37 protein-coding genes and 1 tRNA gene are annotated in these 42,021 nt (G+C 46.3%); 14 read left to right on the forward strand and 24 right to left on the reverse strand.

The window, feature by feature from the left end:
• Positions 1 to 345: 345 nt before the first annotated feature.
• Together H8K32_RS18655 and H8K32_RS18660 are read right to left on the reverse strand one after the other, a co-directional pair.
• Positions 346 to 1,605 (reverse strand): phage integrase central domain-containing protein, encoded by a 1,260-nt coding sequence (locus tag H8K32_RS18655; protein ID WP_186914072.1) that lies wholly within the window; start codon positions 1,603 to 1,605, stop codon positions 346 to 348.
• A gap of 166 nt (positions 1,606 to 1,771) precedes the next feature.
• A tRNA-Ser gene (locus H8K32_RS18660) sits at positions 1,772 to 1,861 on the reverse strand.
• Between the two features lie 352 nt (positions 1,862 to 2,213).
• On the opposite strand from H8K32_RS18660, the gene H8K32_RS18665 reads away from it, so the two are divergent.
• Entirely contained in the window at positions 2,214 to 4,040 is a 1,827-nt protein-coding gene (locus tag H8K32_RS18665; protein ID WP_186914105.1) for a GGDEF domain-containing protein, read from the forward strand.
• A 172-nt stretch (positions 4,041 to 4,212) separates the two neighbouring features.
• On the opposite strand, the gene serS is transcribed toward H8K32_RS18665, so the two are convergent.
• The 4 genes from serS to H8K32_RS18685 all read right to left on the reverse strand — a co-directional run bounded on the left by serS (position 4,213) and on the right by H8K32_RS18685 (position 10,040).
• Positions 4,213 to 5,508 carry a serine--tRNA ligase gene (gene serS / locus H8K32_RS18670; RefSeq protein WP_186914073.1) on the reverse strand — a complete coding sequence of 432 codons (1,296 nt, stop codon included), beginning with the start codon at positions 5,506 to 5,508 and terminating at the stop codon, positions 4,213 to 4,215.
• A 129-nt stretch (positions 5,509 to 5,637) separates the two neighbouring features.
• Entirely contained in the window at positions 5,638 to 6,897 is a 1,260-nt protein-coding gene (locus H8K32_RS18675; RefSeq protein WP_390311800.1) for a replication-associated recombination protein A, read from the reverse strand.
• 42 nt (positions 6,898 to 6,939) lie between these two features.
• Positions 6,940 to 7,638, reverse strand: a complete 699-nt coding sequence (gene lolA, locus H8K32_RS18680) for an outer membrane lipoprotein chaperone LolA (protein ID WP_390311798.1) — start codon at positions 7,636 to 7,638, stop codon at positions 6,940 to 6,942.
• A gap of 65 nt (positions 7,639 to 7,703) precedes the next feature.
• Complete coding sequence (locus H8K32_RS18685) at positions 7,704 to 10,040, reverse strand: DNA translocase FtsK (RefSeq protein ID WP_186914076.1); 2,337 nt, start codon at positions 10,038 to 10,040, stop codon at positions 7,704 to 7,706.
• 384 nt (positions 10,041 to 10,424) lie between these two features.
• Between H8K32_RS18685 and trxB the strand changes: the two genes are divergently transcribed.
• Together trxB and H8K32_RS18695 are read left to right on the forward strand one after the other, a co-directional pair.
• On the forward strand, positions 10,425 to 11,369 hold the full coding sequence (trxB, locus tag H8K32_RS18690; protein ID WP_186914077.1) for a thioredoxin-disulfide reductase: 945 nt from the start codon (positions 10,425 to 10,427) through the stop codon (positions 11,367 to 11,369).
• Positions 11,370 to 11,383: 14 nt separating this feature from the next.
• Entirely contained in the window at positions 11,384 to 12,019 is a 636-nt protein-coding gene (locus H8K32_RS18695) for a Smr/MutS family protein (protein WP_186914078.1), read from the forward strand.
• A 74-nt stretch (positions 12,020 to 12,093) separates the two neighbouring features.
• Here the strand turns inward: H8K32_RS18695 and H8K32_RS18700 are convergent, their stop codons facing one another.
• From H8K32_RS18700 to H8K32_RS18710, 3 genes are read right to left on the reverse strand one after another with little or no spacing between them, the layout of a single operon-like run.
• Positions 12,094 to 13,233 (reverse strand): ABC transporter substrate-binding protein, encoded by a 1,140-nt coding sequence (locus H8K32_RS18700; RefSeq protein ID WP_186914079.1) that lies wholly within the window; start codon positions 13,231 to 13,233, stop codon positions 12,094 to 12,096.
• Between the two features lie 33 nt (positions 13,234 to 13,266).
• Positions 13,267 to 13,605 carry a P-II family nitrogen regulator gene (locus H8K32_RS18705; RefSeq protein ID WP_186914080.1) on the reverse strand — a complete coding sequence of 113 codons (339 nt, stop codon included), beginning with the start codon at positions 13,603 to 13,605 and terminating at the stop codon, positions 13,267 to 13,269.
• A 31-nt stretch (positions 13,606 to 13,636) separates the two neighbouring features.
• Entirely contained in the window at positions 13,637 to 15,250 is a 1,614-nt protein-coding gene (locus H8K32_RS18710; RefSeq protein ID WP_186914081.1) for an NAD+ synthase, read from the reverse strand.
• A gap of 27 nt (positions 15,251 to 15,277) precedes the next feature.
• Between H8K32_RS18710 and H8K32_RS18715 the strand changes: the two genes are divergently transcribed.
• Both H8K32_RS18715 and H8K32_RS18720 read left to right on the forward strand, forming a co-directional pair.
• On the forward strand, positions 15,278 to 16,453 hold the full coding sequence (locus H8K32_RS18715; RefSeq protein ID WP_186914082.1) for a GNAT family N-acetyltransferase: 1,176 nt from the start codon (positions 15,278 to 15,280) through the stop codon (positions 16,451 to 16,453).
• Between the two features lie 37 nt (positions 16,454 to 16,490).
• Positions 16,491 to 17,531, forward strand: a complete 1,041-nt coding sequence (locus tag H8K32_RS18720; protein WP_222613195.1) for a serine/threonine protein kinase — start codon at positions 16,491 to 16,493, stop codon at positions 17,529 to 17,531.
• Positions 17,532 to 17,639: 108 nt separating this feature from the next.
• Here the strand turns inward: H8K32_RS18720 and ppa are convergent, their stop codons facing one another.
• The 5 genes from ppa to hemC all read right to left on the reverse strand — a co-directional run bounded on the left by ppa (position 17,640) and on the right by hemC (position 22,505).
• Positions 17,640 to 18,176 (reverse strand): inorganic diphosphatase, encoded by a 537-nt coding sequence (gene ppa / locus H8K32_RS18725; RefSeq protein ID WP_186914083.1) that lies wholly within the window; start codon positions 18,174 to 18,176, stop codon positions 17,640 to 17,642.
• Between the two features lie 202 nt (positions 18,177 to 18,378).
• Complete coding sequence (locus H8K32_RS18730; protein WP_186914084.1) at positions 18,379 to 19,575, reverse strand: heme biosynthesis protein HemY; 1,197 nt, start codon at positions 19,573 to 19,575, stop codon at positions 18,379 to 18,381.
• A gap of 4 nt (positions 19,576 to 19,579) precedes the next feature.
• On the reverse strand, positions 19,580 to 20,776 hold the full coding sequence (locus tag H8K32_RS18735) for a uroporphyrinogen-III C-methyltransferase (protein WP_186914085.1): 1,197 nt from the start codon (positions 20,774 to 20,776) through the stop codon (positions 19,580 to 19,582).
• Positions 20,773 to 21,546 carry a uroporphyrinogen-III synthase gene (locus H8K32_RS18740; protein WP_186914086.1) on the reverse strand — a complete coding sequence of 258 codons (774 nt, stop codon included), beginning with the start codon at positions 21,544 to 21,546 and terminating at the stop codon, positions 20,773 to 20,775. The genes H8K32_RS18735 and H8K32_RS18740 overlap by 4 nt, the downstream gene beginning before the upstream one ends.
• A gap of 11 nt (positions 21,547 to 21,557) precedes the next feature.
• Positions 21,558 to 22,505, reverse strand: coding sequence for a hydroxymethylbilane synthase (gene hemC / locus H8K32_RS18745; protein ID WP_281388617.1), 948 nt, complete (start codon positions 22,503 to 22,505; stop codon positions 21,558 to 21,560).
• Between the two features lie 251 nt (positions 22,506 to 22,756).
• On the opposite strand from hemC, the gene trpS reads away from it, so the two are divergent.
• The 9 genes from trpS (at position 22,757) to H8K32_RS18790 (ending at position 31,774) form a co-directional block, all read left to right on the forward strand.
• On the forward strand, positions 22,757 to 23,779 hold the full coding sequence (gene trpS / locus H8K32_RS18750; RefSeq protein WP_186914087.1) for a tryptophan--tRNA ligase: 1,023 nt from the start codon (positions 22,757 to 22,759) through the stop codon (positions 23,777 to 23,779).
• A gap of 117 nt (positions 23,780 to 23,896) precedes the next feature.
• Positions 23,897 to 25,135 carry a winged helix-turn-helix domain-containing protein gene (locus H8K32_RS18755; protein WP_186914088.1) on the forward strand — a complete coding sequence of 413 codons (1,239 nt, stop codon included), beginning with the start codon at positions 23,897 to 23,899 and terminating at the stop codon, positions 25,133 to 25,135.
• A 180-nt stretch (positions 25,136 to 25,315) separates the two neighbouring features.
• On the forward strand, positions 25,316 to 25,771 hold the full coding sequence (locus H8K32_RS18760) for a universal stress protein (protein ID WP_186914089.1): 456 nt from the start codon (positions 25,316 to 25,318) through the stop codon (positions 25,769 to 25,771).
• A gap of 214 nt (positions 25,772 to 25,985) precedes the next feature.
• Positions 25,986 to 26,627 carry a response regulator gene (locus tag H8K32_RS18765; RefSeq protein WP_186914090.1) on the forward strand — a complete coding sequence of 214 codons (642 nt, stop codon included), beginning with the start codon at positions 25,986 to 25,988 and terminating at the stop codon, positions 26,625 to 26,627.
• Between the two features lie 221 nt (positions 26,628 to 26,848).
• A complete protein-coding gene (locus H8K32_RS18770) occupies positions 26,849 to 27,232 on the forward strand; it encodes a response regulator (RefSeq protein WP_186914091.1) in 384 nt (127 codons plus the stop codon).
• Positions 27,233 to 27,262: 30 nt separating this feature from the next.
• Positions 27,263 to 28,147, forward strand: a complete 885-nt coding sequence (locus tag H8K32_RS18775) for a helix-turn-helix domain-containing protein (protein WP_186914092.1) — start codon at positions 27,263 to 27,265, stop codon at positions 28,145 to 28,147.
• 121 nt (positions 28,148 to 28,268) lie between these two features.
• A complete protein-coding gene (locus tag H8K32_RS18780) occupies positions 28,269 to 29,108 on the forward strand; it encodes a universal stress protein (RefSeq protein ID WP_186914093.1) in 840 nt (279 codons plus the stop codon).
• A 179-nt stretch (positions 29,109 to 29,287) separates the two neighbouring features.
• Positions 29,288 to 31,234, forward strand: a complete 1,947-nt coding sequence (locus tag H8K32_RS18785; RefSeq protein WP_186914094.1) for an MASE3 domain-containing protein — start codon at positions 29,288 to 29,290, stop codon at positions 31,232 to 31,234.
• 198 nt (positions 31,235 to 31,432) lie between these two features.
• Entirely contained in the window at positions 31,433 to 31,774 is a 342-nt protein-coding gene (locus H8K32_RS18790; RefSeq protein ID WP_186914095.1) for a flagellar basal body rod C-terminal domain-containing protein, read from the forward strand.
• 42 nt (positions 31,775 to 31,816) lie between these two features.
• Here the strand turns inward: H8K32_RS18790 and H8K32_RS18795 are convergent, their stop codons facing one another.
• The 10 genes from H8K32_RS18795 to H8K32_RS18840 all read right to left on the reverse strand — a co-directional run bounded on the left by H8K32_RS18795 (position 31,817) and on the right by H8K32_RS18840 (position 41,808).
• Entirely contained in the window at positions 31,817 to 32,581 is a 765-nt protein-coding gene (locus H8K32_RS18795) for a sulfite exporter TauE/SafE family protein (RefSeq protein WP_186914096.1), read from the reverse strand.
• Between the two features lie 2 nt (positions 32,582 to 32,583).
• On the reverse strand, positions 32,584 to 33,987 hold the full coding sequence (hemN, locus tag H8K32_RS18800) for an oxygen-independent coproporphyrinogen III oxidase (protein WP_186914097.1): 1,404 nt from the start codon (positions 33,985 to 33,987) through the stop codon (positions 32,584 to 32,586).
• A gap of 16 nt (positions 33,988 to 34,003) precedes the next feature.
• Positions 34,004 to 34,261 (reverse strand): hypothetical protein, encoded by a 258-nt coding sequence (locus H8K32_RS18805; protein WP_246447492.1) that lies wholly within the window; start codon positions 34,259 to 34,261, stop codon positions 34,004 to 34,006.
• Positions 34,262 to 34,381: 120 nt separating this feature from the next.
• Positions 34,382 to 34,918, reverse strand: a complete 537-nt coding sequence (locus tag H8K32_RS18810; protein WP_186914098.1) for a FixH family protein — start codon at positions 34,916 to 34,918, stop codon at positions 34,382 to 34,384.
• 8 nt (positions 34,919 to 34,926) lie between these two features.
• A complete protein-coding gene (gene ccoG, locus H8K32_RS18815) occupies positions 34,927 to 36,339 on the reverse strand; it encodes a cytochrome c oxidase accessory protein CcoG (RefSeq protein WP_186914099.1) in 1,413 nt (470 codons plus the stop codon).
• 25 nt (positions 36,340 to 36,364) lie between these two features.
• Positions 36,365 to 37,375, reverse strand: a complete 1,011-nt coding sequence (gene ccoP / locus H8K32_RS18820) for a cytochrome-c oxidase, cbb3-type subunit III (RefSeq protein ID WP_186914100.1) — start codon at positions 37,373 to 37,375, stop codon at positions 36,365 to 36,367.
• 2 nt (positions 37,376 to 37,377) lie between these two features.
• A complete protein-coding gene (locus H8K32_RS18825) occupies positions 37,378 to 37,524 on the reverse strand; it encodes a cbb3-type cytochrome oxidase subunit 3 (RefSeq protein ID WP_186914101.1) in 147 nt (48 codons plus the stop codon).
• A 45-nt stretch (positions 37,525 to 37,569) separates the two neighbouring features.
• The gene (gene ccoO, locus H8K32_RS18830) at positions 37,570 to 38,187 is read right to left on the reverse strand and encodes a cytochrome-c oxidase, cbb3-type subunit II (protein WP_186914102.1); all 618 of its coding nucleotides are present in this window, start codon (positions 38,185 to 38,187) and stop codon (positions 37,570 to 37,572) included.
• Between the two features lie 40 nt (positions 38,188 to 38,227).
• A complete protein-coding gene (gene ccoN / locus H8K32_RS18835; protein WP_186914103.1) occupies positions 38,228 to 39,667 on the reverse strand; it encodes a cytochrome-c oxidase, cbb3-type subunit I in 1,440 nt (479 codons plus the stop codon).
• A gap of 218 nt (positions 39,668 to 39,885) precedes the next feature.
• Positions 39,886 to 41,808 (reverse strand): SurA N-terminal domain-containing protein, encoded by a 1,923-nt coding sequence (locus H8K32_RS18840; protein ID WP_186914104.1) that lies wholly within the window; start codon positions 41,806 to 41,808, stop codon positions 39,886 to 39,888.
• Positions 41,809 to 42,021: the final 213 nt, after the last annotated feature.

Genomic DNA, 42,021 nt, shown 5'->3' on the forward strand with positions numbered 1-42,021 from the left:
GATATTACGTCAAGCAAACACAGTTAGTCGCGCCGCCGGTTGGGGTGTACGCCAGAAAACCGCCTTGCGCTGAGTTTTTAGACGTGCCAACGAGTACAAAACCTAGAGCCGGTGCAGCTTGCAGCCGTTTTTGCCTTGCAACCCCTCATGAAACGGAGGCCGATTTTTAGCTGGTACACATTTGGTACACCTTTGGTACACCTATTTATATATATTGTGTCCCATGAAAAGCTAATACTGGTGCGGGTTTCCGATGTTTGGTACACCGGTACACATGTTTTAGCTTATATAAGAGGGTCTTTTTTATTATTTGCATGAAGTGCGATTTTGTAACTCAGTACAGACTTAAGCCTGTTTGAATTTTGCGTGGAGTACATTGCTGGAATTTTTTATACCGTCTAGGTAGTCCGCCCAATGCTGCATCATCTTTTTACGTTCCTCTAAGAATTGCGCTCGATCATAGGCGCTCGCTATCTTGTCTTTCTGGGCATGGGCAAGCTGCCTATCTACGGTCTCATGGCGGTATCCTAGCTTCTCCTTTAGTGTGGTCATAGCTAAGGCGCGGAAGCCGTGAGTAGTCATCTTACCTTCATAGCCCATGCGGTTTAAGGCCATGCGTATAGCATCGCCCGACATGGGTTTGCCGTGGTCGCGTTGATTCGGGAATAGGTAAGTGCTGCCACCGGTATAGTGGTGTAGCTCTCGCAGTAACTCAAGCCCTTGGCGTGACAGACAAACGTGATGATCTGTCTGGTCTGGGTTAATTGTCAGCTTGCCTCGTTTCATGCGCTGCCACGGTATTACCCATTCACCGGTCTCTAAGTTAATTTCGCTCCATGGTGTAGTGCGTAGCTCACTGCTGCGAACAAAGATCAACAGCATCAAACGCAATGCTATGCGGGTAGGGGCATACAGTCTGGTATCGTTTTTATTGATTGATTCCAGAAAGGCTGGCAATTCATCTGCGGAAATAGCTGCAAAGTGGCTGGCCTTCACTGGTTTAAGCACGTCCTTAAGATCGGCGGCGGGGTTTCTATTCTCGATACCGTGTTGGTTGGCGTAGCTGAATACCCGCGCACAGGTGGACTTTAACCGGTGCGCAACTTCACCAGCGCCTCGATCTTCAACCTTACGCAAGGCCGCAATCATTTGCATGTGGGTTATATCAGCTATCGGCATCTTGCCAATTTCGGGAAAGATGTCCTTTTCGAGCCTGCTGATTGTGTCTTTGGCTGTGGCCGTGCTCCATGCACTTAGGCGGTTTGCGTGCCATTCACGGGCGATTTTTTCAAAAGTATTAGCGGCCACATCGTTGGCTAGTTGTTTCTTTTGGTCGCGTGTAGCGGCTGGATTAGTGCCTGATGCCAGAAGCTCACGGGCTGCTTTGCGCTGGTCTCGTGCTTGCGTGAGAGAGACTTCTGGGTATTTGCCAAAGGCTAACGTATTGCGCTTGTCATTGAGCCGGTAATCAAAGCGCCAGTACTTAGTAGCATCAGGATTAACAAGTAAATACATACCTGCGCCATCAGCTAGCTTGTAAGCCTTGTCTTTGGGTTTGGCGTTTCTGACCTGAATGTCAGTGAGTGGTGTAACGAGTTTAGGCATTTTGACGGTATACGTTTTAACGGTATCTAGGTATACCGTCAAAAATACCGCCAAAAACTTGGGCTGTCAATGAATGTTCTGGCACGTCCTGAAACGAAAAACCCGCATACTCACTAGGAGACATGCGGGTTTTTGGTGTTTCTTGGTACTGCTTGAAACTTAATTCTGGCGGAGAGGGGGGGATTCGAACCCCCGATACCTGTTACAGTACGCCTGATTTCGAGTCAGGTACATTCAACCACTCTGCCACCTCTCCGGCTTTGGTTGTTCGTTAAAAACGAAGCCTTCGATTATAGCAAAGAAACTTTGGGTTTCCTAGCTTCGTTAGCAATCGAATTGCGCAATGGCTAACAAATGACCAATCAGATCAGGCTGCATTTAAAAAACTGCCCGTCTACACAGATTCCAGCAGGATCAATTTGCACGTTCCGCAATTGCCGCACACCAACATTGACATCAAGTTGTAACATATTTTACCTATAGTCACAATTTATCAGTTAACACCGCCCTTTATCACGAGTGAAGGGCGGCTCTTTGTATTTTAGGAAGTAGTTTCAATGGATAGTGTATTGGCAGAAGATTACATGGCAGATCTTTCTCAGCACAACATGGCCACCGCGTGCGAAGCATACTCTGCAGCCGCCAATACGGAAGACAATAGCTTATCGGCACAGCTTCAACGCATCATCGAGCAGCGCTCGCTGACTGCACGCTTTCAGCCGATTATCGAAATGCACAATGGTGACATTTTGGGTTATGAAGGTTTGATACGCGGCCCTTCTGACAGCCCCCTGCACTCGCCACTGAACTTATTTAAAACCGCATCAGAAAACAATCTGACGGTCACGTTAGAGCATCTTTGCCGGCACGTGATTCTGGAACAATTTGCCGCGCAAAAGTTGCCTGGTAAGCTTTTTCTGAATGTCAGCCCTGAATGTTTGCTGCAACGCGATACCAGAAATGGCGAGACGCTGGACTATATTCGTGATCTGGGCATCAATCCTGAACGTGTGATCATCGAACTGACTGAATATCAACCAACCCACGATTATGGGCTTTTGTGCGAAGCGGTTTTTCATTATCGTGAGATGGGGTTTGAGATTGCCATTGACGATTTGGGTGAAGGTTTTTCCAGTCTGCGTTTGTGGTCTGAATTAAAACCTGATTACGTCAAGATTGATATGCACTTTATTCAGGGTATCGATCATGATCCTGTCAAAGCGCAATTTGTGCGCTCGATTCAGTCGATTGCAGAAAAATCTGGTACTCGCGTGATTGCCGAGGGCATAGAAACGCAATCTGAGCTATTGACCATACGTGAAATGGGTGTTGCTTGTGGACAGGGTTATCACATTGCACGCCCTCACCCAACGCCAACCCGTGCGATTTCAGCTGAAGTTGCGAAGGTTTTGACAGCGAATAGCCCACCGAGCCCGCGCAGGAATTCGGCTGCATTTGAGCAAACGATTGCGATAGAGAAGATACTGAAAACCTCGCCGACGATTCCATCTAAGATGTCGAATAATCAGGTGGATGAGATTTTTTTGCAGAATCCTAAACTACAATTTATCCCCGTCGTTGATCAGGGCATCCCTATCGGCATCATTAATCGATATCACATGATTGAGCGCTTTGCACGGCCTTATCAACGTGAACTGTATGGCAAAAAATCTTGCAAAGAATTTATAGATGCCAATGCGGTAGTGGTCGATAAAAATACTAGTATGCAAGACGTCAGCCACATCATCGTCGAGACCAATCCCGATCATCTGATTAACGGGATTATCATTACCGATCAAGGACAGTACGTGGGTATTTGCACCGGCCCCGATTTGATGCGCGAAATTACACAGATGCAAATCACGGCGGCGCGTTATGCCAATCCACTGACGCAGTTGCCAGGCAATGTTCCCATCAATGAGCACATCGATAAGCTGCTGGAAAAGAAGCAGGCCTTTACAGCATGCTACTGTGACCTCGATCATTTCAAACCATTTAATGATGTGTATGGTTACCGTCGCGGTGACGATATTATTCAACTGACCAGTGAAATTTTAAAATCACACTGCGATCCGCAAACGGACTTTATCGGGCACATAGGTGGCGATGATTTTATTATTTTGTTCCGCAGTGAAGACTGGGAAAACCGTTGCAAAGCGATTTTGCAAAGTTTTTCTGAAGAGATTCAACACTTTTACAGCAACGAAGATCGCGAACGCGGTGGCTATTTGAGTGAAGATCGTCAAGGTCAAAAAGTATTTTATCCTTTGGTCTGTTTGTCTTTGGGGGTGGTGAAATCGAGTTTAAATAAGTTTTATTCGCACCATCAGATTTCGATAGCTGCATCGGATGCAAAGAAACAAGCAAAAAAAATCCCTGGCAATAGTTTATTTATCGATCGCCGTTCGGAGAGCGATTCATCCAAGATCAAATAAAGAATCTCTAATAATATTCACCGATAAAATTCACCGATAAAATTCACCGATAAAATTCAAAAATAAAAATCCCGCATCAAATGAATGATGCGGGATTTTTTTACATAAATTGCTTACTGAGATTTGATAGGACTTCTACAAAGCCCTATCACGTATTGCCGACATATCCGAATTAAGCAGCTGGCTGCAATTTCTCAATGCCACCCATATATGGGCGCAGCGCTTCTGGAATGATCACAGAACCATCAGCTTGCTGGTAGTTTTCTAATACAGCAACCAGTGTGCGACCAACAGCCAGGCCAGAACCGTTCAAGGTGTGGACCATTTCTGGTTTGCCTTGGGCGTTACGGAAACGCGCTTGCATGCGGCGTGCCTGGAAGGCTTCCATGTTCGAGACGGATGAAATTTCGCGATAGGTATTTTGCGCTGGCAGCCAGACTTCCAGATCGAAGGTTTTTGCTGCGCCAAAGCCCATGTCACCGGTACACAAGCTAACGACACGGTATGGTAGTTCGAGTTTTTTCAACACGGATTCGGCGTGGCCGACCATTTCATCCAAAGCTGCCATGGAATGATCTGGGTGCACGATCTGTACCATTTCTACTTTATCGAATTGGTGTTGGCGGATCATGCCGCGCGTATCACGGCCATAGCTACCTGCTTCAGAACGGAAGCATGGTGTATGCGCTGTCATTTTGATTGGTAACGCATCGGCGGCGACGATTTCGTCACGCACGGTATTGGTCAAGGTCACTTCGGAAGTGGGGATCAGGTACAGAGTCTCTCCGTCGCCTTCCTGTCCGCCTTTTTTGACCGCAAATAAGTCTTCTTCAAACTTTGGCAATTGGCCTGTACCACGCATAGAGTCAGCATTGACCATGTACGGTGTATAGACTTCGGTGTAGCCGTTTTCTAAAGTCTGGGTATCGAGCATGAATTGCGCTAAGGCGCGATGCAGACGTGCCATGCCGCCTTTCATGACAGAAAAACGCGAGCCAGTCAGCTTCACCGCAGTATCAAAATCCAGACCCAATGCAGAACCGATATCCACGTGATCTTTAACTTCAAAATCAAAAGTGCGTGGTGTGCCAACTTTGCGCACTTCTACGTTGCCTGACTCATCGTTACCAACGACCACGGATTCATGCGGTAAGTTAGGGATCGCTTGCAAGAACGCGGTCATATTGTGCTGTACTTCTGCCAAACGTACTTCGGAAGCTTTTAGTTCATCACCAATGCCGCCCACTTCAGCCATGACTGCTGACGCATCTTCACCTTTGCCTTTGAGCATACCGATTTGCTTGGACAAGGTATTACGCTTGCCTTGCAATTCTTCAGTGCGTGACTGTATTTGCTTGCGCTCACCTTCAAGCGTGTTAAAGGTTGCCACATCCAATTGAAATTTGCGTGTCGCCAGACGGGCGGCAACGCTATCAATGTCTTTGCGTAGGAGTTGAATGTCTATCATAGTAATTTAATGCCAAGTTTTTGAAATGGAGCGAATCGCCTATTAACCGTCTATTGTAGCAAGCCCGACGGATTTCCCCTAAATTTATAGACGAATTTTATTGTTGAGTATTTTGTTTTTTACAAGCCTTCAGGATTTTGATGCATCTTCATCCAAACGGCGCAGGTAGGCGAGTTTTTCACCAATTTTGATTTCCATTCCTCGCGGTGCCGGCTTATACCAGGATCGCCCCTCCAAGCCTTCTGGCAAATAGGTTTCACCTGCGGCATAGGCATCTGGTTCATCATGGGCGTAACGGTATAGCTTGCCGTAACCCAATTCTTTCATCAATTTGGTTGGTGCATTGCGCAAATGCTCAGGGACAACACGGGACTTGTCTTTGGCAATCAATGCCTTCACTTCGTTATAGGCTTTATAAACCGCGTTCGACTTGGCGGCACAAGCCAGATACACCACGGCCTCAGCCAGCGCCAGTTCTCCTTCGGGAGAACCTAAACGCTCATAAGTTTCTGCCGCATCCAGCGTAATGCGCAGTGCGCGTGGGTCAGCCAGGCCGATATCTTCAGCAGCCATACGAATGATGCGGCGTGCCAGATAACGTGGATCAGCACCACCATCAAGCATTCTGACCAACCAGTACAAAGCACCATCAGGGCTGGAACCGCGTACCGATTTATGCAAAGCTGAAATCTGATCGTAAAACGCGTCACCACCTTTATCAAAGCGGCGCAAGGCATCGCCCAGGCATTCACTCAGCAATACCGCGTCAATTAAGCCAACTTGTTTGGCGTTTGCAGCGTGCGCCACGATATCAAGATTATTGAGCAGTTTGCGACCATCTCCATCGGCACTCGATACAAGACTAGCTTTAGCGTCGGGGGTTATTTGCAAACCACCTAATTCTCGCTCGCAAGCCCTGTCAACCATCGCCGCCAGATCGTCATCGGTCAGCGATTTCAACACATACACGGCAGCACGTGACAACAAAGCGCTATTGACTTCAAACGATGGATTTTCTGTAGTCGCGCCGATAAACGTGAACAAGCCGCTTTCTACATGCGGTAAAAATGCATCTTGCTGACTTTTATTAAAACGATGCACTTCATCGACAAACAGGATTGTGCGGCGACGCGAATTGGCTTGGACAATCTGTGCGCGCTCTACTGCTTCGCGGATATCTTTGATGCCAGACAGCACCGCAGATAACGCTATAAATTCGCAATGAAAAGCATCTGCCATCAAGCGTGCCAGCGTCGTTTTGCCAACGCCTGGTGGTCCCCACAAAATCATGGAGTGCGGCTCACCCGAAGCAAAGGCCAGCCGCAAAGGCTTGCCTTCACTCAGCAAATGTTGTTGGCCTATGACTTCTTGTAAGCTTGCAGGGCGCATGCGCTCTGCAAGAGGTGTAAGTGAACGACTTGTGGTATTCATTTATTGACGGAACACGTCAGCCCCGGCAGGGACGACGAATTTAAACTGATCAGCTTTCAAGGCTGGATTTTTTTCTAGATTTTTGAGGGTAATCAAGGACGCCTGACCAAAGCTGTCACGCAATTCCAGCGCATAGGGAACACCGTCTTTCATACCTATACCAATATGCTCAAACTGGCTATCTTTTGTCTTTGGTGTGGCTTCCAACCATTCAAGACCTTGCTTGTCAGCGACATCTTTAAGGATGAAGTTCTTTTCAAGATCGGCAGTACCCGCACCGGCAAACAAGATCGCGGCCGGGCTAGAACCCAGCGCATTACCCAACTCTTTGACTGTGACTTGATTTAAGTCTTTGTCGTAGATGAAAAGCTTGTCACCATCAGCTTGCAGCACCTGTTCATAAGGTTTTTGGTAAGTCCAGATGAATTTACCAGGACGGGCAAATACGAATGTGCCGTTCGAGGTTTTGATTACCTTAGGCTTGCCATCCACTACCTTGACTTGCTGTTGAATAAAATCGCCTTTGGCACTCTTTGAGTTACTGACGAAAGACTTAAATTGCTCTACCGCTGAGGCATAAGCACTACCTGAGCCGATGATTAAACTACTTGCGACCACGACACTCGTTACTAAACGATGCCATGTTTTATTTTGCTGGCTTTGTTGATTTTGCTGATTTTGATGAATTTGCTTATTCACTGTATTTCCTATCATTCAGACGCTTTGTCTGAGGATTTGTGTAGATTTTCGTTGGATTTTGCGGCTTATTCCGCATTACCAACTGGCACCAGAATTTCACGGTTACCATTCGACTGCATGGTAGATACGACCCCGCTTTGCTCCATTTGTTCCAACAAACGTGCAGCGCGGTTGTATCCGATGCGTAAATGACGCTGCACCAAAGAAATCGAGGCACGACGATTTTTTAATACAATCGCTACCGCCTGATCGTACAAGGCATCAGCCTCGCCACCACCGGCGCCCTCAGTCGCGGCACCCGCTTCACCACCCTCTTCCAGCGTACCGCCTTCGAGTATGCCTTCGATATAATTTGGCTCCCCCTGCGCTTTCAGGTACTCAACAACCCTATGCACTTCATCATCTGAAACAAACGCGCCATGCACACGAATCGGCAAGCCTGTACCTGGTGGCATGTAAAGCATGTCCCCCATACCTAGCAAGGCTTCGGCACCCATTTGATCGAGAATCGTACGCGAATCGATTTTACTGCTGACCTGAAACGCAATACGGGTTGGAATATTGGCTTTAATCAAACCAGTAATTACGTCAACCGACGGGCGTTGCGTAGCCAAAATCAAGTGAATACCCGCAGCACGGGCTTTTTGCGCGATACGGGCAATCAATTCTTCGACTTTTTTACCAACGACCATCATCAGATCAGCCAATTCATCGATGATGATCACAATAGTCGGCAACTTATCCAGAGGTTCAGGTGCATCCGGAGTCAAGCTAAATGGATTGGGGATCAATTGTTCTTTTTTGACTGCTTCAGCAATTTTGACGTTGTAGCCTGCCAGATTACGCACGCCAAGTTTGGACATCAATTTATAACGACGTTCCATCTCAGACACCGCCCAATTCAGGGCATGGCCAGCCTGACGCATATCGGTGACGACCGGCGCCAACAAATGAGGAATGCCTTCATAGACTGACATCTCCAACATTTTAGGATCGATCAGGATCATCCGTACGTCATTCGGATCGGACTTGTACAACAGCGACAAAATCGTTGCATTAATACCCACCGACTTACCAGAACCCGTCGTACCCGCCACTAACAAATGCGGCATTTTGGCAAGATCAGCAGTGACAGGATTACCTGCAATGTCTTTACCCAAAGCGATGGTCAGGCTGGAAATGCCGTCGTTATATAGTTTGGAGCCAAGAATTTCAGTCAGACGGACGATTTGTCGCTTAGGATTCGGTAATTCCAGACCCATGTAATTTTTACCGGGTATGGTTTCAACTACACGAATGGAGGTGAGTGACAAAGAACGCGCCAGATCTCTCGCCAAATTGACGATCTGACTGCCTTTGACGCCTGTGGCGGGTTCAATCTCATAACGGGTAACGACCGGGCCCGGATAAGCTGCCACAACTTTGGCATCAACACCAAAGTCCGAGAGTTTTTTCTCGATCAGACGGCTGGTAAATTCCAGCGTCTGGACGCTGACGGTTTCTTGCACTGGCGGCGCGTCATCGAGCAGATTTAATGGCGGCAAATTGGTGTCAGGCAACTCATTAAACAAAGAAACTTGCTTCTCTTTTTCAACCCGCTCAGAACGCTGAACAGCGACCACCTGAGGCTCGATGCGGATAGGTGGCGCTTCAACGATTTTGGCACGCTCCTGCACCACAACTTCTTCGCGCTTAACAGCAGCGGTTTGGCCTAAGCGACGATCTTCCGCGGCAGCATACTTATTATTGATAAAGACAAACACACCCTCAATGGCTGCGCCAATTTTTTCAGCAATAGTGAGCCACGACATTTGAAAATACAGGCTGACGCCCAACGCCATCAGCAATAATAACGCGAGTGTAGCACCAGTAAATCCCAAAGCATTAAAAGCGGCACGCCCAATCAGATCGCCTAACACACCGCCCGGTGCCAAAGGCAAAGGGACACGCATGGAATACATACGCAGATATTCAATGCCCATACTACCGGTCAGCAGCATCGCAAAACCCAGTTTTTGTATCAAAATTTCAGGCTGGGAAATATCTGGCTCAGGTTCTGGCGTTACCCTGAAACGGTTCGCCAACTTGCGATACGCTTTCCAGACCTGTCGCAGCCCAGCAACGCACCACCACCAGGTTGACAAGCCAAACACATAAAGTAAGACGTCAGCCAGCCAGGCACCAAATTTGCCGCCAACATTATGAATTTTGGGCACTACGCTGGATTGCGACCAACCCGGATCCGCTTTTGAATAGGTCACGAGGATCAAAATCAGACAAATACTTAAGGCAGCGAATAATATCCAGCGCGCCTCCATGAGCAACACGACCATTTTGTTGGGCAATGGCGGTGGCGGTGGCGCTTTATTCGTACGTGTATAGGCTTCGTTACTTGTAGTCATAAATCAGGAAAATAGGTACCCAGACAACCAAAGTCTGACAAGATAGCATGTTAGGCCACAGTAACCAAACTTCAGCCAAACTTCAGCGGTATTTCAGCAATTATTCAGCAATAATTCAGCAAGACTTCGACCAAACGCCACCCGGCCAGCCAAGCTTTTGGGGATAGACTATAATTTATGCTTATGTTCGACATTCGGAACAAATTACGTACAAAATACGTAAAAAGATGGTCAAAAAGTATAAAATAACATGCATTTTAGCTAATTTATTTGTTGATGCTTGTTTTTCGATACTGCGACTCCATCTGCAACTCATTCCTCAGCGCACATTGATATTTTTTATGTCGGTATGCGTATCGTTCAACTTTTTAAGCAGGTCAACCTATGTCTACATCCAAACATGCTCGCGTACTCATTCTTGGTTCTGGCCCCGCAGGCTATTCAGCCGCGATCTATGCTGCCCGCGCCAATCTTAATCCTGTGCTGATTACCGGCGTTGAGCAAGGTGGTCAATTGATGACCACAACTGATGTAGAAAACTGGCCAGCTGACCCACTGGGTGTTCAGGGTCCAGAATTGATGCAGCGCTTCCTGCAACATGCAGAACGCTTTAACACTGAAATTATTTTCGATTATATCCACACCACAAAGTTGACTGAAAAACCAATCCGCCTGATTGGTGATCAGGGCGAATACACTTGCGACTCGTTGATTATTGCAACGGGCGCTTCCGCGCAATACCTCGGCCTGCCTTCCGAACAGGCGTTTATGGGCAAAGGCGTTTCCGCTTGCGCAACCTGCGACGGTTTTTTCTATCGCGGCAAAGAAGTCGCCGTTGTTGGTGGTGGCAATACTGCTGTTGAAGAAGCTTTGTACTTATCGAATATCGCTAGCAAAGTGACTGTGATCCATCGCCGCGACAAATTCCGCGCTGAAGCGATTTTGATTGATCGCTTAATGGCAAAAGTTGCTGAAGGTAAAATCGAAGTCAAATGGAACCATACGCTCGATGAAGTGACTGGTGATGACTCTGGCGTGACCGGTATCAATGTCAAATCGGCGGACGGTGTTGTGACTGCGATTCCTTTGCATGGCGTGTTTATCGCCATCGGCCATAAGCCAAACACCAGCATATTTGAAGGTCAACTGACCATGCAAAACGGCTACATCAAAACACGCACCGGTACAGAAGGCATGTCCACAGCGACCAATATCCCTGGCGTGTTCGCTGCTGGCGACGTGCAAGATCACGTCTATCGCCAAGCCATCACCAGCGCAGGTACAGGCTGCATGGCAGCATTGGATGCGCAGCGCTTCCTTGAAGAGTAATTCAGGCTCAGGCAATGTCTTCCTTGAAAAATTTTGCTGACCTGAAATCTTTGGGTCAGCAATTAAAGCAGCAACAAGAAACCCAGCAGAAGGCTGAAGCGGAACGCTTGGAGCGCGAGAAAAAAGCGGCAGCAGAAGCCAATATTTTCCGCTCCAGCATCGGTACAGTTGCGCCCATCAAAACTGCCAGCAAGCACCTTACCCCTCCGGCGCGTCCAGAACCGATTCCATTTCAACATCTCGCCGATGAAAAATCAGCGCTACAAGAATCGCTATCAGATGAATTTGATGCTGATTCTTTGCTAGAAACTGACGGTGATCTGAGTTACACGCGTGCCGGTGTAGGTGCCGATGTAGTACGCAAGCTCAGAAAAGGGCATTGGGTGATTCAGGCGCAACTTGACTTGCACGGAATGCGTCGCGATCAGGCGCGGGACAGTCTAGGTGAGTTTTTGAGAAGGTGTGATCGCAATGGCTTACGTTGCGTACGAATTATTCATGGCAAAGGCTTAGGTTCGATCAATAAAGAACCCGTCTTAAAGCACAAAGTCAGAAACTGGCTGATACAGAAAGATGAAGTGTTGGCGTTTAGTCAGGCGACGGCGGCTGACGGCGGCTCGGGCGCTTTAATCGTGCTGCTCAAATCGTAAAGGCTGGGCAAAATGACTTACTTCGTCATTTTGCCCTTCTTTTGTATTTTGGCGTCACACTGACATCGACGACGTCAGTCTTTGAATTTACCGTCTTTCGTGATGACGGTCATATCGACAAACTTCGAGCCGTTATGATTGGATGATGAGAAATTCACATCAAATCCACCACCATCATAACTTTTCATATTGATGGTTTCTAAAGCTGCAATGAATTTTTCTCTGGTTAAATCTTGCCCGGCACGGCGCAAGCCCTCAACAAAAATCCTCGCATCAATAAACCCTTCAAGACTAGAGAAATTCAGGTCTTTGATACCTGCTTTATTCATCACCTTGGTATATTCACCCACCACCGTCGCGTTCGCACTCGACCATGGAAATGGCACAACTTGAGAAATCACCACACCTGGGCCTTCTTTAGCAAGCGCGTCAGATAAAGCCTGACTACCGACGAAAGAGAGATTGTAAAACTGACCAGTATAGTTTCGCTTATGCATTTCTTTAATGAATGCAGCACAAGACGTATAAGCACTGACCTGAATGATCACATCAGGACGTTTTGCCATCATCTTTTCTACTGCTTTGGATACATCCGAACTATTCCGCTCAACTGTCGCCGTTTCGACAATCGGTAAATTTAATTTCTTTAAAGCGCGCTCTACGCCAGAAAGACCGGCTTTACCGTAAGCATCATTCTGATAAAACACAGCGATATTTTTTAAACCAGTATTCACCAGGCGATCGACCAGATGTTCGGTTTCATCGTTGTAGCTGGCGCGTACATTGAAAATCAGTTTATTAAAAGGATCTCTTAATGATTGGGCACCACTAAAGGGTGCAAAAAATGGCACTTTAGCTTTCGTAAAAATCGGCAGTGCGGCATTACTAGTAGGTGTACCTACATAACCAAACAAGGCAAAAACGTTATCGTTTTCAATCAAGTTTTTAGTGTTAGTAGCAGCAATATCCGCTTCATATTGGTCGTCACGTTGTAGGATTTCTATTTTGCGTCCAAACACGCCGCCAGCGGCATTGACGTGATCAAAATACGCTTTTGCTCCGGCGTTAAGTTGTATCCCTAATTGTGCAGCGGGACCAGAAAAGGCCGCCGACTGTCCGATGATAATTTTACGCTCAGAAACGCCCGTCTCGGCATACGCCGACACTGCAACAACTGTAGAAAGAATGGTAATTATTTTTTTTAACAATGTCATATGAGTCTTAAAAAGCAGGATTCATTAAGATGATTACACCGCTTCCGGCCCAGTTTCACCTGTGCGTATGCGTATCACTTGCTCGACGTTTTGTACAAAAATCTTACCGTCACCAATTTTTCCAGTGTGCGCTGCCTTGATAATGGCGTCAACTACGTGATCACAGATTTTATCGTCAACAACAACTTCAACTTTAATCTTAGGCAAAAAATCGACCACGTATTCCGCCCCGCGATACAACTCGGTATGCCCTTTTTGACGACCAAAGCCTTTTACCTCAGTCACAGTTAAGCCCGTTACGCCGACATCAGCCAAGGCCTCGCGAACCTCATCCAACTTAAACGGCTTGATAACTGCTGTAATTTGTTTCATTATTTTTCCCTTTAGTAATCTTTTAACTTTTTTAATCTCTGAATTTTGATGTTACCGGATAGCGCCAATCCCGACCGAACGCCCGGTGCGTGATCCTTATCCCTATTGGTGCCTGGCGTCGCTTGTATTCATTAATTTTAATCAAACGCGTAATTCTTTCAACATCTTCTTCAGAGTATCCAGCGGCGACGATTTCAGCACGGGACTTATTTTCTTCCATGTACAGTTGCATGATTGCGTCTAATACTTCGTAAGGTGGTAATGAATCCTGATCAGTTTGATCAGGGCGCAATTCTGCCGATGGTGCACGTGTCAGGATACGCTCTGGAATCACATCCGACAGGCTATTGCGGTAAGCACACAAACGATACACCATGGTTTTTGCAATATCCTTAATCACCGCAAAGCCACCAGCCATATCACCATACAAGGTGCAATAACCAACTGCCATTTCACTCTTATTGCCGGTCGTCAGAACAATAGAGCCGTATTTATTCGACAACGCCATCAACAGGGTGCCACGAATGCGCGCCTGGATATTTTCTTCCGTCGTATCTTCTTTCAAACCCGCAAATTCGGAACTGAGCGTTGATCGGAATGCCTCAAAACATGCTGCAATCGACAATTCATCATAGCGTACGCCTATACGCCGCACCATGTCACGCGAATCCAGCAAAGAAATGTCTGCGGTGTAGGGAGATGGCATCATCACCGCCCTCACTTTCTCCGCACCCAAGGCATCGACTGCAATTGCCAATGTTAAAGCGGAATCAACACCACCCGACAAACCTAGCAAAATGCCAGGAAAACCGTTTTTAGTCACGTAATCTCGCACTCCCAAAACCAGTGCCTTGTATATTTGTGCCTCGATAGGTTCCTCGACGGGAAGCGTTTGGGCGATCGGCTCAGCACCATTGAATTCAATGAGTTGCAACTCGGTTTCGCAATGCTTAAGCTGCGCGACCAACTCGCCAGCAGTGTTCAACACAAACGAATTACCATCAAAAATCAATTCATCCTGACCACCAACCAGATTGGCATAGACCAAGGACATACCGCTGCGCGCGACATTCTCACGCATAACTTCAACACGCTGATGCTGCTTGAGCATATGAAATGGTGAAGCATTTGGAACTAGCAGTACTTGCGCACCCGCGTCTTTTGCCACCTGCGGTGCCTCTTTACCCCAGGTGTCTTCACAAATATTGATACCGAATTGGACGCCTTTGACTGCAAAGACACAGCTCTCATGTCCTTCGGAAAAATAGCGCACTTCGTCAAAAACCATGTCATTAGGCAATTTACGTTTAAAGTAACTGGTAACAATTACACCATTGGCTAACACTGACACCGCATTAAACCTGCGTCCCTGATCCTCAGCTGGATGTCCCACTAAAACATAAACATCCGGAAAAACCGCCAACTGCATGGCGAGTTGATTTAAGGCATACTCTGTCTTACGGTAAAACGCCGGACGTAGCAATAAATCCTCAGGCGGATAGCCAACCAATGACAACTCTGGCGTGACGACAATGTCTGCGCCTTGTTGGGCTGCTTTACTGACGTATTCAAATATGTGGGCCGCATTTCCGGTCAGGTCTCCAACCGTACTATTCATCTGGGCGATGGCAACTTTAATGGTCATAATCGTGCAATCTGAATTGAATCAAAAATGGAATTAACATCTATAAGTCAGCATTATCGCATGGGCATCGCCACTTCTCTTTCAGAGATTGGGCGCGAACAATGGGAAACCCTTCTCAACGTGCAAACCCATCGTAATCCCTTCTTATCTTATGCCTTTCTGTCTGCGCTGGAAGAATCCGGATCTGCCAGTGCAAAGACTGGCTGGCGCACTTGCTTCATTACCATTTGGGAAGACAAAGAATTAGTCGGGGCGTATCCCGTCTATGAAAAAAGCCACTCTTACGGCGAATATGTCTTTGATTGGGCATGGGTCGACGCCTATCATCGCTATGGGCACGATTATTACCCTAAATTATTATCAGCAATTCCTTTTACGCCGGTTACCGGGTGTCGTGCTCTTGCCAGAAGCCCTCAGATACAAGCATTATTAATTGATGTATTTAAGCAGATGACAGTATCAGGTGGGTTTTCTTCTTGTCACACGCTGTTCTTTCCTGAAGCTGATCTGGAATTTTACCAAAATGCAGGTTTTTTAATCAGAACCGGGGTACAGTTCCACTGGAAAAATCAAGACTACCAGTGCTTTGATGATTTTCTGGCCAGCTTAGAAGCAAAAAAACGGAAAAACATCCGTGCGGAAAGACGCAAGGTTGCTGAACAAGGCATATCTTTTTTACACATCCCAGGAACTGAAGCCACGCCTGAGGATTGGCAATTTTTCAAGCATTGCTATGACCTGACCTACCGCAACCATCACTCCACACCCTATCTGAATCTGCCCTTTTTCTTAACCATCGGCGCAGAAATGCCAGAAAACATTTTCCTGATTTTTGCCTACAAAGACGGCAACAGAATCGCCGCTTCGCTACTCATTTACGATCAACAGCGACTTTACGGTCGCTATTGGGGCTGTATCGAGTCTTATCCCTGCCTACACTTTGAGACAGCGTATTACCAAGCCATAGAACTCTGTATTGAGCAGAAAATCGCTATTTTTGAAGGTGGAGCCCAAGGGGAGCACAAAATGGCGCGTGGTTTTTTACCGGAAAAGACCTGGTCAGCACATTTATTGACACGTCCTGAATTCAGCGATGCTGTCGCACAATTTCTGAAAAGAGAGACAAACGGGGTCGAAATGTATATTGACGAGTTAAATCAACACACACCGTATAAAAAAGATCCTGAATTAAGGGACACATAGACTTGAAATTTTACAACGTTCAAGGCATCCTGATGAGATGCAAAATAATATTACAAATCCAGCATCCCAACCCTCGGCTAGCCCACTAAATAAACGAGTAGGTCGTTTTTACCTGACTGAAAAACTAGGGGTGGGTTCAAATGGCACAGTATTTCGTGGACACGATCCTGTAATTGACCGGGACGTTGCAATAAAAATCCTCAACACCATCCCCAATGCAGCTGACAAAAAGCAAAGGGAACAACAGTTCATTAATGAGGCGCGTGCAGCGGGCAGACTGTCTCACCCCAGCATCGTAACCATTTTTGATGCTTCCAGCGAAGGCGGCACGACCTTTATTGCCATGGAATTTTTGCCCGGCCAAGATCTGCGTCAGATGCTAGCAACAGGGAAAAGCTTTGATATTATAGAAACAGCAATAATTATCCAGAAAATCGCCGATGCACTGACCGTTGCACATGCCAATGGGGTCATTCACCGTGACATCAAACCGGGCAATATCTTTATCTTGCCGAATAACCACCCCAAAGTGGTTGATTTTGGCATCGCACGAGCACCAAACCGCCTGATTGATGAAAACCGCCCGGCAGACGTGACCCTGTTCAACAACAATGTTCTCGGGACGCCAAATTACATGTCACCCGAACAGGCGATGGGAAAACAAGTGACTGCATTGACCGATGTCTACTCACTCGGTGCGGTGATGTATGAAATGCTGACAGGGCAAAAGCCATTCCAAAGCAATGATATAGATAAATTGCTTCATCAGATCGCCAATAAATCACCTAAATCGCCAAGCGAGATCAACTCTGGCATACCTGAGTCTTTATCTAAAATCGTGACAAAAGCGATGCAAAAAGATTTGACGCTGCGCTACCAAAGTACGGAAGAAATGTCGCAAGCCCTTTACCGTTTCTTGGAAAGAGACAGAAAACTCAAACAAAAAGGCGGCAGAACAAAAGCTGCACCAGAGCGCAATGAAAAAAAGAAAGAAGGAATTAACTCCCTGCTTTTGTTAAGTGGCGCCGCGGTCATCGTCGCCATTGGTGCGATTGTAATCTCAAAATTCGTTCATTGAGCGCGGGCTAATTACGCTATCAAAGTACGCAGTTACTAAATAAGAAATGATTTATTCATAAAAAAACGCGATCCATAGATCGCGTTTTTTACTGCCACATCAGAATTCTTATTCTGCGTGTTTTTTGAAGTTTTCAATACCAGCGAGGATTTCTTTTTTCGCATCTTCTGGACCGCCCCAGCCTTCAACTTTAACCCATTTGCCTTTTTCCAGATCTTTATAGTGCTCAAAGAAATGCTGGATCTGACGCAAACGCAATTCGTTCATGTCTTCTGGTTTTTGCCAGTGTGTGTAAATAGGCAAAATTTTATCGACAGGAACAGCCAATACTTTCGCATCTTCACCGCCTTCGTCTGTCATGTTCAGTACGCCGATAGGACGGCAACGAACAACAACACCAGGAATCAATGGGAATGGTGTAATCACCAACACGTCCACAGGATCGCCATCGCCAGCGATAGTTTGAGGCACATAACCATAGTTGCATGGGTAATGCATTGCTGTACCCATAAAACGGTCAACAAAAATCGCACCAGATTCTTTATCAACTTCGTATTTGATCGGATCAGCATTCATTGGGATTTCAATAATGACATTAAAATCATTAGGAACATCGCGACCTGCGGAAACTTTATTCAAGCTCATGTTACTCTTTCTCAGTAAATTTCAAGAAGTGCCAATTTTGTTTATGCGAGATTATATCGACTTTTTTTGCAGAATTGTGCATTGCAAAACAAGAACTGGTCAGAATTAAGACTTCGGCAATGTTGCCGAAAAGACGATTCCAACAAGCAAGATGTGGTTTCAGAACTAACTGAAACCACACAAAACGGTTTGTCGAAAAGGTTTATAGCGTAGTGGCAATTGCACATTGACGATAATGATACGCCGCCTCGGTTTCCTGACCTATCGCTTCGTGCAACTGCGCCAGCTTCAGATTTGCTTCGCGCACAGTGACGGCAGACACGGCATCAGATAACGCCTGCTCCATGTGACGTTGCGCCTTGCCCCATAATTTTTGACGCAAGCACAAAACACCAAGCGTCAGTGCAAGCTCTGGATCTGTCGGATGCTCGTTAGTCCATTTTTCGCAATGATCAATTTGCGAAAGTAAAGCCGCAGAACCTTCCGACGCGGCAGCATCACGGTATGCTCTCAACAAACGATCATCCCACTCTTCCGCCAAGGCATTTTCAACTATACCACGTGCATCATCAAACAAACCACGGGCATTGAAGGCAACCGCCGCCTGATAAGCGACAAATGCGGATATCCTGTCATTAGCGGGAATGCCATACCAAACACGACGAATGGACTCGGCATCATGTCCATGATCCTTCAGCAGATCTTCGTACGCCAATTCTTTTAAGCGAGTAGAAAGCGTCGGATGCAAGGCGTGGTGCTTATCCAAAGTACGAACCAGCTTCAATACTTCAGGCCATTTACGTGCTTGCTGATTGGCTTTCAATGCCCAGCGTAATACCTGGATATGACGACTACCGTTCAAATGCAACTCACGTACAGCCTCCAGCGCTTTTTCGGACTGATGCTGATCGACCAGCAATTCCGTCGATGTGACGAGACGTGCTACTTTGTAAGTTTGATCAAATTCTATCCCTGACAACCACGCATCACGTCGTTCAAATTGACTCATGTGGTGGGCCGCACGCGCACCAATTAACGCAGCAACCCCAACGTTCTCTGGCAGCTCGGAAGCACGGATCGCCGCTTTTTCAGCATAGCCAAAACGCCCTTCAAACAAAGTCTTGAGTGCTTCACGCAACGCTTTATTGCCATCGCGCTCGCGCTTACCCTGACGATAAGCCGCCACTTTTTTAGGCATTTTTCTGGCAGTTACGATTGCACCCATAATGAAATAGATGACGACGAATAGCACCAGCAGTGAAAACAAAAACAGATTTAGGGATAAATCTATCCTGTAAGGCGGAAAAAACAGAACCACGTTTCCAGGATTAAAACGCGCACCAATTGCCAGGCCAACAGCGAGCGCAAACAGAATAAGAAGCCGGATAAAAATTCTCATACTCTTAAGGCTTCACTTTGTAGTTACGTACTGCATTCAGACTCTCAGACAAACTTGGCATTTCTATCGACAAGTTACTTCCCTGAACCTGCACCAACAAGGCCTGCACCGTCTGCGTTTGTTTTGCGCGAGTATCAAAATATTTCGCGACCGCATCCTGAGCCGCATTAATATCGCTGCGGAATACGGTTTCATTTCGCGACAACAAGGCAAGACGCGCATTTAAAAGACGCAGTTTTAAATTTTCACGAGCGAAATAAGACTGCGTTGGTGTCAACAACAAGGCATCGGGCGTCTCCACATTGCGGATCCGTACGAGCTGCTTGACCTCGCCCCACATCTCGCTAGAAAAACTCTGCCACGCATCTTGCATACGCATCGACCAGGTTACATCGCCGACATCCTCGTCAGAGTTAGTAACAGATTTAACCAATTTACCCGACTTATCCGTTTTATCCGAACCATGCGCATTCTGAGATTTTGACAATACCCTCAGAGGCGCTTTAGGTGGCGTCGCCGTTACTACCGATTTCTCGTCCACCCATAGCGGCATACGATCCACTTGTGCAATCACACTATCTAAACGCAGCGCGATACCTGGCAAATCCAATGAAGGTAAAGCCTTGAGCTTCTCAATATCTTTTGCAATTGCCCGACGAATCGTGATGAATTGTGGTTTGTCCGATTTTGCAAGACGGCTATCCGCATTTTGTAACGCGATCAAGGCACCAGGTACGTTACCAGCCAATTGCAATTGTTGACTAGCAGTCGATAGTACTTGCTCAATTTCTGCCAAAGCCCATTCGTCACGATTTTTTGATAAATCCTGGTATAACTGTTCCAACGCCAATTGCTGGCTTTGCGCCTCAGACTGCTTACCTTCGAGCAAAATAACTTTGGTCTGGATTTCTTTTGTCGTCTCCTGGACGTTTTTTGCCAGAATTTTGGTTTCACTGCTAGTCGTATCAGCTGACAACAGGCGCCGTGCAACCTCTTCGCGTAACGTACTAATCTGATTTTGTGAAGACCACCAGTTGGCAGCCAAGAGAACTGCCAGAACGCCGGACAGCAGATAAGCCGGTTGGGTCCAATTGGCCTCTTTGACGACAACTTGCACAGGAGTAGCTGCAGTCTGCATAGCAGGCTGTTCAGCGCTTGATGTAGGCGCAGTGGCGCCAGAATTTATTTGCTGTTCATTCATACGTGAGATTGTAACGCGACCAGCACATTTTCGTCGCCTGATGCTGTCAAAGTGATGAAATGAAACCCCATCTGTTGCGCAACTTCCGCAATACGAGCATGAGGAACGATAATAGTTTGATGTTGCAGTTTTGCCACGATTTTACTTATTTCAAGCTGAACACACCAGTTCATCAAGGTTCTTAGTGCCTCAGAACTCGTGACAACCCACTGATGATCAACTTCCAGCAAATGGATTAATTGGACTTTCTTTTGATCATCGAATTCAGGTGCGCATCTCTGATACGCCGATAACAATATTACTTCTGCGCCAAACGACCTTAAAGCATCAGATAAAAAATCCCGCCCGTCAGTTCCGCGTACGATCAACACTTTTTTACCCGCGAGTGATGCCACATCCAAAACTTCCAGCAAGGTTTCCGAGTCAGTTTTCAGTCGATTGGCCGGACTAATGATGCTTGCATTTTGCTCAGTGAGCCCATGTTTTGACAACGCGAGACGACTTCCCGCCCCCATCACTGCAATCGGAACATCAATTGGCCAGGTTATCACATGCTGAAAAAAAGCATCAATTGCATTCGGACTGACAAAGACGACCAACGCAAATTCAGCCAATTCCCGAACTGCTTTACGAATCAGCGTTTGATCTGACAGACCATGAATGTCAATCAACGGAAATAAAACCGACTCTCTGCCGATTTGATTCACTTTAACAGCAAAATCCCTGGCTTGCGCTAACGGCCTGGTGATGATGACCTTTTTCGCCTGCATCAGATGCTCAATTATTCCTGTGCCTGTGCTTTACACACAGCCAAAATGCCTTCCGCATCCTGTGCAGATAATGCTTCCGCCGCTTTAAGCGCGAGCGCTATACCTTGTTTGGCTTCACCTGTAATTTCAGTATGGGCGACGCGCGTGCCGTCAGGGGTCGCCACCATCGCACGCAAATGCATATTGTCGCCATCGACGACAGCAAATGCAGCCAAAGGAATCTGACAACTACCACCAAACGCCTTTGACACAGTACGTTCAGCGTGAACTGCCTGCGCCGTTGCCTGATGATTTAAAGGTGCCAACCAAGCCGCCAACTCCGCGCGGTTGCCAGGGATTTCAATAGCCATAGCACCTTGCCCGGCAGCTGGTAAGCTTTGTTCAGGCTCAAGATAAGCGCGAATGCGTTGCGGCAAACCCAAACGCTTAAGACCAGCTGCGGCCAGAATAATGGCAGCATATTCACCCTCATCTAGCTTACGCAAACGGGTATCGAGATTACCGCGCAAAGGTTTGATCACCAGATGCGGGAAGCGAGCCGAAATCAGAGCTTGTCTGCGCAAACTACTAGTACCCACTACCGCACCATGCGGCAGAGTGTCTAGAGAAGCATAATCGTTCGACACAAACGCATCGCGCGGATCTTCACGTTCCAATACGGCTGCCAACGCAAAACCGTCTGGCAAATCCATGGGCACGTCTTTGAGCGAGTGCACTGCCAGATCTGCCGCACCATCGGCCATCGCGACTTCTAATTCTTTGACAAATAAGCCCTTACCACCGACTTTAGAAAGAGCACGGTCCAAAATTTGATCGCCGCGTGTCGTCATCCCCAGGATTTCAATCACACAGTCAGGATACAAAGCGGCCAGACGATCCCGAACATGTTCCGCCTGCCACATAGCAAGACGGCTTTCGCGTGAGGCAATAACCAATTTTTGGGGAGCAACGGCAGTCAAAATATAACTCTTTCTATTTACGTAAATGGCAACACTGTGCCTGACCATCAGATTGGCACTCATTTTACCATTCCAGATTCATGATTCTATCGACAAGACGCGGTAAAATTCACAGACTTTTTGAGGAATATCTTCAAACTTGACACATATTCTTTAGTAACGGCATCATAGTGCCTTATTTAGACGCAGATTTTCAAGATGCCGCCAAAATTGCGCGGCATTTTTTTACGCATGAAAGCAATGGACCCTCTATGCAAGCAAGCACCCCGGAAAACAAAAACCACCTGATATTGACAGGTGACCGTCCAACTGGACCGCTCCACTTAGGTCACTTTGTTGGCAGTCTTCGCAATCGCGTCAAATACCAGCACCAATACCAGCAGTACATCATGCTGGCTGATGCTCAAGCTTTGACTGACAACATGGACGATCCGGCCAAAGTTCATAACAATGTTCTGGAAGTTGCCCTCGATTATCTGGCGGTCGGTATCGATCCTGCCAAATCGACGATTTTTATTCAATCGCAAATTCCTGAACTGACAGAACTGACGTTTTATTACTTGAATTTGGTGTCAGTTGCGCGCCTGGAGCGCAATCCGACCATCAAACAAGAAATCATCTTAAGAAATTTTGAACGCGATATTCCAGCTGGTTTCCTGACCTACCCTGTCAGTCAGGCAGCGGATATCACCGCTTTTAAGGCGAGTTTGGTACCCGTCGGTGAAGATCAGATCCCGATGATAGAACAAACCAATGAGATCGTGCGCCGCTTTAATCGCCTTGTGAACAAGGATATTCTGGTGGAATGCCAGGCATTGGTGCCAGAAATTGGTCGTTTGCCAGGTATCGATGGCAAAGCCAAAATGAGCAAATCATTGGGCAACAGCATCAATCTTGGTGCCAGCGCAGCGGAAATCAAAGCAGCAGTGAAGAATGTCTATACCGACCCATTGCATTTACGTGTTGCCGATCCTGGCCATCTGGAAGGTAACGTCGCCTTTATCTACCTCGACGCATTTGATCAGGACAAAGAAGGCTTGCAAGCCATGAAAGATCATTATGTGCGCGGCGGTCTCGGCGATAGCGTCGTCAAAGCACGCCTGGAAGGCGTATTGCACGACCTGATCACACCAATCCGCGAACGCAGAGAAGAGTTTGCGAAAGATCGCGGTCAGGTTTTACAAATACTGAAAGAAGGCACGCGTAAAGCACGCGAAATCGCGGCGCAAACCACGGATGAAGTAAAAGCGGCGATTGGTTTGAAACATTTTTAAACCGACACTGTAATTTCAAATAAAACAACTCTTGCCTCAAACGAACGCCATTTTGGTATCGTTTGAGGCAAAATTTTTTCTACGGCCTATTTTTCATCGCACAGCAAGGATCATGATATGAAGCAAGCAGATTACCATCTCAGCCTCCCTGCTGCCCGTGCGTTGCATTTACACGCTCAACAACTACTTAATAGTCCCCAAAAAACCACTAACAAACAAGATGTACTGCGCTGCATACGCGATATGCATGCACTTCAAATCGACACCATCAACGTGGTTGCGCGCAGCCCCTATCTGGTACTTTGGAGCCGTCTGGGCAACTACCAGTCCGAATGGCTAGATGAGCTTCTCTCGGAAGGAAAATTATTTGAATACTGGTCGCACGAAGCTTGTTTTTTACCCATTGAAGATTTTGGGCATTATCGTCGCCAGATGTTGAATCCAGAAAACTTAGGCTGGAAATTCAATCATCAATGGCTGACTTCACATGCAGACGAAATACAAAAACTACATCAGCACATTGCCAAACACGGTGCAGTACGCTCGATCGATTTTGAGCGACCAGAAAGCGAGGCAAATAAACCCAAAGGATGGTGGGGATGGAAGCCAGAAAAGCGTTCTTTGGAAGTCCTCTTTACCAGCGGCAAATTGATGGTGGCACGGCGTCATCACTTTCAGCGCTTTTACGATTTAACAGAACGGGTACATGCATCCTGGAATGATGAACTTCACCTACCAGAACCTCAGGAAAGTGAACGCCATAAAGTGTTAAATGCAGTCAAAGCCTTAGGCATCGCCAAAGCAAGCTGGGTCGCTGATTATTTTCGAATGAAAAAAATCTCTATAGACTGCCACCCTGAGACACTGGCGCAAAAAGGTGAATTAATCAAAGCTCAAATCGCCGGCTGGGATCAAACAATTTATGTGCACCCAGACCACTTAGCCGAGTTAGAACTCGCCGCCGACAACAAGCTCAAAACCTCCAACGTGCGCCTCTTATCCCCCTTCGACCCGGTCGTCTGGGACCGAAAACGCGCCTCAGAGTTATTCGACTTTGAATACCGCTTAGAATGCTACACACCAGCCGAAAAACGCCAATACGGCTATTTCTGCCTCCCCATCCTGCGTCACGGTAAACTCATAGGCCGCATCGATGCTAAAGCCCATCGACAAACAAAGATCATGGAAATCAAATCCCTGCATCTGGAACCGGAAACACGCGTCAGCACCGCTTTATTGCAAGACCTGGCGAACGTGTTCAATAAATTTGGGAAGTGGCATCAGTGCGAGCGCATTAGCATCACCACCGCACCAACAGCCGCGATCAAAAAACAGTTAATTGCTTTGTTTAGTTAATTGCTTTGTTTAATGAGTGAATCCAAAGCACTTTTTAGCCGCATTAGTTTGGCACAAATCCATAGTTGATGGATTGCATCGACCCTGAAGACAAAATATTTGTTCTTTATCAAACAGTTACTAAACTGAATAGAGCATGATTACCCATATCAAAACCTCGCTATTTTGAAAGGACATGGTATGTACACCAAAATTCTCCTACCAACGGACGGCTCAGAACTGGCGAATGCCACCATTTATGCCGGAATTGAATTTGCCAAACAAATCAACGCAAAAGTTGTTGCCGTATTCGTTGCCAGTAACTACCAATATCCAATTTATATCGACATTATTCCACCCAATACGCCAACAGAAGAAGAATACCAAGCTGCAATGCGCAATTTTGGTCAAACCTATTTAGAACCTGCCAAAGAGGCAGCGAAACAAGCAGGAATCGCTTTTGAAAGCATCGTGCAATTCCACGATTCCCCTGCAAAAGAAATCGTCCACACTGCAAAACTCTATGGTTGCGATTTAATTTTCATGGGATCTCACGGACGCAGCGGTGTAGGCAACTTGTTATTAGGCAGTACAACCACCAAAGTTCTGTCTTTGTGCTGCATTCCTGTGCTGGTACACAGAACGAAAGTTCATTGAAATTGGCGTACGGGCTCCCACTGCTCGCTTGGATTGTCAGAACAACGAAGACGCGGCGTCAACCATTGCGAGCAACCATCACTCTGCCGCGAAATTTGACGCCGCCCTCCAAATTGGAATTTTTACCACGATACACATACGACAGTCGGTCTTGTACAGTACAATAGTAAAAGCCTTGCAGCCTTGCAATGAAACTTTACTTAGTACCAATTCAATGATTCGTATTCTGATTGCCGATGACCACACCATCATGCGCGAAGGCTTAAAACGCATTCTTGATGGCAATGATGACATTCAAGTTGTAGCGGAAGCAGTCGATGGCTTTGATACCTTAGAAAAGGTCAGAAGCGTAACTTTTGACGTTTTATTGATGGATTTGTCTATGCCAGGTCGCAGCGGTGTTGATTTAATCCGCCAGATCAAAGATGAATTCCCTAAGCTGCCGATTTTAATCTTAACCATGCATGAGGAAGAGCAATATGCTGTGCGCGCTATCCGTGCTGGTGCACGTGGTTATCTGACCAAAGAGAGCGCTGGAACACAATTGGTGACAGCCTTACGTAAAGTAGCATCCGGTCGCCCCTATATCAGCATTGAAGTTGCCGAGCAATTAGCAATGAATGCCATGCCAGCAGACGATAATCTGCCGCACATCAGCCTATCAGACCGTGAATTTGAGGTATTCTGCCATCTTGCCAAAGGCAAAACCATTACCGAAATTGGCGATTTACTTCATCTCAGCGTTAAAACTGTCAGCACACACAAAATGCGGATCATGCAAAAAATGAACATGAATAATATGTCTGATCTGGTTCAATATGCAGTTGCACACCACCTGCTGACGCCAAACGCCTGAGCCCCCTCCCCCCGTTACTCTGCATTTTTCCATCGAGGCAAAGGCTACACGCCCGACGCCTCAGCATTTTCTCCCATCAAATGTCACATCTTGTAGGAAAACTCCTACAACGACGGCTTTAAATCCGACAGATCAAATCAGCAAGCCCTGATTTAAATCAATACATTGATTCAGCATAATGAACACATGCAAACAAAGCGGTGTTCAACATCAACAGCATCATGAATTTATTTATTGTCGAAGACTCTGTACTGATTCAGAACCGATTAATACGGTTCGTTGAAGAGGTTCCAGGCATCCATGTCATCGGCGTATCTGGCGATGTTGAATCCGCACTTGAGAGAGTCATCAATACCGACACTGACGCCATTATTTTGGATCTCCAACTCGGCGAAGGTAATGGATTGCAGTTACTCAAAAACATCAAGCAAAAAAAACCTGAAGTAAAAGTCGTCGTTTTAACTAACCACTCCACTGAAGATAATCGCGAACATGCAATGCGCGCCGGTGCTGATGGTTTTTTAGATAAATCGACTGACTTTCAGTTAATACCAGGATTTTTGAACCGCTGGCAAGCACCGAATTTTTCGAATCAACTTATTTAATATTTTAAATCTCACCCTCTGGAGACTCACATGACTACAGCAGCGCTTTCTTCCCGCCCATCAAGCTTTAGCAACCAAGCGAGCAAGGCGATCCTGTCTGCTAACATCAATGAAGCTGGCTGGCGCTGCCACGGCAATTTATGGTCAAACTTGCGTGAAGTGTGTGATTTACTGCACATTGCAGCGCCTGTGAGCTCTGTTGAAGAGGAGGTTTTGTTTCAACATGTGCGCTTTAAAGCAGGTCAACGAATCCACACTATCGGTCAAAGCTTTGACACGCTTTACATCGTCAATTCTGGCTTTTTGAAAACGGTGCTGATTGATGAATACGGCAATGAACAAGTGTTGAGCTTCCCTATGAAAGGTGATTTACTCGGTATCGACGGCATTCATAACCAACACCACGCTTCGGAAGCAGTGGCTCTGTCTGACTGCGATATCATTTTGTTGCCATACAAGATTTTCACTGCCTTGGGACACACTTATGCGGAATTGGAACACGCAATGTTCAGCGTCATGAGCCGTGAACTGGTGCGCGAACAATTGATGATTGGTATGTTGAGCGCGCTGAGCGCAGAAGCCAAGGTTGCTCGCTTTTTGACTAACCTGGGCGATCGCTTCAGCCAATTGGGTTATTCCGGTCGCTCTTTCAATTTGCGTATGACACGTCATGAAATTGGCAGTTACCTCGGATTAACACTAGAAACCGTGAGCCGCACTTTGTCTGCTTTCAATGAAATGGGCTTAATCAGCGTCGAACAACGTGAAATTTGCCTGCTCGACCCAGCGACACTCAAAACACTGCGTCGCCTGCCACCAACAAAAGCACGCAACAAAGTCAGCGAAAAAGTTTCCACCCTGGTCAGCAAAAAACTCATGCCACAATGGAGCGCAGACGCTGCAGTCGCGGCCTGAATTTGATTTAGTCAACGTATTGCAAAAAAACGTATCAAAGTATTGTCGATAGGTTCATAATAATCTGCGGGGCATGTATGTGCCATGAGGCACAGCCCTGCTTTATCTCCAGGAGCAACTCATGTCATACAAAACCATACTTGTCCACGTAGATGAATCTGATCGCTCTAGCCTGAGAGTGAAATTTGCTGCTGAAATCGCATGCACAGAAGACGCACACCTGATTGGCACAGCTGTTACTGGTGTATCGCGCTTTATTTACCAGGATGGCAACATCAGTGCCAGCGATCCTAACCTGACTATCCATTTGAATTTTCTGCGTGAGCGCGCAGAAAAAGCAATCGACGAATTCAATAAAATGGTGGATCACATCGGCGTCCGTTCATACGAGTCATCAATTGCCAATGATGAAGCTGGCGGCGGCATTGGATTGCAAGCCAGGTATAGCGATCTGGTGATCGTAGGCCAAACAAATCGCGATGAACCATCACCTTCAGTGTTGCCAGATTTTCCTGAATACATCGTCATGAATTCTGGTCGACCAGCATTAATCATTCCGTATGCAGGTGACTTTCACTCAGTCGCAAAACGCCCATTAATTTCATGGGACGCCAGTCGTGAAGCCACCAGAGCAGTGACGGATGCAATTCCTTTACTCAAAAAAGCTGATTTAGTACAGGTTGCTATTTTCAATACAAAATCGACACCAGATGCACATGGCGAGCAACCGGGCGCCGATATTGCACTGTACCTGGCAAGACACGGTATCAAAGTTGAAGTATCAGTCCATAAAACGTCTACTGATATCGGAAATGCTCTACTCTCTTTAGCGCATGATCTGGACAGCGATATGATTGTGATGGGTGGTTACGGTCATTCACGTTTCAGAGAAATGATTATGGGTGGCGTCACCAGAACGATACTGGAAAGTATGACGGTACCAGTCTTCATGTCGCACTAAAAGAATCGGTGTTGCAAACTCTGGTGAAAACGAATCACCATAACATTGCAGCATCATTGAAAGGGTACTCCATGCGATGGGTACCCTTTTTTGCGTTGAATCAAGTTCAATGATAAGCAAAAATTTTGTCATCGTTTGCCGTTAAAATACATACATCACTTCACCAAATTAAAATGTGCATGTCCTTGTCGACTACAAACCCTACCCATCGAATATTACTGGCACGCTGGCTGGTTGCAGCCTTCTTCCTCATTTCATGTCTTTTCTGGGCTAACCAAGCACTATTATCGACGTTCAGACTAACTCAACCACTTCCCGTACATACCTTTTTAGAAACGGTCACGATCGTTATTTTTGCTTCGGTCTTTATTGTTTGCTGGAATGCGTTTGGTGAATCGAGAAAAAAAAGTAGCGCTATTTTGGCAATCGCGTTTTTATGCACTGCGATACTCGGCTTTTTCCATTCCGTCAGCTTTCAAGGAATGCCTGGCTTTGAAACCGCCATCGACATGCATAAATCGCTAAGCTTCTGGCTAGCATCACGCACTTTAATTGCAATAACCCTACTGGGACTGGCTTTAGACCCCACTGATTCTGATGTCAGCAAGAAGCAGTCGTATTCTATTTTATTCATTGGTACGATCTGCACGACATTGCTTGCGGTCGTTATTTTTAACGCACCGCACTTAGTGCCACTCACATTCAGCGCAACAGCTGGGCAAACCACCTTCAAAATCGCTTATGAAATGGTTCTGGTAGCAGTCAATACACTGACCGCGTTTTTATTCTATCAACATGCAGTTCGCTTTCAATCAGATAAAACTGCCGAACACTTGCATATAGAACGTGCACCTTTATTTTTTGCCAGTGCTTTGATGGCGATGTCGGAAGTCTATTTCTCACTGTATTCATCGACCAGTGATATCGATATTGCAATTGGCCACACATTTCAATTGTTCGCGGCAATTGCCATCTACCGCAGTATGGTCGCAGTGAATATCCATACCCCGTATTCTGCATTGGCTGAAACAACCGAAAGCCTGGTCAGCTCTAGTAATGAATTAATTCTGCAACGCGAACGTCTCAGCCGCATGATCGACACGGCAATTGACGGCATCATCACTGTAGATGAACAGCAAATTATCATCCTCGCCAACCCTGCTGCTGCCGCGATTTTTGGCTATCAGGCAGATAGTCTGATTGGTGCGCCACTAGACAACTTAATTCCTATGCGCCATCGGCATAGCCACGGCAATCATATGCGCGAATTTGGCGAAGCCGGTACAACGCGACGCAAAATGGGAACGCATTATGAAGACTTTTATGTCACCGGCTGCAAAGCGGACGGCAATGAATTTCCGATCGAGGCATCGATTGCCCATCAATTAGAAAATGGTAAGCGTTATTACACCGTCATTTTCCGCGACATTACCGATCGCAAAATTGCCAGAGAAAAAATGGCTGCCTACCATACGCAATTAAGCCAACTATCAAACACACTGCAAACTATACGAGAAGAAGAGCGCAAACATATTGCTCGCGAGTTACACGACGATCTAGGGCAACTGTTAGCAGCCTTACGCATGGATCTCTCTTTACTGCAAAGAGATCGTCAGCTCATAGAAAACAATCAACAAACCATGAAGAGCATGGATCAACTGATCTTAAGCGCGATCACAACGCTGCGCCGTATTGCAACCGATCTGCGACCACGGGCGCTAGATGAAGGTGGATTATTTTTTGCCTTAAAGACCTTACAAAAAGATTTTTCCCAACGGCATAAGATTGAATGTGAACTGGTTGCCGATGAAAAACATTTAATCCTGGACGATGACCGTAGTACGGCGATTTACCGCATTATCCAGGAGTCGCTGACCAATGTTGCGCGCCACGCAGAAGCAAACTATGTACAAATCGAATTTCATCATTCCAGTGACAAATTAAGTTTTACTATCAGCGATAACGGCAAAGGGATTGATGATCAAGACATGCAAAAAACGCAATCCTTCGGTTTAGTTGGCATGCGCGAGCGCGTCAAGGCGATGCACGGAGAATTTCATGTTGTTAGCAATAATATAGAAGGAACAACATTGAAAATCACATTACCTTTAGAACAGGAAACCTAAACTCAGCTCGGGTTCATTATCATTCGGTCAAGACAATCTCTTACCTTAAACACCATTGATTCTGCAGCGACGCTTGTGGTAACTTGAATTCCCCCCGTCTCGACCTGCTATTACAAAAAAATGGGCGCAATACTGAAAGAAAAGGTATATCCTTTCCGTTAGAAAACAACGTGTTCACCCTGTCTGCAGGAGTTTATTATGTCAATTTCATCATTAAGCAGTGGCTTATCAGGTTTAATCGCCAACAGCACAGCGCTCGACAGTTCGGCAAATAATATCGCCAATGCAAGCACTAATGGATACACACCTGAAGTCGCTGATTTTCAGCAAGGAACCACGGGGGGCGTGAGTGTCAATATCAGCAAAGCGGGTGCTGCCGCCTCTGCCAATTCTAATGCCGATGCTAATGCGTCTAGCGGGACTGATTTGACCACGGAAACCGTTAATTCTATCCAATACAAAGCTGGTTTTGACTTGAATGCCCAGGTAGTAAAAACTGCCGATCAGGTTTTGGGGACATTACTAAACATCAAGGCCTGAAGCTCAGTCTGAAATTTTTATTCATTCGAAAGGCGACCTCTATCACGTCGCTGGCATTACGCATAAAAAGGCAGGCATCTGCTTCATATCAAAGTACCACAAGCCTATCAAGCCTAAACCTATCAAACTCACCCCACCCGCATTTCTTAGCCAGGCGGGTGCTTTACGCTCACTGGCAAAGGCAAAAATACCCTGACTCACCAACAGATGCGGCAAGGCACTTAGCCCGAACAAAAGCATCAACATTGCACCTGCAAACCAATCCCCCGACAAAAGTGCGAAAGGGATCACGCTGTAGAGCAAACCACATGGCAAACAGCCCCAAACCATGCCTGTCAAAAAAGGAAAACGCACGCCGCTTTTAAGTGCAGGCATACGTTCAAAGAGCTTTTGCTGGAATTGAGAGAATATCTTGCTTAGCCATGCAAAATGCAAATTAAATCCCAAAACCCTTAGACCCAGCGCCAGCAAAGCGAGATTGCCGAAGATAAATAAGATTTGATGCACCAGCAAATAAGGGCCAAACACCAATCCGGCACTGCCGAGACCGCCGAACATGGCGCCGATCAACATATACGTTGTCAACCGTCCAGACTGCAATAGCATTTGAAAATACAATGATGACCGTGTGCTGTCAGATACTTTGCTTCGCTTGTGGATCGAAGCGATATTAATTGGAATGATTTTAGTCTGACGAATAGCAGCCTTGCTTAACAAGGTCGAAATTCCACCACACATTCCTATACAGTGTACGCCTCCAGCAATACCGGCGGTTAAAGCTGCAAGTGCCAGAGGCAGGGTCAGCATAATTAAATCAGGCGCGAATATTTGGCCGCAGTCTGTTTTGCCAGATAACCGTCAAACGCCATGCCAAAAGCACGCACAAACAATCGCCCTTTCGGTAACACACGGATACCAGTGTCAGTCATCCCTACGAGGCCTTCCAATGCGTAAGCCCCCATCGTCTGCAATTCGTTGGCAAAATAATCGCGGAAAGAAATACCGTACTGATTCTCTACAGAGTCAAAATCAACGCCAGTGCTGCACATCATATCCATAATGATCTGGCGACGCATCAGATCATCTTGATTCAGATCGAAGCCTTTTTCGACTGGCAGCATGTCCCGATCAAGACACGCGTAATATTCGTCCAGAGTTCGCAAATTTTGCACATAAGAATTGCCCACCTTGCCAATGGCGGATAAGCCAAGAGCAATCAGATCACAATCAGAACGCGTGGTGTAGCCTTGGAAATTTCTGTGCAAACTACCATCCAAAGTTGCTTTTGCCAGACTGTCATCGGGTTTTGCAAAATGATCAAGACCAATATACACATAGCCTTCCGCCAGCAAGCGACGCAAGGACATCAGGAAAATTTCCAGACGTTGCTCCGCGCTCGGCAAATCCGCCTCCGCAATCCGACGCTGAGGTTTAAAGCGGGTCGGTAAATGCGCGTAGTTGTATAAGGCAATACGATCTGGCGATAAACTAATAACCTGATCGAGCGTCTTGGAAAAACTCTCAAGAGATTGCTTAGGCAGACCATAAATCAAATCGAAATTGATAGACTCAAAGCCAAAACGACGACTCTCGCTGATGGTATGTGCCACCATGTCAAACGCTTGAATTCTGTGCACCGCTTTTTGCACCTCAGGATCAAAATCCTGCACGCCAAGACTGGTGCGGTTAAAGCCAATTTCTTGCAGTATTTGCAAACTCTCTGAAGTAACAGTACGCGGATCAATTTCAATCGAGATCTCGGCGTCGTTGGTAAAATCAAAGTGCTGACGTAACATCGCCATCAGTTGACGCATTTCATCATGACTCAAAAATGTCGGCGTACCGCCACCCAGGTGCAATTGGCTCAGACTTTCACGCTGTGACAAATGCTGAGTGACCAGTTTTAATTCTTTTTCCAGATACGTCAGATATATTGCTGAGCGACTACGATCTTTGGTGATCACCTTATTGCACGCGCAGTAATAGCAAAGCGAAGCGCAAAATGGGATATGGATGTACAAAGAAAGCGGCGGCTTGTCGGATAAACCGTCACGCTCTTTCAGATAAGAAACGTACGAATCAGCATTGAATTCCGCATGAAACCGGTCAGCGGTTGGATACGAAGTGTATCTCGGACCGAAAGAATCAAAACGGCGAATTAATTCTTCTGGTATTTCTATCGCTGGGAAAATAGCTGATTCATGCATATTCATAAGTTTTGGTTCGATTCTAGTGAGCTTTTTGTACGAGTAAGGCAGTCAATCCACTAGAAAGAATTCCGAGCAACCAAAATGCAAAAAAGCCTATCGTATACACGCCTGAAATATGCATTTGCAGACGCTCATCCAACACGATAAGCTCCATCGGATCAACGAGACTAAAAAACAATCCTGTCGCAGCGCACGCCATTAAAAATGCTGGCCATAGCACTATCATCAACATCGGTCGCAAATGCGCTTTGCGGTGTTCAGAAATAGCATGTTCCAATCTCGTCCCCTTCTAGTGATTATATTTAGGACTCGCGCCAAACGATCCAGACGGTCCACGACCATTCAGGGATCACTATTCACAAGCCCTCAGACAACAAATCTTAGGGAAGCGCTACAATTATGACGCTTTTAGCTGCGCAACCTTTTGCTCTGGCTCAAACCAATCGCCTGTTAATCTCCAGTCAGAGGCTTCCAACTTGAGATGAAACAATTTAACAGAACTGGAAGAAATATTCGAGATCAGTTTTGAGTCGCCCTCATACACGCCCGGACTGACCTGCGTCATCGGCAAACGGCGTATGATTTCTGACACAGACATGCCATCATTTGCTGCATGAGCAATGCTTAATTGCAGAGAAGAAGGAAACTCTCCCTTGCCACTTAGTTGCATGCGTATTTTACTGTTGGCAGCATCGAAATTCAGCGTCGCGCTCAATTGCATTGCTCTGGCTTTGGCGTCGCGCTGGATATCTTTATCAATCGTCAAACCTTGCTTGTAATAATCTTCTGCGACGACTTTATCGGAGCCCATAAATGCAATGGCACCTGTAAAAATACTCGCGCAAACAACCACGGCAGGACCACCAACCACCAGGAGCAACCATGGCTCTTTATACCATTTATCTTTTTTCTTCGGAATCAGAACGGCGTCCATTACTTCTCCTAACGTGGAACTAAAAATACTGCTTTTTCTATCACTTTAACATCTGGCGCATCCAGATCTTTAATCTCAAACCGGATGCGGTTGGAACCTGGCTGCAATGTATTAGCTGGCACCCTGACCCGGATCGGCACCGCGGTCGCATTCGCCGACTTAACTTCGACGACAGGGTTATTCAGGATAGTTGCCCCCGGCAACCCGATAATCTCAACACTATATCTGCGCGCTGATTCCTGGGTATTCATTACCTGCAAACGATAGACGTTTTCGATCGCTCCCATTTCAGTTATCTTAGGCATAGTGCGGTCACGGATAACATCGACTTTTAACGGTATATGATTAAACAAAGATACTGCAGTCGCCAAAATAATCAGCGCTAAAATTCCAGAGTAAATCAAAGTACGGAGGCGGAAAACACGCGCCCACATTGCTTTTTGATCTAATTTTCGCGTCAAAGCGTGTTCAGTCGTGTAACGAATCAAGCCAGGCTCGTAGCCCATCTTATCCATGACCTGATCACAACCATCAATACACAAACCACAGGCAATACATTCATATTGCAAGCCATTACGGATATCAATACCGGTAGGGCAAACTTGAACACAAATACCGCAATCAACACAAGAACCAAGTCCTTTGGCTTTGAAGTCGACTTTTTTATTACGTGATCCGCGTGGCTCCCCACGCTCTGTGTCATACGTCACAATCAGCGTATCTTTATCGAACATCGCACTTTGGAATCGCGCATACGGGCACATGTATTTACAGACTTGCTCGCGTAACCAGCCGGCATTACCATAGGTAGCAAAACCATAAAACAAGAGCCAGAATATTTCCCATGGACCGAGCGTAAAGCTAAAAATTTCGCTCGCTAACTGTCTGATTGGGGTGAAATAGCCGACAAAAGTAAAGCCAGTCCACAGGCCTATCATCAGCCAGATGAAATGCTTGATAAATTTGAGAGAAAACTTGTGTGCAGTCAGAGGTCCTGCATCGAGTTTGATACGCGCATTCCTGTCGCCCTCAACCTTGCTCTCTACCCATAAAAAGATTTCGGTGTAGACGGTTTGCGGACAAGCATAACCACAAAATAACCGCCCGGCTATTGCCGTAAATAGAAAAAGCGATAGCGCAGAAATGACCAGCAATACTGCCAGATAGATAAAATCCTGAGGCCAAAAAACAAAGCCAAATATATAAAATTTACGTGCAACCAAATCAAATAACACTGCCTGCCTGTCATTCCAGCCCAGCCAGACAGTGCCGTAAAACAGCAATTGAGTCAAAGCCACCATTACCCAGCGCCGGGAAGCAAACCAACCTTTCTGAGAACGTGGATAAATCTTTTTACGTTCTTCAAATAAGGCTAACTCTGCCTCTTCAATTGGTACTGGAATAATGGGGATATGCTTCATTGTTTGCTTCTTTATTTAATAAAACTTACTTCACAACATTGCCTGCATCAGGCGTAGCTGCAGTAGCAGTAATTTGCCTCAGGGCATTCGTATCCGCATCCGACACACTTGCTGCATTACCTGTATTCGACAAACTCCAGACATAAGCTGCTAACAAATGAATTTTGCCTGGTGTCAAGATACTCTTATGTGCTGGCATCTGATTGTTGCGACCTTTATTGATGGTTTCCATGATGGTATTGATATCACCACCATACAACCAAATCTTATCAGTCAAGTTAGGCGCACCAACCATCTGATTACCCTTACCATCAGCGCCATGACATGCAGCACAAGCAGCAAACTTTGGCTTACCAATCGCCGCTTTGATCGGGTCATGCGCAGAATTGGAAAGACTTAGCACGTAGTTAGCAACATTACGTACATCATCATCCGTACCAACAACCGCACCCATTGGTGGCATGATGCCGTGGCGACCTTCTGTGATAGTCAATTCTATCGTTTTAGGATCACCACCATACAGCCAGTCGTTATCTGTCAGATTTGGATAACCTTTACCACCCTGTGCGTCAGAACCGTGGCATTGAGCACAATTATTCAGGAACAAACGCTGACCAATTTCATGCGCCTGAGGATCACGAGCTACATCTTTAATATCCATCGCCAAAAATTTATTAAAGATAGGACCGTATTGCGCCTCGCCGTCCTTCATTTCTTTCTCATAGGCCCCTACCTGACTCCATCCCAAGGTACCCTGACGAGCACCGAAACCAGGATAAATAATCAGATAAACCGCGCTAAATGCGATCGTCAGATAGAACAACCATTTCCACCATTGTGGCAATGGATTATTTTGCTCCATCAAGTCACCATCCCAGACGTGACCTGTGGTTTCTGCAGGCAAAGGTTTTCCGTCAGCCCCTACTTTGACTTTGACCTTGGACTGCGACCATAACAACACGACGCAGGCAACCATACTTATGGCAACAACGATGGAAATCCCTATTCCCCACCATTCACTAAAGAAATCAGCCATGACTATTTCCCATCCTCATTTTCAATTGGCAACCGAGCCATTTTTTCGAAACGCTCCTTGTTACCGGAGCTGAACGCCCAGTAGACGATGCCCAGAAATACAAACAGGCTAATCACCGTCACCACACTGCTCAGGATCGTGAAATTCATAATTTTCCCCTTCTCAAAAAGTGATAACCCAAGGAAGCACTTTTCTTAATTTTTGTTTTTAATTGCAGTTCCCAGAACTTGCAGATAGGCAATCAGCGCATCCAGTTCTGTCTTGCTCTCGAGTTCAGCCGGACCTGCAGCAATTTCTTCATCGGTGTATGGAACACCTAAAGTTTTCATTGCTTTCAACTTCGGCACGATATCTGCAGGAACCAGCTGCGTTTTGCCCAACCATGGGTAGGCGGGCATATTAGATTCAATGACAACGGAACGTGGATCTGTTAAGTGATCACGGTGCCAGTTGTCACTGTAACGACCGCCAACGCGTGCCAGATCCGGACCAGTACGCTTACTACCCCATTGGAATGGATGGTCATAAACAGATTCACCTGCGACCGAATAATGGCCATAACGTTCGGTTTCAGCACGGAATGGGCGAATCATTTGAGAGTGGCAGCCATAGCAACCTTCTCTCAGATAAATATCGCGGCCTGCCAATTGCAGCGGCGTGTAAGGCTTTAGGCCTTGCACTGGCTGCGTGGTCGTTTTCTGAAAAAACAGCGGAACGATTTCCACCAAACCACCGACACTGATCGTCAAAATCACCAGTATCAGCATCAGGCCGACGTTACGCTCAATCAGATCATGAGTAAAATTACGCATCAAACTTCTCCTTTTGATTTCTCTGACTTATTTCTGCGAACTATGCATGCGCATGCGCAGCTGGTAAGGCAGGAATCGCATTATTGACAGGCTTTGCAGCCATCAAGGTTTTCGCTACGTTGTATGCCATCACCAACATGCCGCTTAAGTACATCGCGCCGCCAGTGAGACGAATCACGTAGTAAGGGAAAGTTGCTTTTACAGTTTCCACGAAGGTGTAAGTCAAAGTACCGTCTTCATTCACTGCACGCCACATCAAACCTTGCATCACGCCGGCAATCCACATCGAAGCGATGTACAACACCACGCCGATGGTTGCAACCCAGAAATGCACCTCAATCAAACGCTTGCTATACATTTGTGTCTGACCAAACAAACGAGGAATCAGGTAATACAAACTACCGATAGAAATAAAGCCTACCCAGCCCAACGCACCTGAATGCACGTGACCAATAGTCCAGTCAGTATAGTGAGACAAAGAGTTGACTGTTTTGATCGCCATCATAGGTCCCTCAAATGTCGACATACCGTAGAACGATAAAGACACGATCAGGAAGCGCAAGATAGGATCAGAGCGCAACTTACTCCAGGCGCCAGACAAAGTCATGATACCGTTGACCATACCACCCCAGGATGGTGCCAGCAGAATCAGAGAGAACACCATACCAATGGATTGTGCCCAATCTGGCAAAGCGGTGTAATGCAAGTGATGCGGACCCGCCCACATGTAGGTGAAGATCAACGCCCAGAAGTGAACGATAGACAAACGATACGAATATACCGGACGCTCAATTTGCTTAGGAATGAAGTAGTACATCATGCCCAGGAAACCTGCTGTCAGGAAGAAACCTACTGCATTGTGACCATACCACCACTGCACCATCGCATCTTGCACACCAGAATAGGCAGAATACGATTTCAACAGAGATACTGGCATTGCTGCGCTATTGACGATATGAAGAACAGCAACCGCGATAATAAACGCACCGTAGAACCAGTTGGCGACGTAGATATGCTCAACCTTACGTTTGACCAGTGTTCCGAAAAACACGATGGCGTACGCCACCCAGACAACCGCAATCAGAATATCAATCGGCCATTCGAGCTCAGCATATTCTTTACCTTGGGTATAACCCAATGGCAGAGTAATCGCCGCAGCAACAATCACCAGTTGCCAGCCCCAGAATGTAAATTCTGCCAGGCCATCAGAAAACAAACGCACGTTAGACGTGCGCTGCACTACATAATACGAAGTTGCCATCAATGCACAGCCGCCAAATGCAAAAATCACGGCATTGGTGTGCAAAGGTCGCAAGCGTCCATAGCTAAGCCAGGGGATTCCGGTTAAAAATTCAGGCCAGGCCAGTTGAGTCGCAATCACCACGCCTACCAGCATGCCGACTATTCCCCACACTACAGCCATGACTGAAAATTGGCGTACAACCCGATAGTTGTATGAGTTTTCTTTAGTTATCGTCATGATCTCACTCTGTTGTAAAAATACACCGTCAGAATAACAACCGCACTCATCAGTTACATTGATACACATCAAATGTTGCCAAAATCTAAGCAAGCTTAAGTCTCCGCGCGACCAGATGACAACAAATACCAGAATAACACCCAATGACTTTTTAGCAAAAAAAAAAGCGGCGCCAAATTGGCACCGCTTTTTAACACAACTAAATAAAACTATTTCGATTATTGAACTGGCTGCGCTGGCGCTTCCAAGGCCGACTTATTGACTGTTACTTTGGCTTTTTTCTTCAACACTTCAACATAGTTTGCCAATTCTTGCTGCGCTAACAAATTCGACACTTGTTGCGCCTCAGCTGCACGTTTAGCAGGATCAGCTTTGCCTGCATTCACTTTGGAAATGCGATAGATAGCATATCCGGTATTCCCCAAAGCAACACCAACAAATGATGGCAATTTTTGCGTATCCGCTTTCATGATTTGTGCCATTGCCTGCGGCGAAACATCTTCCTGCTTGGCGCGTGAGACCACTTTCACATCTGAAAAACCAGTCGTCGCATCAGTTTGTTTCAAGGCAGCTAATTTTGCTTTACCCTCTTTTTCAGCGAGATCATTTGCTTCCGTCTGTGTCAAACGCGCAACAATCATCGCCTTAACTTCTTCCAGAGGGCGCTTACTTGCCGACTTGTATTCCAACATGCGACCAGCAATCAACGTGTTTGGGGCAACCTCAATCGCCTCGGTATTGTGTTTTTTCTTCACAACATCATCAGCAAAAATTGCTTTTAAGAACTTAGGATTGTTCGCAAACATAGTCGCTGGCGCACCAGGATTACCTTGACGAGTCAGATTATCTGCAGTTTCAATCTTCAGCTTGAGCTTGTCAGCAACTGCTTTCAGACTATCAGACTGTTCATAAACGGTATTACCAAAAGTTTCTGCAGCTTCAGCATAGGCTTTCGATGCTTTTTGCTTTTTGATATCCGCAGCAATTTGCGCTTTAACATCGTCAAGTGGCTTAATACCCGCTGCTTTGATATCAGTTACCTCAATGATGTGGTAGCCAAAATCAGATTGAACGACGTCACTGATCTCACCCTTGTTGAGTTTAAAGGCAGCATCCTCAAAAGGCTTAACCATCGCGCCTTTTCCAAAGAAATCCAAATCGCCGCCACGTTCAGCAGAAACAGGATCTTGTGAATTTTCTTTGGCTAACTTAGCAAACGCTGCCGGATTTTTACGCAAGTCAACCAGCAATCCATCCGCCTTCGCTTTTGCTTTTGCTTTATCAGCCGCACTCGCATCTTTAGCAACCGCGATCAAAATATGGCTGGCACGACGTTGCTCATCTACACTGTATGCCTTGGCATTATTTTTGTAGAAGTCCTGAACTTCAGCATCCGTCACGGAAATCTGATCTGCAAGAGCATCGTTACTCAGTACCACATATTGAGCCTTAATCGATTCTGGGATCTCAAATTGTGCCGCATTTTTATCATAAAACGCCTTCACCATCTCGTCAGTAACTTTGACCTGAGAAACAAAATCAGACGCTTTAAATGTCAACGCTTGCACCTCACGCTCTTGCTCACCAATCAGAGCAATACGTTCAGCCACTGCCTTTGGAACGATGTTTGTATTTTGTACAGAGTCAATTAATTGTTGTAACGCCATATCCTGACGCAAGCTTTGCTCATACATGGCAGGCGTCATACCGCGCGAAGCCAAAATGTTTTTGTATTTTTCTGAATCAAAGCTTCCATCGGCTTTCAGCAAACCAGGGTTTGCCATAATTGCTTGCTGCAAGATGTGATCAGTAATAAATAACTTATTGTTTTTAACCTCGGATGCAACGACTTTACGAGAAATAATTTCGTCCAGAACGTTTTGCTTCACTTCTGGTGTGTTCATCAATTTCGGATCAAATTGCGCGCCATAGGATTGACGGAATTTTTCCAATTGGTCGCGCAATGCAGCATCGAGCTCAGCCTGCATCACCGACTGACCGCCGACGGTCGCCACTGCAGCGCCGGCAGCAGCTTGCGATCTGGTATAACTTTCAATACCGAAGAAAGCGAACGAAGGGAAAATAATCAGCAATAATAAAAATTGCATTAAACGCTGATGGGTACGAATATATTCAAACATGGTCAACCGATCGTATGACTAAGGATAACAATTTCGAAATTGCGAATACAAAAAAAGGCGAACTTTCGTTCGCCTTTTCGATTTTCTGGCGGAGCGGACGGGGCTGTGAAAAAAACTCACCCATCAACTTTTTTAACCAATAAAATCAAGGACTTAGCAACATTATTAATAAAAGGAAACAGAAAAACTGCTACCAATTCTGTTACCACTGCT

The organism is Cognatundibacterium jejuense (assembly GCF_014284255.1).
In the GTDB taxonomy this organism is placed as follows: Bacteria; Pseudomonadota; Gammaproteobacteria; order Burkholderiales; family Burkholderiaceae_D; genus Undibacterium; species Undibacterium jejuense.

Coding starts and splice junctions, on each gene's coding strand:
- H8K32_RS18715 (WP_186914082.1), top strand. CDS start 15,278: ATGGAATTAACATCTATAAGTCAGCATTATCGCATGGGCATCGCCACT.
- H8K32_RS18765 (WP_186914090.1), top strand. CDS start 25,986: ATGATTCGTATTCTGATTGCCGATGACCACACCATCATGCGCGAAGGC.
- trxB (WP_186914077.1), top strand. CDS start 10,425: ATGTCTACATCCAAACATGCTCGCGTACTCATTCTTGGTTCTGGCCCC.
- H8K32_RS18705 (WP_186914080.1), bottom strand. CDS start 13,605: ATGAAACAAATTACAGCAGTTATCAAGCCGTTTAAGTTGGATGAGGTT.
- H8K32_RS18785 (WP_186914094.1), top strand. CDS start 29,288: ATGTCCTTGTCGACTACAAACCCTACCCATCGAATATTACTGGCACGC.
- H8K32_RS18770 (WP_186914091.1), top strand. CDS start 26,849: ATGAATTTATTTATTGTCGAAGACTCTGTACTGATTCAGAACCGATTA.
- ccoP (WP_186914100.1), bottom strand. CDS start 37,375: ATGGCTGATTTCTTTAGTGAATGGTGGGGAATAGGGATTTCCATCGTT.
- H8K32_RS18655 (WP_186914072.1), bottom strand. CDS start 1,605: ATGCCTAAACTCGTTACACCACTCACTGACATTCAGGTCAGAAACGCC.
- ccoG (WP_186914099.1), bottom strand. CDS start 36,339: ATGAAGCATATCCCCATTATTCCAGTACCAATTGAAGAGGCAGAGTTA.
- H8K32_RS18685 (WP_186914076.1), bottom strand. CDS start 10,040: ATGACTACAAGTAACGAAGCCTATACACGTACGAATAAAGCGCCACCG.
- H8K32_RS18665 (WP_186914105.1), top strand. CDS start 2,214: ATGGCCACCGCGTGCGAAGCATACTCTGCAGCCGCCAATACGGAAGAC.
- H8K32_RS18710 (WP_186914081.1), bottom strand. CDS start 15,250: ATGACCATTAAAGTTGCCATCGCCCAGATGAATAGTACGGTTGGAGAC.
- H8K32_RS18775 (WP_186914092.1), top strand. CDS start 27,263: ATGACTACAGCAGCGCTTTCTTCCCGCCCATCAAGCTTTAGCAACCAA.
- H8K32_RS18840 (WP_186914104.1), bottom strand. CDS start 41,808: ATGTTTGAATATATTCGTACCCATCAGCGTTTAATGCAATTTTTATTA.
- H8K32_RS18780 (WP_186914093.1), top strand. CDS start 28,269: ATGTCATACAAAACCATACTTGTCCACGTAGATGAATCTGATCGCTCT.
- H8K32_RS18740 (WP_186914086.1), bottom strand. CDS start 21,546: ATGCAGGCGAAAAAGGTCATCATCACCAGGCCGTTAGCGCAAGCCAGG.
- H8K32_RS18825 (WP_186914101.1), bottom strand. CDS start 37,524: ATGAATTTCACGATCCTGAGCAGTGTGGTGACGGTGATTAGCCTGTTT.
- ppa (WP_186914083.1), bottom strand. CDS start 18,176: ATGAGCTTGAATAAAGTTTCCGCAGGTCGCGATGTTCCTAATGATTTT.
- ccoO (WP_186914102.1), bottom strand. CDS start 38,187: ATGCGTAATTTTACTCATGATCTGATTGAGCGTAACGTCGGCCTGATG.
- H8K32_RS18700 (WP_186914079.1), bottom strand. CDS start 13,233: ATGACATTGTTAAAAAAAATAATTACCATTCTTTCTACAGTTGTTGCA.
- H8K32_RS18755 (WP_186914088.1), top strand. CDS start 23,897: ATGAAGCAAGCAGATTACCATCTCAGCCTCCCTGCTGCCCGTGCGTTG.
- H8K32_RS18795 (WP_186914096.1), bottom strand. CDS start 32,581: ATGCTGACCCTGCCTCTGGCACTTGCAGCTTTAACCGCCGGTATTGCT.
- serS (WP_186914073.1), bottom strand. CDS start 5,508: ATGATAGACATTCAACTCCTACGCAAAGACATTGATAGCGTTGCCGCC.
- H8K32_RS18675 (WP_390311800.1), bottom strand. CDS start 6,897: ATGCGCCCTGCAAGCTTACAAGAAGTCATAGGCCAACAACATTTGCTG.
- hemN (WP_186914097.1), bottom strand. CDS start 33,987: ATGAATATGCATGAATCAGCTATTTTCCCAGCGATAGAAATACCAGAA.
- ccoN (WP_186914103.1), bottom strand. CDS start 39,667: ATGACGATAACTAAAGAAAACTCATACAACTATCGGGTTGTACGCCAA.
- H8K32_RS18760 (WP_186914089.1), top strand. CDS start 25,316: ATGTACACCAAAATTCTCCTACCAACGGACGGCTCAGAACTGGCGAAT.
- H8K32_RS18735 (WP_186914085.1), bottom strand. CDS start 20,776: ATGAATGAACAGCAAATAAATTCTGGCGCCACTGCGCCTACATCAAGC.
- trpS (WP_186914087.1), top strand. CDS start 22,757: ATGCAAGCAAGCACCCCGGAAAACAAAAACCACCTGATATTGACAGGT.
- H8K32_RS18810 (WP_186914098.1), bottom strand. CDS start 34,918: ATGGACGCCGTTCTGATTCCGAAGAAAAAAGATAAATGGTATAAAGAG.
- H8K32_RS18695 (WP_186914078.1), top strand. CDS start 11,384: ATGTCTTCCTTGAAAAATTTTGCTGACCTGAAATCTTTGGGTCAGCAA.
- H8K32_RS18790 (WP_186914095.1), top strand. CDS start 31,433: ATGTCAATTTCATCATTAAGCAGTGGCTTATCAGGTTTAATCGCCAAC.
- H8K32_RS18720 (WP_222613195.1), top strand. CDS start 16,491: ATGCAAAATAATATTACAAATCCAGCATCCCAACCCTCGGCTAGCCCA.
- H8K32_RS18730 (WP_186914084.1), bottom strand. CDS start 19,575: ATGAGAATTTTTATCCGGCTTCTTATTCTGTTTGCGCTCGCTGTTGGC.